Source organism: Providencia sp. LY12, assembly GCF_057621555.1.
This window is the reverse complement of record NZ_CM172594.1, coordinates 57672-115342: the sequence shown is the minus strand read 5'-3', so window position 1 is coordinate 115342 and position 57671 is coordinate 57672. Positions and strand designations below refer to the sequence as shown.

The following is a 57671-nucleotide window of genomic DNA, read 5'->3' as shown; positions in this document are numbered from 1 at the left end:
GGGCACAGCATCATCCCTACCCGTGCTGCACTCGTTCCTTTTACCTTACACAAACCTCTACTTGAGGCACTGCAAGCCCTTTCCGGGGTTTCCGTGGCGGCAACCGTCACATCCGCCAGCGGTGTGCTATTTAAAGAAAATATCCTGTTCACCCACAGGGGGCTATCAGGCCCGGCAATTTTACAAATTTCGAATTACTGGCAACCCGGCGAGTATGTGAGTATTAACTTACTTCCAGAGCTTTCATTGGGGGAATTTCTGACCAATGAGAAACAACAGCGCCCTAATCAATCACTCAGAAATACCTTAGCGACACTGTTACCTAAACGCTTAATTGAGATCTTACAACAACTTGGACAGATTCCAGATTGTCCACTCAAGCAACTCACCCACGCACAGATTGACGCTCTCGATGACTTATTGCATAACTGGCAAGTACAACCCAACGGCACAGAGGGTTATCGTACTGCGGAAGTCACCCTTGGCGGCGTTGATACCCATGAAATTTCATCCAAAACCATGGAATCGCTCAAGTCTCCCGGACTTTATTTTATTGGCGAAGTGATGGATGTGACGGGTTGGTTAGGGGGATACAATTTCCAATGGGCGTGGAGTTCCGCTTCTGCTTGTGCAGAAAACTTACCCCATCAAGCTTAATCGTACACACTTTTATGAAATTATTTAATCCATTGAAAAATAATGGATATTATTTAATTTCAACCAAATCAGGCAGTTGAGCATTGAGTTTAAATAAATCTAAAATTGGTTAAAAATAACTCTTTACAAACGATAGTGATAACTATTATCATTATCACATCTTCCGCAGGCGACTTAACTTAGTCAGTCTCTTGTAGGAGGTACGACATTGCTCACATTGCTTCCAGTGTTTACTTTAGCCAGCGTATGCTGGCTATTTTTTTATCTACCCCTCGCTATTGATGCACATATTCTCACCCGCCCAAACTTACCATTTCATACCGTAAATCATCTTGGTGATACCCCAGAATCTTATTCAAATTTTTTGGATCCTATGGTTAATACCGCCTACTTTTCTCTTTCTACAATTTGGCTAAACTGTCATCAACAAGTTAAGCAAGAGCCCAATGAAAATTGGATATCCGCTTTTAAGGAGATGACTCAATGATCTATTTACGCCAAGCAAATGAACGTGGACACGCAAACCACGGTTGGCTGGACAGCTGGCACACTTTCTCGTTCGCTAACTATTACGATGAAAAATTTATGGGTTTCTCAGCGTTAAGAGTCATCAATGAAGACTACATCGCTGCGGGACAAGGGTTTGGTACTCACCCTCATAAAGACATGGAAATATTAACCTACGTGCTGGATGGTGCCGTTGAGCACAAAGACAGCATGGGCAATATGGAACAGATCCCTGCGGGTGAGTTCCAAATCATGAGCGCGGGAACAGGTGTTCGTCACTCTGAATACAACCCAAGCAATGAAAAAGAGCTGCGTTTATATCAAATCTGGATCATTCCAGATAAAAATGGCATCGAACCACGTTACGAGCAAAAACGCTTTGATTCGACAAGTGGTAAGCAATTGGTGTTATCACCAGATGCACGCGATGGTTCGCTCAAAGTTAACCAAGACATGACCTTATGGCGCTGGGCATTGCCAGCTAATGAGCAAAGCACCTATGACATCGCAGAAAAACGCGTTGTTTGGATCCAAGTCGTTAAAGGCAACATTGAAGTTAATGGGCAGAAAGCAACGACTAGCGATGGTTTAGCCATTTGGCAAGAAAATCAACTAACGATAAAAGCTGATGAAGACAGTGAAATTTTAGTTTTTGACTTGCCTGCTGCGGAATAACTTTTCAGGTAAGTAAACGCTAACACCAATGGGAAAGGCTCTACACGATGATGTTATCTTCAATCGTTGTAGAGCCTTTTTTTATCTGTACTACCCGAAATTACAGTTTAGGACCGGCTTTAACCAGTGCTGCACCTGCTGGGGTATCCGTGTACTTATCGAAGTTTTTCACGAAACGATCCGCTAAGTCTTTAGATTTTTCATCCCACTGAGATTTATCAGCGTAAGTATTACGTGGGTCAAGGATATTAGTATCCACACCCGGTAATGCTGTTGGGACTTCTAAATCAAACACTGGCAGCTTGATGGTATCCGCTTTTTCGATATCGCCACTTAAGATTGCATCGATGATTGCACGCGTATCTTTAATAGAGATACGTTTGCCTGTACCGTTCCAACCAGTATTGACTAAGTATGCTTTCGCGCCTGCGGCTTCCATACGCTTCACTAATACTTCCGCGTATTGAGTTGGGTGCAGAGATAAGAATGCTGCGCCGAAACATGCAGAGAATGTTGGAGTTGGTTCAGTCACACCACGCTCTGTACCTGCTAACTTCGCCGTGAAACCAGACAGGAAGTGGTACTGAGTTTGTTCTGGCGTTAAGCGAGAAACTGGTGGTAACACACCGAATGCATCTGCCGTTAGGAAGATAACTTTTGTCGCATGACCCGCTTTAGAAACTGGTTTTACGATGTTTTCGATGTGATAGATAGGGTAAGAAACACGCGTGTTCTCAGTTTTAGAACCGTCATTGAAATCAACTGAACCGTCAGCCAATACCATGACGTTTTCTAATAACGCATCACGTTTGATGGCGCCATAGATGTCTGGCTCAGCTTCTTTAGACAGGTTGATAGTCTTCGCGTAGCAACCGCCTTCGAAGTTGAATACACCGTCATCATCCCAACCATGCTCATCATCACCAATTAACTTACGTTTTGGATCTGTAGACAATGTGGTTTTACCTGTACCAGACAGGCCGAAGAAAATTGCAACGTCGCCTTTTTCACCAACGTTTGCAGAGCAGTGCATTGATGCGATGCCTTTTAATGGCAGCAGGTAGTTCATCATAGAGAACATACCTTTCTTCATTTCGCCGCCGTACCAAGAACCGCCGATTAACTGCATACGCTCAGTTAAGTTGAAAGCAACAAAGTTTTCTGAGTTCAGACCTTGCTCTTTCCAATTCGGGTTTGTGCATTTTGCACCGTTCATCACGATAAAGTCTGGTTCAAAACCCACTAACTCTTCATCAGATGGACGAATGAACATGTTTTTCACGAAGTGAGCTTGCCATGCAACCTCAGTGATAAAACGGACTTTCAGACGAGTATCTGCGTTCGCACCACAGAATGCATCCACAACAAACAAACGTTTGCCTGATAGCTGCTCAGTCACTAAGTGTTTCAGGCTGCTCCAAACCTCTTGGCTCATTGGTTTGTTATCGTTTTTACCTTTACCTTGGTCAGCCCACCAAACGGTATCACGGGTGACATCATCGCGAACGATATATTTATCTTTTGGGGAACGTCCTGTAAAAATACCGGTATCAACAGCAACAGCACCTAATGTAGTAACGGTACCGCGTTCATAACCTTCAAGACCTGGCTTGGTTTCTTCCTGAAATAACAGCTCATAACTTGGGTTATAAACAACTTCAGCGACGTCATGAATGCCGTACTTTTCGAGATCCTTCAGGGTAATGCTTTTAGCGCTCATTATATTGCTCCTGGTAAACATAGCTATTCTGCCGACGATCATAAATCTTTACGACTAATTAACAGCGATAGTTATCAAAGAATTGAAAATGTATAATTTTTTTTAATTCATAATGAGACTTAGAGCACGTTATAATCCTTTAAAATTATAAAAAAAGGGTGCAAAATTGCACCCTCGTCACATAATTAGGTTGCTAAATCGTATCAGTGAAGTTGCTGATTTTGCTCATTATTTAACCCGACGATATCGGATTCAATAAATACATAGTGCGAGCCACAATATTCACACTCCATATCAATTTTCCCATCTTTGTGCAAAATATCCATAACATCTTCATGGGTTAATGTCGCTAAAGACGCTTCACAACGTTCACGTGAACAAGTGCAACGGAACTCAACAGATTGCGGGTCATACAGCGTGACATCTTCTTCATGATACAGACGATGAAGTACCTCTTTCACATCTAATTCGCTAAGCTCTTTGCCTTTGATAGTCGCAGTCAGTTGCACTAAGTGATCAAAAAACTCGTGGCTAGTCTCTCCTGCAGCAGGTAAAACTTGCAGCAACATCCCGCCAGCAATCGCTTTGCCATCTTGTTCACTAACACGGATAAACAGGCGGGTTGGTAACTGTTCAGATTGGCGGAAATAGGCATCAATGCTCTCTTCAATGCTGTTGCCTTCAATCGCCACAATACCTTGATAACGCTCACCTTGTTTTGGTGTAATCGTGATAACAATAAATCCGTTACCAATCATTTGCTGTAACGTACTTCCCGCGACAACAGGACCCTCAACACGAGCAACGCCGCGCATTTGTTGTAGGTTATTACCATTAATCACAGCTAACTTAACGGGGCCATCACCTTGGATTTGAACGGTAATATCACCATCAAATTTTAAGGTAGCAGTAAGTAAGCTGGTCGCAACCAGCAGTTCGCCCAGCAGCATTTTGACGGCTTCTGGGTAATCATGATTTTCTAGAATATGATGAAAAGTCTCATCGACAGTAATCATTTCTCCACGTACCGCATGCTGTTCGAACAGGAAACGGTGGAGTTGGTCTTGTTTAGCCATAATTTCTCTCTATTACTCAGGCAGTCTATTAAGACGATTCATGGGAATTCGTGTGTTTAAATTTTAGCAGAGTCCGACGCTCTTTTTTATCGGGACGTCTGTCAGGATGTGGCATCGTGAGTGCATTCATCTTACGCGCCATCGCCATCTTTTCACGTTGTTCAAGGCTTTCTACGGTTTCACGGTAGAGTAATTGAGCTTCTGGTGCGCCTTTACGTTGATTGCTGATCTCGAGTACTTCGATAATCCGCTCATCATTTCCTTGACGTACTTTTATCATCGCACCCAGTTCAACAATTTTGCCCGGCTTACTTCTTTGCCCATTGTAATGGACTTTTCCGCCATCAATCATCTCACGAGCAATTGAACGTGTTTTATAAAAACGTGCAACCCATAGCCATTTATCAAGGCGAACTTGTTCAGCGGATGATGGCTTTGTTGAAGATTGATTTATCGATAACGGCTTCATGGTGCCTCCTCACACTTAGTTTGAATGCCAAACCAAAATGAGGCTCCATGGTCAGGGAAGGATAATACTATCTAGACTCGGAAGGATTATCTGCCTCATAGCATTTATCGTAATATTCAGTGATTTTACGCAAACGCCGTTTGTTATTCAAAACTCGAATAATAATTAATGTTCCATTTATCAAGGTACAAATGATTAAGAAGAAAACCAACATTGAACGGCAGACATATTCTGATAACACATCGTCATCCAAGCGTTCATGAACCACCACTTGCAATGTGCCATTGGCATCTGTCGAAATGTTCGTGATAACCCCTTCAACATCAAATGGGGTATTAATCAGAATGCTAGATAAGCGCTTTAACTCATACCATCGCTGAACTTGGTTCATTTCGCTCAGTGAACTTACTGGCATTATGTCTACCAGCGGGTGGTTTTCATCGCTGATCAACAATACCCCACCCGGTGGTGGACTATTGAGTTTACGAACTTCCTTCTCAAGTTCTTTCTTGATGAAATCATATGTGGTGTCTTCAACTAAGTTTTCCAAGGCATCAGCACTTCCTGCACGTAATAAAACATGCGCACCACTTAATTTTCCTGAAGACGCTTTATTTACCAACCCCGGCCAATCATCCACACTACCACCCAAGTTAGACAATGCGCTTTTGAGTTTAATGCAATGATCTTGTTGATCACACAATGCGTTGGTTTTTAATACGATTTCTGAAAAATCGAAAATAATATTCATTCCCGATTTCATGATTTCACGCTGTAATCTTGGGTTAATTCCTGGGGCGTCTTTATCTGGATGTAATTGATTTTTTATGCTATTCAATAAATCGATTGCTCGATTCACAATCTCGGATTGTGGCTCAGTAATCAGGTTAATATTATTCCAATACACACCCGAACAATCGAAAGGCACAAACAACGCTTGGTTGGCATCGTTCAAATTAGGTGGGCGATAACACATCCCCATTCCCTTCGCTGATAATGTATCTCCAACTCTAATTTTACGCGCTGTTAAATCTGAAGGGTCAACAACACTGACTTTTTTCGCACCTTCAATCCACGCAAAACCTAATTTTACTGGCAAACTAATCGATTGATAAGAAAACACCATCGCCAAAACGAGCAATGCACTGAAAAACATCAGCACATTCTTTTTAAATCGTTTATAGGGGTAATAGCGTTCCTCTTCATGAACTGAGAGATATCGACCATACCGTAGCACTTCTCCCGTCGAATAGAGGTCAATATTCGTAGGATGGTTTAGCTCATATTTTAGGTAAGGGAGCCAATAGGTGGGGTAGTGCAAATCTACGCCCCCTATCGAAATGGTGGATGAGTATTTTTTATCTAACTCTCCGTACAATTCCCAGCGTTTGGCTTGCCCATAAATACATTGCACATCTTGATAGGGTCTAGGAAAAAGACGTAAACGGAATAATAAAAACATTCCGAGGATAAAAACCACCGCAGCTAATGTCAGCCCCCATCCTTGAAAAATGGGAATAGAAACAATCGTCAGATAGCCGATAAAAAAACTGAGGCTCACCACAATCGCCCCTAACCACCCGGAAGAATTATGGAGTCGATGCTCCTCTTTACTTTCCTTACGCATCTTCAGCAATTGAATGGTGTTCGGTTCACCTTCATGGATATCAGCCTCAGGTTGAGTCCTAGGCTCCTCTGAAGGGACTTCCCATTCATAGCTAAATTCCTTCAATGAGTGACCATTGAGAGCCACAATTAAAGGCAGATGATCCGTTTCTACAATTTCCATGGCATTTTGTCGTTGTAAGAACGGTTCTAGTTGAGAAGGTAACTGAACTTCAATCGTATCAATAAAATAGCGCCAACCCTGCCCTTGCTCCTGACGCAAATTAAATCGCGTAATCGCATTACAGATAGTGGCAACAGTGGCATTTTTTCGTATTTGCCATACAGCTTGGGAAGGCGAATGAAGGTTTTTAGATGCACTGTGATTAAGATACTGGGTGATAGTCTGGAAATCAGACTCAATCATTTTTTTAAACGCGGGTGTTGCTAGAGAGGGTATTTGATAGACACTAGAACGCCGTCCCCGCCGGAAGAACAGAACGGAAACCATTATAATTAGGCTAGCTATTATCAGAGCCAGTATAATGACGGTGTTTAGCATTTTTTTCTCAACAGAATTGTCTACTTAAAAAGCATAGCAACGTAATGCTATTCACTATATAAGCCAATTCCTATTCTCTTTCAGTTTTTGTTTTATTTTACAATATGTTGTAAATAAAATGTTTTACTTATTAATCAGTGCGATTTTCATAAGTAGATTATACTAACAGCATTTTCTCCACCCTATAATCTCTATCATTTTTTTTTGATATGCGTCATAGTTAAAGACAATGTATGCTTGCCCTCATGGATCCCATTCACCTGATTCGGAAATCGTTATGACAGAGTTAAAAAAACCAAAAATCCTGAATATTCAAGATGTTGCTCAATCTAAACTATTCAGTATCCAATCTGTTGACCTCGAATTTAGTAATGGCGAAAAACGTGTTTATGAAAGAATGCGCCCCGCAAAGCGTGAAGCAGTTCTTATCGTCCCCATCATTGATGATCACCTGATTTTGATCCGTGAATACGCCGTGGGTATCGAAAACTATGAGCTAGGCTTCCCTAAAGGAGCCGTAGACCCAGGAGAAGCCCCTCTTGAGGCAGCTCAGCGAGAACTCAAAGAAGAAATCGGTTATGGGGCTCGCCAAATTACCCCTTTGGCAAAACTCACCATGTCCCCATCTTACTTTTCCAGCAAGATGAACATACTTATAGCTAACGACCTATTTAGCGAAAAACTTGAGGGGGATGAGCCAGAACCGCTCCAACAAGTCAAATGGCCGATTGCACGTATGATGGAGCTCCTCGACCACCCTGACTTCAATGAAGCCCGCAATATTAGCGCGTTGTTTTATGTGGAACGTTACTTAAAAAATAACGCGAAATAACGCCACTCGATATTCAATCTATCCAATACCCTAAATAAGTACACCCCATGCCAAACGGCGATGGGGTGCAGTTTATTTACACTCAAAACAGCTCATTAGAATAGCTCTTGGCTGGCTCCATTTTCCGTTGAAATGGTCGTTCCAACCTCTTGTACCGCGCGCTCTTTCGGCTCAGTTCCTTCGATAAAGTATTCACTACGAGAAGGTCCACCGGATGAGAGTTTACCTGTACGGGTATCGATAGAGACTGAAATAATTCCTTTTGGTGGTTGCATAGTTTTCACTGGAACGCCGTCAAGGGCGGCTTTCATAAAGTCATCCCAAATCGGCTGAGCACTCTTCGCACCTGCTTCACCACCGCTTATTCCTGTACGGCCTAATGTACGCTTGTTATCATCAAAGCCAATCCATGCTGAGGCAACAATATCAGGGCCATAACCGGAGAACCACGCATCTTTCGAGCTATTCGTGGTTCCTGTTTTCCCGCCAATGTCACGACGACCGCCCAGATCACGACCCGCACGCCAACCGGTACCTGACCAACCTGGCTCGCCATAAATATTTGTCACCATCGCATCGCGAATTAAGAACGCCAGCGGTGTGCTAATAACATGCGGGGCATATTGGTCTTCAGGGCTCTGCTGTTCTGCGGTTGTAGACAGTGCCATTGTTGGCTCTTGTTCCACCACATTATTATTCGATTGAGTCACTTCCTCTGTTGCATCTTCGCCTTCAGAGTCACTCAGCGCAATCGTACGCGCCGTATCCCCATAAATGACCGGAATATTTGTACACTCAGGGCATGCAATTTTTGGTTTCGCTTCGAAAATCACTTCATCGCTGTGATTCTCAATCTTCAAAATATAGTAAGGATCAACAAGGTATCCCCCGTTCACCATCACGGCGTAACCACGCACCATTTGCATTGGGGTAAATGATGGAGCACCCAGCGCCAACGCTTCTGTACGGTTAATATTCTCTTTCGGGAAACCAAAACGCGTTAAATAATCCGCTGCATAATCCACACCCATGGCGCGCATCGCACGCACCATCACCACGTTTTTCGACTGACCTAAACCTTGACGTAAACGGATAGGACCATCATAGCGCGGTGGTGAGTTCTTCGGACGCCAGTCTGAACCAGCTCCCGCATCCCAACGGCTAATCGGCACATCATTGAGTAATGACGATAACGTTAAGCCTTTATCCATCGCAGCCGTGTACAAGAATGGCTTAATATTTGAGCCCACTTGGCGCAATGATTGCGTCACGCGGTTAAATTCACTCATATTAAAATCAAAACCACCCACAAGGGCTATCACTGCACCATCATTCGGATTCAATGCAACAAATGCTGCGTTGACATCAGGGACTTGGGCTAACCACCAGCTATCTTTAACCTGACGAACCCAAATCTGCTCACCGGGCTGCACAACTTTATTCACGGCAGATGGCGTACCACCTTGCTGAGTATCTGAAATAAATTTACGCGCCCAGCGCACACCCGCCATCGTAATTTGGATGTCCGAGCCATCCGCCAGCATCACTTTCGCATCGCTGCTACTCGCAGACGTGACAACGGCTGGAACCAATGAACCATAGTTTGGTAATTTTTTCAGTTTCTCAACGATTTGTTCTTTATCCCATGCGGCTTGGCTACCGCTCCATAACACTTCTGCAGGACCGCGATAACCATGGCGAATATCGTAATCTATCAAATTATTACGTACGGCTTCGGTCGCCGCTAACTGGTCTTTACGCACAACCGTGGTGTACACCTTATAACCATCGGTATAGGCATCTTCACCGTATTTTTCATACATCGTTTGGCGTGCCATTTCCGCTAAATAAGGCGCAGAAAAATCCACTTTTGGTGCGTGATAAGAAGCGACAATTTTTTCACTTTTCGCTTGCTCGTACTGATCTTGCGTGATGTATTTTTCTTCTAACATCCGCATTAATACGACGTTACGGCGGTTAACCGCACGGTCATAAGAGTAAAGCGGGTTGAATGTTGATGGCGCTTTCGGTAAGCCGGCAATCATTGCCATTTCACTTAGCGTTAACTCATTGACTGTTTTACCAAAATAAACATAAGCGGCTGCACCCACACCATAAGCACGGTTACCTAAATAAATTTTATTCAGGTACAGCTCCATAATTTCATCTTTGGTAAATAACTGTTCGATACGAATCGCCAAAAATGCCTCTTTTGCTTTACGCATCAAGGTTTTTTCTGGACTTAAATAGAAGTTTCTCGCCAGCTGCTGAGTAATGGTACTCGCCCCTTGCGATGCATGACCCGATGAAGCCATCACAGTCACAGCACGGAAAATACCAATTGGATCAATACCATGGTGCTCATAGAAGCGGCTATCTTCTGTTGCAATAAAGGCATGCACTAACATTGGAGGAATGTCAGTTAATGGCAATGGAATACGGCGCTTTTCACCATATTGGGCGATCAGTTCATTATCTGCACTGAATACCTGCATTGGCGTTTGCAGACGAATGTCTTTCATTGTTGCGACATCAGGCAGCTCACCTTCGACATATTTGTACATGCCATAAATCGAGGCGCTTCCCAAAAAAATGCAACAGAAAACCAGAATTAAAAAATATTTTACGAACTTCACCGAAGAATTCCCATATGCAACTGACAGGCGGGTTTAGATATCACTGCTGCATAGTATAAAGCTTATACAGCACAATAGAAAACGTAATTTAATTGTTAATGATAAGGATATTATGTATGTATTCACCAAAATGGCACATCGGAATTGAGCTATCTCAGCACCACATTCAGTTAGTTGCAGCAAAAAAACATCGCAAACTCTGGTCGTTATGTGAATGTTGGCAACAAGCGCTACCTTTTGACAGCGCATCACATACCCTTGATGAACACCGCGTAATTTTACGCAATATTTTGCGACAATGGCGTCAGAAATTACCTAAAAACTGCTCTGTTTCTATCGCATTACCCTCACTAAGGTCGCTCCAAAAACAGGTCACTCTTCCCAACCAAATGAGCTTGCAACAACCCGAGCTAAGTTGGTATTTACAAGCGCAAGTTGACCAACTTTTTCCCATGCAAGCCCAAGAGCTTGCTGTAGATTATCGGATCATTGGGCAACAAGTTTACTTCAATGCCGCACGCCAATCTGATATTACCTTCTAGCAAGATTTATTACTGGAGAGTGGTTATCACCTACTAGCTGTAGATATTGCCCCCATCGCACTGCGTTACCTTGCTCGACATGCTCAGTTGCCTAACGAATGTTGGCTTGTTTACTATCGCCAAAACGAATGGTTCTGGTCAGGGCCTATCAGCCAACCTGCAAGTTATAGTCATATTCAAAGCGATAACCCGACCCAAGATAATCAATCAGTACACATTAACCAAATTCAATCCTTATTAACGGACGATCCTGAAGCCTTAAAATTACCGATTTACTGCATTAGTGACCACGATATTCAAGGCGTAGAGTATCGATGGGATTTACTGCAAGCTTTTCATCAATACCCCATCAAATTACCCCGCCAATTGGGGAGTTTTGTGATTGCCGCAGGGCTGGCCCTGCGTCATGGGGATCTTTAATATGTATCAGGTTAACTTCCTACCATGGCGAACCGATAAGCTCACTCGCCAGCGACGCTATTTTTTAATGGTGACGGGGCTCAGCTGTATTTTTGTTATCGTTATCTTTGGTTATTTAATCAGTTTGCTTCTAGAGGATATATCGCAAGCCCACTTATACCTTGCGGCTCAACAGAAACATCAACAGCACATTGAACAGCTAAAAACACAATTACAAGCGCAGCAACAACAGCTAGAAAAATTCACATTTCAGCAAAATCAGCGTCAATCCTATGCGCAACATAACCATGCCTTACTCAGCCTATTAAGGTCGCTATCCAATCTCACGCCACCTAAAAGTTGGCTATCCACCTTTCAGCTACGTGAAGGGCGTTTAGAAATCAAAGCACTCAGTTATCGCTTTCAAGACCTGAATTTGCTGTTAACTCAATTTAGCCAAACACCTCAGGTCGATAACGTGCAACTGCGCACGTTACGGCGGGTTGCTACCGTTAACCAACTACACCTTATTGCCGATTATCGAGGTGTCATTGATGAATAACCACTTTGCCGCTTTTTGGTATCGCCCCCTTTGGCAGCAATATCTAACGATACCGCTGATTTTGGTGGTGGGCATTGCCGCTAGCTATACCTTCATTTGGCAAGACAAGCGAAATCAATGGGCAGATTTACAACAAAACAGCTCTGCCTTGCACCTACAAAACCAAGCCAGTAGCCAATTTTTCGCCCAAAATCCGACTCGCGTTTGGCTAGAACAGGAACTCGCTTCGTTCCCTTCTAATGAGGAAACGCCCTTAGACCCTCATTTCTTTGTTCTTCACTTACAGCAGCTGCTTGCGAATAACAATATTGTCTTAAATCAGCTTCAGCCATCGGATCCGTTGAATTCTCATTACCAACTTGAGATCCAAGGGAAATTTAAGGATCTCCTCGAATTTATGCAATCACTCACCCATACGCTCCCACAGCAACATTGGCAATTTTCTGATGTCATTTTGACTACCAAAAACCAGCAACTGACCGCCAATTTATCGCTCACATTTATCAAGGATGAACAACCTAATAAGCAACACTAATTTTTTCGTTCCCATATTAATGTTAATGCTATGCAGTGCTTTCTTCGGGTATGCCCAAACACCCCGAGACCCTTTTGAACCCATATCCCCAACAGAAGAAGATACCCAGCTCTTAGACACCATCATTCCACCTAAAGCACCGGAAATAATTCTCACTGAAAAAATTTTTCCATTAGTCTCTATCGGCGCTCAAACTGTTCATCAACAGATCACGGAGCCTGACATGCGCCTCCTATCCGATAAAGGCATAGCCCACTTTGATGCCACCACCAACAGTTTGATCATTACGGACACCAAAGAACGCTTGGCATTAATTGAAACATGGCTTGTTCAAAAAGATATTCCCCAGCAGCAAGTACAAATCACTGCCCACATCATCAGCAGTTCACGCACCGCTTTACAAGCGTTAGGTTTAGAGTGGGGAATGCTAGGTGAGTCAGCAACTGATGGGCACCATAGCCGCTATAACCGTTACAGCAGCCAATCAGGACAGATGGCATTAAATGTATTACGGCTCGGAGAAGGCTTACTTGAAATGAAGCTTAACGCACTAGAAAAAGAAAATTTATTGTCAATTATTGCGAGCCCCCGTTTGGTGGCATCCCATAAACAGCCCGCCAGCATCCAACAAGGCAGCGAAATTCCCTATGTCACTACCTCCGATAAGAAAAGCCACGTTCAATTTAAAGATGCGGTGTTAGGTATGGAAGTTACGCCAACCATTGCCCGAGATGACAGAGTCGAAATGATATTAAAAATCAGCCATAACTCCCCAGATACCGCTCTCACCGTCAATCCAAACCAACATCTTGCCATCAACAAACAAGAAATTGCGACGTCAGTGACTATCAAAAATAATAACACCCTAATATTGGGTGGTATTTTTCAACAGAAGCAAGAAAAAACGGATTCAGGTATCCCATTTCTTTCACAAATCCCACTATTAGGAAGTTTATTTATCAATAAGACACAACACGTTGATAAGCGTGTTTTACTGGTATTTATTACACCAAAACTTATTAAGATTTAGCGTAAAAAATAACGCCTATACATTCAATTAGTTGAATGTTTAATTCCTCAAAGTACCGTGGAATTATTACTTTTTGTGCCATAAACATACCGGATAAATTTGACGCTGAGGTCGTTTTAGCATACAAGGTTATCCATTGAGTGTTCTAACTATCGGTAGATGAAAGAACAAACTATCAGCCGCTTATAAAATAGCTACAGAAATTTTGCTTTATAATTAACAGCTTCCATTCATTTAGTGGAATAAACAACCTGTTAATAAGCTCGCTAAACAGTGCATTATGTAATGTAGACGGCTCAAATATATAGAAACCCGCAACGAAGAATATGGCACTTTGTTTTCTAAGTGCCATATTTATATAGTTGCAATTCAGGTTGATGTATTGAGATAATTTTCTTATCTGATCTCACATCATCACTTATGAGGTTTCAGTTTAGGTCCCGCCGCTAATTCGATTGGCGGGGCGGGTGATCATTAACGAATAATCGTAGTAATACCAAAAAACATGGCAGAGAAACGCAATATCTTTCTGGTTGGACCAATGGGAGCCGGAAAAAGCACTATTGGTCGTCAGTTAGCTCAACAGCTTAATATGGAGTTCTTTGACTCCGATCACGAGATTGAAAAACGCACTGGCGCAGATGTAGGTTGGGTATTCGACCTAGAAGGTGAAGAAGGCTTTCGCGATCGCGAAGAGAAAGTCATCAATGAACTCACTGAAAAGCAAGGCATTGTCTTAGCGACAGGTGGTGGCTCTGTTAAATCTAAAGAGACACGTAACCGCTTGTCCGCTCGTGGGGTTGTCGTGTATCTCGAAACCACCATTGAGAAGCAATTATCCCGCACACAACGCGATAAAAAACGTCCTCTTTTACAGGTGGATGAGCCTGCTCGCGAAGTTTTAGAAAAATTAGCCGATGAACGCAATCCTATGTATGAAGAGATAGCGGATATAACAATTCATACTGATGAGCAAAGCGCAAAAGTTGTTGCCAATCAAATCATTGAAATGTTAGAAAAAAACTAATTTTTATACATCAGAAGTCATGAATTCAAGGTAAAGCAAGATGGAAAAAGTCACTGTTACTCTGGATGAACGCAGTTATCCAATCAATATTGCACCTGGTTTGTACCAAGGAAAGGATGCATTTTGGCCACTAACTGCGGGTCAGCGAGCAATGATAGTGACTAACGAAACTCTCGCTCCGCTTTACCTACATAAGATTCAAGCCGTTCTTGAAGCCTCAGGTGTCAAAGTCGATTCCATCGTCTTACCTGATGGCGAGCAGTACAAATCTTTATTCATCATGAATGATGTTTTTACGGCATTACTCGAAAAGCACCATAACCGTGACACAACCCTCATCGCCCTTGGTGGGGGAGTAATTGGTGACTTAACTGGATTCGCAGCAGCTAGCTATCAACGTGGCGTACGCTTTATTCAAGTTCCTACTACATTACTCTCCCAAGTGGACTCTTCGGTTGGTGGAAAAACCGCCGTTAACCACCCATTGGGGAAAAATATGATTGGGGCATTTTATCAACCGGCATCCGTCGTGATTGACCTCGATTGTTTAAAAACCTTACCTAAGCGCGAACTCTCTTCTGGCCTGGCTGAAGTTATTAAATACGGCATCATTCTTGATGGTGAATTTTTTAGCTGGTTGGAAAAAAATATCGATGCCTTAATGGCATTAGATAACCAAGCCATGGCGTACTGCATTCGCCGTTGTTGCGAACTGAAAGCGCAAGTGGTCGCTGCCGATGAAAAAGAAACCAGCGGGCTACGTGCACTATTAAATTTAGGGCATACCTTTGGTCATGCTATCGAAGCTGAAATGGGCTACGGCGTATGGCTCCATGGAGAAGCTGTTGCTGCTGGTATGGTGATGGCGGCAAAAACCGCTGAGCTGATTGGCCAATTTACCCCAGAACAAACAGAACGCATCATCGCCCTTTTAAAACGCGCCGAGCTACCTGTTACTGGTCCTGCAAAAATGCAACCTGATGACTATTTACCTCACATGATGCGAGATAAAAAAGTCATGGGAGGCAAATTGCATCTTATCCTTCCAACCACTATCGGCAGTTCAGAAATGCGTTCCGATGTGGATGCCTCAACAGTCATTGCCGCTATTTCGGCTTGTATGCCATAAATCATTACTGAACTAAGTAAAAATCATTAATTGGCTCCTGAATATTTTCAGGGGTTTTAAAATGTTACTGGCAGATATCAACTAAAGCCGTTAAATTATACGCACGCCTAGCACCTATAACGAGTAACGAAGTAAGGTGGTCGCAATCTCATTGAAATTGGAATGAAATTGCTAAACAATCTATTCTTTAAAAGTGAGCAGAAGCAATTGCTTAGTCGTGAACAGGTCGTAATGATAAGAGACATTTTATCTCTATACAGGCGAACTAATTTCGGGAGAGGAAAATGGACGAATTTAAACCAGACAATCAGCCTCAAGTGCAGAATGATTTAAGGCCTGATACATCAGATAGACCAACCGGACGTGCGCGTCCTGCTGCGGCAGCTAAGCCAAAAATTGCGTTATCACGTCAACACATCATGATCGGTGTCGGCGTTTTAGTGCTGCTTCTGCTGATCATTGCAATCAGTTCCGCATTAAAAGCACCAACAGAACATGAGAAATTACAAAATGATAGCGCTAATCAGCGTAATATCGATTTATCAGGTTCTTCATCACTGACCAACTCAGATACTCAATCCACAACGCAACCTCAAACAGGTCAAGCGCAAGAGTTAAATGGTCAGCAAATTAACCCAATGCCAACTCAAGCAGACACTCAGACTCAACAAAATGGTCTTGGTGAACGCATTGAAATTCCGGGTGATGTTGCCGACGCTCTCAACCAAGGTCAAAGCCTGCCGTCTGAAAGCACCACTACGCCACCACAAAATGTGACACCGTTGACGCCACCACAAGTCAAACCTGTGGAAAAACAGCCAACAGTTAAACCTGTCACCCCAGAAAAAACGCAACCAAAAGCGACTAAGCCTGTTGAACAAAAACAACCTGCTCAGCCAAAAACAACCACTAAGCCAGCAACTAGCACAAGCCAAAGTGGTAGTACCGTTGCAGCACCCTCTGGAAGCTATACATTGCAGTTAAGTAGCGCAAGTCGTTCAGATACACTGGAAGCTTTCGCAAAAGAGAATAAACTTGCTAACTATCAAGTGTATAAAACCATTCGTAATGGCCAAACTTGGTATGTATTGATCCACGGAAATTACAGCTCAGTGAGCGAAGCAAAAAGTGCAATTGCGACCTTACCTGCCGCAGTACAAGCGAAAAAACCGTGGGTGCGTAATATGAAACAAGTTAAACAGGATCAAAAATAACAACGTTTTTCCCCGGGCGCATAATGTTGTCCTGAAAGAGCCGCCAAGTGGCGGCTTTTAAACGATTGTAATAATAAGACGGCATGAAAAAAAAACGCGCTTTTTTAAAATGGGCTGGGGGTAAATACCCGCTTGTGGACGAGATCAAAAAGTATCTTCCACAAGGAGATTGCTTAATAGAACCTTTTGTTGGTGCAGGATCGGTGTTTTTAAATACCAACTACGATTCGTACGTACTTGCGGATATTAACAGCGATCTTATCAACCTCTACAACACGGTTAAATATCGCTCTGATGCTTTCATCGAAGAAGCTCAGCAACTGTTCACACCTGAATTTAATACCTCTGAGCAGTATTATTTAATGCGCCAAGCATTTAACAAATCAGATGACCCTGCTAAACGTAGCATTCTCTTTTTGTATCTTAACCGCCACTGTTATAACGGATTATGCCGCTATAACCTAAGTGGTGAATTCAATGTGCCTTTCGGACGCTACAAGAAACCCTATTTTCCGAGAGACGAATTACTGTGGTTTGCTGAAAAAGCCCAGAAAGCGACCTTTGTGACGCAATCTTACAGCAAAACATTACTCGATGCGCAGAATGGCTCAGTCATCTATTGCGATCCGCCTTATGCTCCGCTGTCTGAGACCGCTAACTTTACGGCCTATCACACCAATGCCTTTAGTGCGCAAGAACAGCAGAACCTGGCTTTTTTGGCACATAAGTTGTCATCTGAGCGCAAGATCCCAGTTCTTATCTCAAATCATGAGACCCCGGTGACTCGAGAGTGGTATTATCAAGCACAGTTACATATCGTAAAAGTGCGTCGCACCATTAGTAGAAATATTTTGAACCGTGCCAAAGTCAACGAGCTTTTGGCTTTATATGCGGGAGCGGGAGCATCTAAAAAATCATAGGTGCTGTCAGATAACGACGAATAATCGGAGACAATTATGAAAGATTTTCTCATTGCCCCATCTATTTTATCTGCTGACTTTGCACGTTTAGGCGAAGATACCGCCAAAGTTCTTGCTGCGGGCGCAGACATTGTCCATTTCGACGTGATGGACAACCACTATGTACCGAACCTCACGTTCGGTGCACCAATCTGTAAAGCCCTGCGCAATTACGGTATCACCGCCCCGATTGATGTTCACTTAATGGTTAAACCGGTCGATCGCATTATTCCAGATTTCGCTAAAGCGGGTGCGACTCACATCAGTTTCCACCCAGAAACCAGCGAGCACATCGATAGAACTTTACAACTCATCAAAGAGAATGGTTGTACCGCAGGTCTGGTATTTAACCCAGCAACCCCGCTTAGCTATCTCGATTATGTGATGGATAAAGTTGATATGATCCTACTGATGTCCGTTAACCCAGGATTCGGCGGTCAATCTTTTATCCCACAAACCCTGAACAAATTGCGCCAAGTTCGTAAATTAATTGACGAAAGTGGTTATGATATTCGTTTAGAAGTCGATGGTGGCGTGAAGGTCAATAACATTGCAGAAATTGCCGCAGCAGGTGCAGACACCTTCGTTGCAGGCTCCGCGATTTTTGATCAGCCTGATTACAAAAAAGTCATCGATGAAATGCGCCAAGAATTGAAAAAGGTATCTCAATGACATATGCGGTTTTAGAGAGTATTAAAGCGATTGCGTTTGATTTGGATGGAACCCTTGTTGACAGTGCCGGCGGTTTAGCCGACGCCATCGACAAAACCCTTGAAGAGCTAAACCTACCACCAGCAGGCAAAGAGCGTATCTCCATCTGGGTAGGTAACGGCGCGGATATGCTCGTAGAGCGTGCGCTAGAATGGGCGGGTATGACGGTCACGCCAGAGCTGAAAAAGCAAGCTCGTATCCGCTTCGATGAGCATTATGCGACGACCGTTAATACTGGTAGCCAGCTGTTCCCTGAGGTCAAAGAGACCCTCGCAACCATTGCGAAACACAACTTGCCTATGGCGATTGTGACCAACAAACCAACCCCATTTGTGGCGCCATTACTGGAAAAGCTGGGCATCGATAGCTACTTTTCATTAGTACTTGGTGGCGATGATGTAGTAAAAACTAAACCGCACCCAGCGCCACTCTATTTAACAATGGGTCAGTTCGGTTTACGCAAAGAAGAATTGCTTTTTGTCGGCGATTCCCGTAATGATATTATCGCAGCCCACAATGCAGGCTGCCCAAGCGTAGGGTTAACCTACGGCTACAACTATGGTGAATCAATCGCAATTACCGAGCCCGACTACGTGTTAAGCCACTTTTCTGAGCTACTCTCCGTTATTGATTTATCAAAATAAAATCCCCAATAATTCGAGTCACCAACGGTGTGGCTCGAAACTTAACAGGGTATAAAAATACTACAAGGACATACAAAGAAATGAGTACACCCACTGAAAAATCTAAACAAACCCAGAAACCTATTGTATTCAGCGGCGCACAGCCTTCCGGTGAATTAACCATCGGTAACTACATGGGTGCGTTACGTCAGTGGGTTAAGATGCAAGATGATTATGATTGCATCTACTGTATCGTTGACCAACACGCTATCACCGTTCGCCAAGACCCTGTTGAACTACGTAAAAGAACCCTTGATACATTAGCGCTCTACTTAGCTTGCGGTATTGATCCGAAGAAAAGCACCATTTTTGTTCAGTCACATGTGCCACAACATGCACAACTGAGCTGGGCACTAAACTGCTACACCTATTTCGGTGAACTGAGCCGCATGACCCAGTTCAAAGACAAATCTGCTCGCCACTCAGAAAACATCAACGCCGGTCTGTTTGACTATCCAGTTCTGATGGCTGCCGATATTCTGGTTTACCAAACTAACCAAGTTCCTGTGGGTATTGACCAGAAACAACATCTTGAACTGAGCCGCGATATTGCTCAGCGCTTCAATGCCATTTACGGAGATATTTTCACCGTACCAGAGCCATTTATCCCAACTGATGGCGGCGCACGCGTAATGGCATTACAAGAGCCAACCAAGAAGATGTCTAAGTCTGATGACAACCGCAATAACGTGATTGCGCTGCTAGAAGACCCGAAATCCGTTGTGAAGAAAATCAAACGTGCAATGACCGACTCTGAAGAGCCACCACGTATTTGCTACGATGTTGAAAATAAAGCGGGTGTTTCTAACCTGCTAGATATTCTTGCTGGCGTGACAGGCAAAAGCGTGAAAACGCTGGAAGCCGAGTTTGAAGGCCAAATGTACGGTCATCTGAAAGGCGCGGTTGCTGAAGCAGTTTCTGAGATGTTGACTAACTTACAAGCTCGTTACTATGAGTTCCGCAATAATGAAGCGCTGCTGAACCAAATTATGGATGAAGGTGCGACCAAAGCAGCGGCTCGCGCTCAAGAAACCTTAGACAAGGTTTACGATGCAATCGGCTTTGTAAAACGTCCACAGCTGTAATCTTAATCCGCTATTTAATAGCAAAAAGCCAATTAACTCTCACTGTTAATTGGCTTTTATTTTATCTGTAGTCCACTTACTTCGCGGTGTATAACTTACCGTCTTTAATCAGACCCTGCTTTAATAGCTCGCCATCCTGTCCGCGCTCTTCAAGAACACCTTCCGCGACCCCATTAACAAAACTCGTTTTAAGATGCAGATTATTCTTTGGCGTGTCGTAATAGGATTTATAATCGCCGTTGAGTCGGTCATTGCTATATCCCATCTCGGTATCTAAATTCCCATTAGGATGGTAAGACTTAATGACGCCATCCACTTTGCAATTTTTTATAGGAATAAACATTTTTGGCTGACCATTTTTATAATAAACCGTGATGCTCTTATCTAAGCAGTTATTTTTCACCCACGATTTAAACTGAATGGCACCATTTCCATAACGCTCGATATAGTCCCCGTCAGGTGCCCCTTCAGGAATGTTCAGCTCTGGCATTCTCAAGCTTTCTAGCTCTTTAAACTCATCTAACTGGATGCCATTGTTGTCATACTGAGGTGCTGGCTGAGAAAGGCAGCCAGACAACATGAAGGCAACGGAAAATGCCATAGCGATATTAATAGTTTTCATAACAATCCTTTTAACTGAATCACAGGTTTACTCGGAGATATCATACCTATTTAGTATTCCTGATCGTTCATGTTTAAAATGAATAAATGAAGAGGAACGCTCCGATTTTGGCTAACCCGAAGCATACTAGAAACCTACATTCAACTCATTCCACAATGGTTTGATTGTTCTATTTTCAGAACAATCAAACCTATTTTTGCCTCTACTCACCCTGCTTTGTCTCTTCTATTATTGGTTCATCGAAACGATTAGTGCATAAAACTGATCAGTTTATAAAACCAGTTTGGAGTCACACCATGAAAAAGATTATTGGTATTTATCAATCCCCACGTAGCCACTGGGTTGGTGATGGTTTCCCTGTTCGCTCCATGTTTAGTTATAGCAACCACGGGAAATACCTGAACCCATTCTTACTGTTGGACAGAGCGGGGCCACACCCATTCCCAGCATCAGAAGGGGATAATCGTGGGGTTGGCGAGCATCCACATAAAGGCTTTGAAACCGTCACCATCGTGTATGACGGCGAAGTGGCTCACCACGACTCTACCGGAGAAGGTGGGGTTATCGGACCGGGTGATGTGCAGTGGATGACAGCGGCATCAGGAATACTTCATCAAGAATATCAGTCTGATAACTTTATGAAAAATGGCGGTACTTTGGACATGGTGCAACTGTGGGTCAACTTGCCCGCCAAAGATAAACTGGCAGCGCCGGGTTACCAATTGCTGACTCGCGATGCTATCCCAACCATTAGCTTGCCGAATGAGGCGGGAACACTGCGGGTCATAGCGGGCGACTATCTAGGCAACACAGGCGCCGCACGCACATTTACCGCCCTTGATGTTTGGGATCTGCGTCTGAATAAAGGAAAAGTCGTGGGATTACCAACTAAGACTGGTCGCAATGTTGGGCTAGTGATGTTGAAAGGCAGCCTATTTGTGGATGGCCATACCGCATTGAATGAAGGTGAGTTGATGATCCTTGATGCTACTGATAGCAATGTGCTGTTAGAAGCCACCACCGATGAGGCTTTAGTGCTGCTGCTCAGCGGTGATCCTATCGATGAGCCAGTGGTGGGATATGGCCCATTTGTCATGAATACGAGCCAAGAAATCAACGAAGCCGTAAATGATTTTAATAGCGGTAAATTTGGTCGGATCCCGAATGCCAGCTAACCATAAAGTCCTCTGAATTTTTTCAGGGGACTTTATTTTTTCCCTGCCGCCATATTCTCAGCCAAATAAGTGAGAAATAACTGAACTGCGGGTAACAACCCTTTACGGGAAGGGTACACGGCATGAATGATATCTTCTGGAAATTGCCAATCTGGCAACACTTCCACCAATTCACCACTTTTTAACTCATTTTCTACCACACCTCGGGGTATACGGGCGATCCCTAGCCCTCTTACCGCAGCACGGTATAACGTTAAAATATCGGTGGTGGCTAGCTTGGGAGTGACATGCACAGTTACACTCAGCTCATCACTGTTTTTTAAAGATAGAGTGTAACGCTGTGAATGCTCCGTATTGGCAAGAACTGGGTAATCCACCAGCTGTTCAGGGGTTGATGGTTCCCCTTTTTCACGGAATACGCTTGGATTTGCAACTAATATCCGCCGAGAATACCCCAACACTTTCATCATCATTCCAGAATCATCCAGGGGTAATGAACGTACGCGTAATGCCAAATCCAACCCTTCACTGATCACATCGACGGGGCGGTTAACTGCCAGAATTTGCACATCGATATCAGGGTATTTTTCCATAAAATCAATCAGTAAATCCTGCAAATAGACTTGTAATAAAGTAACGGGGCAAGAGAGCTTAATAGTACCTTTGGGATGTGTTTGTACTGAGCAAATCAGTTCATGGGCGATATCCGCTTCTTCCACGACATTCTTACATTGCTGATAAAAAACTTGTCCAATATCAGTGACATGAAATTGCCGTGTTGATCGATAAATCAGTGAGACATTTAGTTTTTGCTCTAAGTCGGCAATACGACGACTGAGTTTTGATTTTGGGATCCCAAGCGCCGCACCTGCTTGAGAAAAACCACCATGTTCAACGACTTTAACGAAATAATAGAGGTCATTTAAATCGTACTGCATGCTGTTTTCCTCAATCCTAATGACAGTGATAAACCATCAGCCGCGTCGACCAAATAAACGGTGGCTAAACTCTTCAATTTTATGATGCTCTAACCTATTTTGCATCGTCAGGCTCCAACTCGCCGATAGCCCCGCCGCAGACAATAATCGACGATACAACTCTTCATCATACGGCGCATGGAAAGCTATCATAATCGCTTCTTGCATAGAGACATCACTATTACGGCTCAAGAGTTTAAGTGGGGTATCCACACCGACACTACCGCCTTTAATGACTCGATATAACCAACCACAGCGACCTTCGTCCTGCATCACTTGAGCAAAATTTTCCACTCCCGTTAACCCATTGAGTTTATAACAAGGGGAACGCGGTTGAGTGACTTGAATACGTGCGTCACCCCAAGCATAAATATCACCGATAAAAACGTTTTCTTCGGTCATTCCTTGAGTTGACAGGTTTTCACCAAAAGCGGAAGGAAGGAATAAATCCTCTAATTGCGGGTATCGTTGTCGCCAAAATTCATAATGTTCTTGCGGGTAATGACATAACGCTCTATCAGGCCCACCGTGAAAACGCGTTTCTGCTTGTTCATCCCCTTCAATGCCTAAGCTGTTTAAAGTTAATACCCCATCCACTGCTCGCTTATGAATAGCGCTAACTCCACAATGGGCAGTGCTTTGAATGGTACCAATAAAAACTTGAGGATGTATTTTCACCGTTTTGCTCCCGATAACCCCGCCAGAAAGAGTTTTCATCATAAAGAATGACCATAGAGATAACAACGTTATACCGACGGTAAAAACAAAAAACGCGGCTCCTAAGAACCGCGCTTATGAAAAAATCAGTTTGCAAAAAATTACTTGGTTTTTTCTGAGAAGCGTTTTGCTGCTTCATCCCAGTTCACAACTGACCAGAAAGCTTTGATGTAGTCAGGGCGACGGTTTTGATATTTCAGGTAGTAAGCGTGCTCCCAAACATCTAAACCAAGGATTGGGTAACCTGAAGCGCCGGAAATTGCTTCACCCATTAATGGGCTGTCTTGGTTTGCAGTAGAAACCACAGCCAGTTTGCCATCGGCTTTTAATACCAGCCATGCCCAACCAGAACCAAAACGGGAAGCTGCAGCTTTTTCGAACAGATCTTTAAAGGCATCAACGCTACCAAAGTCACGCTCAATGGCGGCTTTCAGTTCGCCTTGCAGTTCAGTACCTAATTTTAATCCTTTCCAGAACAGACTATGGTTTGAGTGGCCACCCGCGTTGTTACGAACAAAAGTACGTTGATCTGCTGGGATTTGGTCTAATTTTTGGATTAACATATCAATATCTAACCCCGCCAGTTCAGGCAGTTTTTCTAAGGCAGTATTGGTGTTATTCACGTAGGTTTGGTGGTGCTTGGTGTGATGGATTTCCATGGTTTGTTTATCAAAATGAGGTTCCAGCGCATCGTAAGCATAAGGTAAAGCAGGTAATGTGTAACTCATATTGTTTGTCTCCAGTGACTTATCTTTCTACCTCACAGACTGAATTAGGATTTCAGTAACTGCGTGTTTTTAACCACGCACCCATTATAGTTATTTTAGTGTTAATGAAAATCATTATCATATCCATGTGAATTCTGTGGATTTTTCCAACAACTATCATCAATAGATTATTCAGTAACTAATACCACTATAATTCGCCTTTGTTTTTCTTTAATTCTAATGTTAGTTATATTTTTGAATTTTTATTTCAATCATGGATTTAGCATCAAATGATCATACTGCAAATCCCATTACTATTAATACGTGATCTTCCGCTCAAAAGAAAAACAAAATAACCATCCATACTTCAGTTAACTGTTTTTTGACATACTATTAACATCTGCAAGGAGATAATAATATGACACAAATAACTAAACATCCCGTTCCTGCTAATATTGCTAAAAATGCCCTGATAAACGAACAACAGTATAACGATGAGTACCAACTCTCGATTCAAGACCCCGAAGGATTTTGGGGCGAAAAAGGGAAAATCGTTGATTGGATTAAACCTTACACTCGAGTTAAGAACACCTCATTCGACCCAGGACACGTCAATATCCGCTGGTTCGAAGATGGCACCTTAAACCTGAGCGCTAACTGTTTAGACCGTCACCTAGCCACTCGTGGCGACCAAACCGCTATCATCTGGGAAGGTGATGACCCAACCCAATCAAAAAATATCACTTACCGTGAGCTGCACCATGATGTGTGCCAGTTCGCAAACGTTCTTAAGAAGCAAGGCATCCGCAAAGGGGATGTCGTCGCTATCTATATGCCAATGGTGGTTGAAGCCGCTGTCGCGATGCTGGCATGTGCGCGTATCGGTGCTATCCATACCGTCATCTTTGCGGGATTCTCCCCTGAGGCTGTCTCTGGGCGCGTTATTGACTGTAAAGCCAAGCTTATCATCACCTCAGATGAAGGCTTGCGTGCAGGTCGCGCTATTCCACTGAAAAAGAACGTGGACGATGCACTGCAAAACCCACAAGTCACTACCGTCGCGAATGTGATTGTTTATCGCCGTACAGGTAATGCACCAAGCTGGGTTGAAGGCCGTGACCTTTGGTGGCACGACGTTATCCAAGGCGTAAGCGCAGATTGCCCACCGGAAGAGATTAATGCAGAAGATCCGCTGTTTATTCTCTACACTTCCGGCTCCACAGGTAAACCTAAAGGGGTTCTCCACACCACGGGCGGTTATCTGGTTTATGCAACGCTGACATTCAAATACACCTTTGATTATCATGAAAATGAAGTCTACTGGTGTACGGCGGATGTGGGCTGGGTAACGGGTCATAGCTATCTGCTTTATGGACCGTTATCTAATGGTGCAAAAACCTTAATGTTCGAAGGTGTGCCAAATTATCCAGCGGTTAACCGCATGGCTCAAGTCGTTGATAAGCACCAAGTCAATATCCTATATACCGCACCAACTGCTATTCGTGCACTGATGGCGGAAGGTGATAAAGCGATTGAAGGTACCCAGCGCGATTCTCTACGTATTTTGGGATCGGTCGGTGAGCCAATCAACCCAGAAGCGTGGGAATGGTTCTACAAGAAAATGGGGAACAGCCGCTGCCCAGTGGTTGATACATGGTGGCAAACGGAAACCGGTGGTTTCATGATCACACCACTGCCGGGTGCAACGATGTTAAAACCAGGTTCAGCAACACTGCCATTCTTTGGCGTTCGCCCTGCATTGGTTGATAACCTTGGTGAGCCGCTCGATGGCTCAACGGAAGGTAACTTAGTCATTGTGGATTCTTGGCCGGGTCAAGCTCGTACCCTGTTTGGAGACCATGAACGTTTCGAACAAACCTATTTCTCCACCTTTAAAGGAATGTACTTTAGTGGTGATGGTGCGCGTCGTGATGAAGATGGCTATTACTGGATCACCGGTCGTGTTGATGACGTCCTGAATATTTCAGGTCACCGTTTAGGGACAGCAGAAATTGAATCTGCCCTCGTTTCACATCCGAAGGTTGCTGAAGCTGCTGTCGTGGGTATTCCTCATAGCATCAAAGGGCAGGCAATCTATGCCTATGTCACGTTGATTTCTGGCGAGGAACCATCCCCAGAGTTGTACACTGAAGTGCGTAATTGGGTTCGTAAAGAAATTGGTCCGATTGCCACGCCAGACGTTTTGCATTGGACAGATTCTTTACCGAAAACGCGTTCCGGTAAGATTATGCGCCGTATCCTACGAAAAATTGCATCAGGTGATACCAGTAATTTTGGAGATACTTCCACACTGGCAGATCCAGGTGTTGTCGAAAAACTGCTCGAAGAAAAACAGTCAATGAGTATCTCGTAGCTATATAAATAGTTGTGTAGATAGCTCATGGCACTACAGGTCGCCTTCGGGCGACCTAAAATTAATACTCAGCATCACTCAATCAGCAGAAAATAGAGTCTGACCGAATACCCAGTTAATTCCTTGGGTAGCCATGTGTCGCCCTAAAATCCGCCTTTGAGCTATCAGAGTATGCCAATAATACAATAACAGAGGAGAACTCTGATGAATGCTACTGCTTACGAAAAGGTCGAGGCGAACCCTCTCTTTCAAGAATTAGTGAGAAAACGTAGTCGCTTTTCATGGTTGTTATCTGCAATAACGTTAGTTCTGTATGTTGGTTTTATCTTTCTTATCGCGTTTGATCCAAGCTGGCTAGGAACCCCAATAACTGAAGGTTCCTATATCACCCGCGGTATTCCTGTAGGCGTTGGGCTGATTGTGATCTCGTTTATCTTAACGGGTTTATATGTCATCCGTGCTAACAGTGAATTTGACCGCTTAACCGCCGAAATCTTAAAAGAGGTAGAAAAATGAAAGTCTTGCTCTCACTTATTCTGTTTTTTACCTCGTCAATGGCGTTCGCTGATGCCCTGACAGGCGATGTTGAGCGTCAACCTGTCAATATTCAAGCCATTGTGATGTTCTTGCTGTTTGTGGGTTTTACGCTTTATATCACTTACTGGGCTTCAAAAAGAACTCGCTCTCGCTCTGATTACTATACTGCCGGCGGAAAAATTACGGGTTTCCAAAATGGAATGGCAATTGCGGGTGACTTTATGTCCGCAGCTTCATTCTTAGGGATCTCGGCTCTGGTTTATACTTCGGGATACGATGGGCTTATCTATTCCATCGGCTTCTTAATTGGCTGGCCAATTATTCTGTTCTTAATTGCCGAGCGCTTACGAAATTTAGGTCGCTATACTTTCGCGGATGTCGCGTCATATCGATTACAACAAAGACCTATCCGCATTCTGTCTGCAATGGGCTCCTTAGTGGTTGTGGCACTGTATCTAATCGCTCAGATGGTTGGGGCAGGAAAGCTGATAGAGCTGTTATTTGGGCTTAACTATCATATTGCTGTCGTGATTGTTGGGATATTGATGGTGCTGTATGTGCTATTCGGTGGGATGCTCGCAACCACATGGGTACAGATCATCAAAGCCATTTTGTTACTCGCAGGCGCAACCTTTATGGCTGTTATGGTCATGAAACATGTCGGCTTCAACTTCAATACGTTATTTAAAGAAGCCGTTGAAGTACATAAAAATGGTATCGCCATTATGAGCCCCGGAGGACTGGTTTCCGACCCAATATCCGCCTTGTCTCTTGGATTGGCCTTGATGTTTGGTACAGCAGGTTTACCTCACATCATTATGCGCTTCTTCACCGTTAGCGATGCAAAAGAAGCCCGTAAGAGCGTGTTCTACGCGACTGGATTTATCGGTTACTTCTACATCCTGACATTTATCATCGGTTTCGGGGCTATCGTTCTGGTTAGCTCAAACCCTGACTTTAAAGATGCAGCTGGCGCCTTAATCGGTGGTACCAACATGGCAGCGGTACACCTCGCCGATGCTGTAGGTGGAAACTTCTTCCTTGGGTTTATCTCTGCGGTTGCTTTCGCCACCATTCTCGCGGTTGTTGCTGGTTTAACGTTGGCGGGTGCGTCTGCGGTTTCCCACGACCTGTATGCGATGGCGATTAAAAATGGTAAAGCCGATGAACGCGATGAATTGCGCGTATCAAAAATTACCGTGGTGATCCTCGGTTTTGTAGCGATTGGTTTAGGAATTTTGTTCGAGAAACAAAATATTGCCTTCATGGTGGGCTTAGCCTTCTCTATTGCGGCAAGCTGTAACTTCCCAATCATCCTACTATCAATGTATTGGAGCAAGTTAACCACGCGAGGTGCTCTTGCAGGTGGTTGGTTAGGCTTGATTACAGCGGTTGTTCTGATGATTTTAGGCCCAACAATCTGGGTGACTATTCTGCATCATGAAAAACCGATTTACCCTTATGAATACCCAGCATTCTTCTCGTTGATTGTCGCGTTTACGGCATCTTGGCTATTCTCAGTCACCGATAATTCAGAGAGAGGCAAAATGGAAAGAGCTCGCTTTAAAGAGCAGTTTGTACGCTCGCAGATTGGCCTAGGTATTGAACAAGGCAAATCTCACTAAACTCACCGATAGAAACAAAAAAGCGACTCAAATGAGTCGCTTTTTTTAATGCTTAGACTTAATTGGCGTAAGCGCGTTTTTCTATTGCTAGCCAATCTTCCACTAAAGAGTAAAAGCTTTGAGGGTTACTTTGTTTTTCAGCCAGTAACGTTTGATATTCCACTTTATCTTTAGGGGTATAACGCGAAAGCAATTGCTCCAACATAGGGCGTTTATCAACAAACTTAGCCCCGATTCTAAAGCTTTTATATAAACCAGCGGCAATCCCAATACTAAGAACAACCACTGAAACAATTGCCATGGCATTGTTCTCTAACCCAAGGTGATTTTTCACCATCACGAGTAAAGAGAAGGGCACAAAAAACATCACTAACAGTGAAAGGATAATGGCGCCATCTTGTCCATTGTTAAATTCATTCTCTTGCTGTTTATTCACAGAAATAATCTGCTCAAAAATCTGGCTATTGTTACTTTTCATTTTATTCATATAACCCACCTATTTGATGAATGCTCATCTTCTTTCAGCTAAATTTAACAATTCAACATCTTAATTGGTTAAAAATAACCATTTTTAATAGTATACGAATAATAAAATTAAACATCAATTTAACAATACTTACCTATTATATTTTACATTAGAGTGGTTATGAGAAGGTATGGAGTAAAAACTAGAGACGGAATAATGTGTTAGATGCTTAAATGATAATCAATTAATTTCTATGAGCGATTATTAATTTTAATCAATCATAAGAATAGTGATTTTTATGGCTGGTTTTTTTATAGCTAGAATACCAAGTAGAAACGACTTTTCGTTGGATCACTGCGGTTCTGATCATCAGATGGAGATATTCTTTGAGTAAGAACAACCCAGTATAGGGACTTCTTGCAATTTTCAGTACCTCAAACGCAAAAAAGCCACCCAATGGGTGGCTTCTCGGCTAATTTAATGTCTGGCAGTTCCCTACTCTCACATGGGGAGACCCCACACTACCATCGGCGCTACGGCGTTTCACTGCTGAGTTCGGCATGGGGTCAGGTGGGACCACCGCGCTATTGCCGCCAGACAAATTCTGTTTATTCCCGTTTAAGTCTTTACCTAAACCAGAACATCAATCCTGAACAAGCTGTGTGACTACCCTTTGGCGTCACTGTCATTGAATCAACTCAATCTCTCATCTCAAAAACACCTTCGGTGTTGTCAGGTTAAGCCTCACGGTTCATTAGTATTGGTTAGCTCAACGTATCGCTACGCTTACACACCCAACCTATCAACGTCTTAGTCTTAAACGTTCCTTTAGGACCCTTAAAGGGTCAGGGAAGACTCATCTCAAGGCAAGTTTCCCGCTTAGATGCTTTCAGCGGTTATCTCTTCCGCACTTAGCTACCGGGCAATGCCATTGGCATGACAACCCGAACACCAGTGGTGCGTCCACTCCGGTCCTCTCGTACTAGGAGCAGCCCCTTTCAATCTTCCAACGCCCACGGCAGATAGGGACCGAACTGTCTCACGACGTTCTAAACCCAGCTCGCGTACCACTTTAAACGGCGAACAGCCGTACCCTTGGGACCTACTTCAGCCCCAGGATGTGATGAGCCGACATCGAGGTGCCAAACACCGCCGTCGATATGAACTCTTGGGCGGTATCAGCCTGTTATCCCCGGAGTACCTTTTATCCGTTGAGCGATGGCCCTTCCATACAGAACCACCGGATCACTAAGACCTACTTTCGTACCTGCTCGAGCCGTCACTCTCGCAGTCAAGCTGGCTTATGCCTTTGCACTAACCGCATGATGTCCGACCATGCTTAGCCAACCTTCGTGCTCCTCCGTTACTCTTTGGGAGGAGACCGCCCCAGTCAAACTACCCACCAGACACTGTCCGCACCCCGGATTACGGGGCTACGTTAGAACATCAAACATTAAAGGGTGGTATTTCAAGGTTGGCTCCACGCAGACTGGCGTCCACGCTTCAAAGCCTCCCACCTATCCTACACATCAAGGCTCAATGTTCAGTGTCAAGCTATAGTAAAGGTTCACGGGGTCTTTCCGTCTTGCCGCGGGTACACTGCATCTTCACAGCGAGTTCAATTTCACTGAGTCTCGGGTGGAGACAGCCTGGCCATCATTACGCCATTCGTGCAGGTCGGAACTTACCCGACAAGGAATTTCGCTACCTTAGGACCGTTATAGTTACGGCCGCCGTTTACTGGGGCTTCGATCAAGAGCTTCTCCTTACGGATAACCCCATCAATTAACCTTCCAGCACCGGGCAGGCGTCACACCGTATACGTCCACTTTCGTGTTTGCACAGTGCTGTGTTTTTAATAAACAGTTGCAGCCAGCTGGTATCTGCGACTGGCTTCAGCTCCATGGGTAAACCACTTCACCTAATGCCAGCGTGCCTTCTCCCGAAGTTACGGCACCATTTTGCCTAGTTCCTTCACCCGAGTTCTCTCAAGCGCCTGAGTATTCTCTACCTGACCACCTGTGTCGGTTTGGGGTACGATTAATGATAATCTAGAGCTTAGAGGCTTTTCCTGGAAGCGGGGTATGAGCTACTTCGCCACCGTAGTGACTCGTCATCAGACCTCAGCATATAGTGAACCGGATTTGCCTAATTCACCTGCCTACATCCTTAAACCGGGACAACCGTCGCCCGGCCAGCCTAACCTTCTCCGTCCCCCCATCGCAATTATCACCAGTACGGGAATATTAACCCGTTTCCCATCGACTACGCATTTCTGCCTCGCCTTAGGGGTCGACTCACCCTGCCCCGATTAACGTTGGACAGGAACCCTTGGTCTTCCGGCGTGCGGGTTTTTCACCCGCATTATCGTTACTTATGTCAGCATTCGCACTTCTGATACCTCCAGCATGCCTCACAGCACACCTTCACAGGCTTACAGAACGCTCCCCTACCCAACAATATTTACATATCGCTGCCGCAGCTTCGGTGCATAGTTTAGCCCCGTTACATCTTCCGCGCAGGCCGACTCGACCAGTGAGCTATTACGCTTTCTTTAAATGATGGCTGCTTCTAAGCCAACATCCTGGCTGTCTGAGCCTTCCCACTTCGTTTCCCACTTAACTATGACTTTGGGACCTTAGCTGGCGGTCTGGGTTGTTTCCCTCTTCACGACGAACGTTAGCACCCGCCGTGTGTCTCCCGTGATAACATTCTTCGGTATTCGTAGTTTGCATCGAGTTGGTAAGTCGGGATGACCCCCTAGTCGAAACAGTGCTCTACCCCCGAAGATGAGTTCACGAGGCGCTACCTAAATAGCTTTCGGGGAGAACCAGCTATCTCCCGGTTTGATTGGCCTTTCACCCCCAGCCACAAGTCATCCGCTAATTTTTCAACATTAGTCGGTTCGGTCCTCCAGTTAGTGTTACCCAACCTTCAACCTGCCCATGGCTAGATCACCGGGTTTCGGGTCTATACCCTGCAACTCATTCGCCCAGTTAAGACTCGGTTTCCCTACGGCTCCCCTATACGGTTAACCTTGCTACAGAATATAAGTCGCTGACCCATTATACAAAAGGTACGCAGTCACACCACAAGGGTGCTCCCACTGCTTGTACGTACACGGTTTCAGGTTCTATTTCACTCCCCTCGCCGGGGTTCTTTTCGCCTTTCCCTCACGGTACTGGTTCACTATCGGTCAATCAGGAGTATTTAGCCTTGGAGGATGGTCCCCCCATATTCAGACAGGATAACACGTGTCCCGCCCTACTCGTCGAGTTCACAACACTAACACCTTCGGATACGGGGCTATCACCCTTTACTGCCGGCCTTTCCAGACCGTTCTCCTGATGCTAATGCTGATTAAGACTCTGGGCTGCTCCCCGTTCGCTCGCCGCTACTAGGGGAATCTCGGTTGATTTCTTTTCCTCGAGGTACTGAGATGTTTCAGTTCCCTCGGTTCGCCTCGTTTGACTATGTATTCATCAAACGATAGTGCAACGAATTGCACTGGGTTTCCCCATTCGGAAATCGTCGGTTATAACGGTTCATATCACCTTACCGACGCTTATCGCAGATTAGCACGTCCTTCATCGCCTCTGATTGCCTAGGCATCCACCGTGTACGCTTAGTCGCTTAACCTCACAACCCGAAGGTGTCTTTTTATCAGACGACACGAAACGTCATGGCTGTGCGTGGTGAACTTCTTCGTTGGGCAGGGTTCGCAATGCTCACGTACTTATGTACGCTGCGCTTGCTGCACGCTGTCCACCTTGAATTTCACACTGCTCGCTCATGCCACTCGCTTGTGTGTTTGAAAAACACGTTCAAGTTGAGATTTTTGAGAGACTCTCACATTGTTTAAGCGATAAACAATGTGCGTTGTTTTCAATTTTCAGCTTGTTCCAGATTGTTAAAGAGCATAATTATTCGCAATAGACTATTTCTAATCTATTCTGAATAATCAGAAAGTTTATGGTGGAGCTAAGCGGGATCGAACCGCTGACCTCCTGCGTGCAAGGCAGGCGCTCTCCCAGCTGAGCTATAGCCCCATAAAGGTAATTCCAGTATCGATTCTCTCACTAAGAAAGAATTTTGAGTTAAATCGAATTTAGGCAAGGCATAACTTGGCGACGTTTACGTCTGGTAAACGAGCTGAGTTATAACGAAGCATCAATTCGATTTTGGTAGGCCTGAGTGGACTTGAACCACCGACCTCACCCTTATCAGGGGTGCGCTCTAACCACCTGAGCTACAAGCCTATCGATACCGTTACTCTATTTCATCAGACAATCTGTGTGAGCACTTCACAAGTACACTTCAATGGTAAGGAGGTGATCCAACCGCAGGTTCCCCTACGGTTACCTTGTTACGACTTCACCCCAGTCATGAATCACAAAGTGGTAAGCGCCCTCCCGAAGGTTAAGCTACCTACTTCTTTTGCAACCCACTCCCATGGTGTGACGGGCGGTGTGTACAAGGCCCGGGAACGTATTCACCGTAGCATTCTGATCTACGATTACTAGCGATTCCGACTTCATGGAGTCGAGTTGCAGACTCCAATCCGGACTACGACGTACTTTATGAGTTCCGCTTGCTCTCGCGAGGTCGCTTCTCTTTGTATACGCCATTGTAGCACGTGTGTAGCCCTACTCGTAAGGGCCATGATGACTTGACGTCATCCCCACCTTCCTCCGGTTTATCACCGGCAGTCTCCTTTGAGTTCCCGACCGAATCGCTGGCAACAAAGGATAAGGGTTGCGCTCGTTGCGGGACTTAACCCAACATTTCACAACACGAGCTGACGACAGCCATGCAGCACCTGTCTCAGAGTTCCCGAAGGCACCAAAGCATCTCTGCTAAGTTCTCTGGATGTCAAGAGTAGGTAAGGTTCTTCGCGTTGCATCGAATTAAACCACATGCTCCACCGCTTGTGCGGGCCCCCGTCAATTCATTTGAGTTTTAACCTTGCGGCCGTACTCCCCAGGCGGTCGATTTAACGCGTTAGCTCCGGAAGCCACTCCTCAAGGGAACAACCTCCAAATCGACATCGTTTACAGCGTGGACTACCAGGGTATCTAATCCTGTTTGCTCCCCACGCTTTCGCACCTGAGCGTCAGTCTTTGTCCAGGGGGCCGCCTTCGCCACCGGTATTCCTCCACATCTCTACGCATTTCACCGCTACACATGGAATTCTACCCCCCTCTACAAGACTCTAGCTGACCAGTCTTAGATGCCATTCCCAGGTTAAGCCCGGGGATTTCACATCTAACTTAATCAACCGCCTGCGTGCGCTTTACGCCCAGTAATTCCGATTAACGCTTGCACCCTCCGTATTACCGCGGCTGCTGGCACGGAGTTAGCCGGTGCTTCTTCTGTTGGTAACGTCAATCGTTGATGATATTAGCATCAACGCCTTCCTCCCAACTGAAAGTACTTTACAACCCTAAGGCCTTCTTCATACACGCGGCATGGCTGCATCAGGCTTGCGCCCATTGTGCAATATTCCCCACTGCTGCCTCCCGTAGGAGTCTGGGCCGTGTCTCAGTCCCAGTGTGGCTGATCATCCTCTCAGACCAGCTAGGGATCGTCGCCTTGGTGAGCCATTACCTCACCAACTAGCTAATCCCATATGGGTTCATCCGATAGCGCAAGGACCGAAGTTCCCCTGCTTTGCTCCTAAGAGATTATGCGGTATTAGCTACCGTTTCCAGTAGTTATCCCCCTCTATCGGGCAGATCCCCATACATTACTCACCCGTCCGCCGCTCGTCAGCGAGAAGCAAGCTTCCCCTGTTACCGCTCGACTTGCATGTGTTAGGCCTGCCGCCAGCGTTCAATCTGAGCCATGATCAAACTCTTCAATTAAAAAGCTTGATGCTCAAAGAATGTTTACTGTCGTTTGATTTCCGAAGAAACCAAATTACCTATTAGTTCATATATATGAATTAACGTGTTAGTCACTCTTCAAGACTTAAAATCAAATATTTTTTTGATAGTGTCCTGTGAGTGCCCACACAGATTGTCTGATAAATTGTTAAAGAGCGGTGCGACTTAATCTTTTGATTATCGACTTTAGGTCGTTGTCGCGAGGTGTCGTATACTACGTTTTTTATTTAGAAAGTCAAGCGATTATTTTCAACTATTTTCTTTCTTCACCTCTGTTATCACGGGGCTTCGAGGTTTTCTTCGAGCCGGTTTGTCGTGACAACGGATGCGCATTATAGGGAGCTCCCAAAATCTCGCAAGTGTTTTTTTACATATTTATTTCGTTCGCGCTTTTTTTAGCCAAATATGACTTAATAGCGTAAATTACTACTGTTTTTTGACTATTTCAGCAGCAATAATTGATTTACTCACGTAACATATCATTGATTAGTATCTGTATGAGATGAATTATGGAATTGAGCAAGCAACAAAATGCCTCACAAAAAAACCTCTCTTTTATTATTGCGCGGAGTCTTGGACAGCTCATATTAAAAGGCACCTACTTATCTGACTCTATTCTTCCCAGTGAATTAGAATTATCAAAGCAGTTTAATGCAAGCCGAACCGCCATAAGAGAAGCCATTAAGACATTAGCGGCAAAAGGCATGGTTTTAGCTCGTCCTCGAATTGGTACACGAGTCATGCCCGCATCGAATTGGAACTTTCTCGACCAAGACTTATTAAATTGGTGGATTAATAGCGAAGAAAAGTCCGTGGTGATTAAGCATTTTCAAGTTGTTCGCCTCGCTATTGAACCTCAAGCTTGCTATCTCGCTGCACTGAATGCCACAGAAGAACAAAAACAGTCTCTGCAATTACTATCAAATGAAATGGTAACCTTGGAAAAAGAGTTCGATAGACCTCACTGGATAAAAGTTGATTTTCGTTTTCATCTCACTATCTATCGGGCGTGCTGTAATCCGTTTTTAATTTCGTTCGCGAATCTGTTTAGGTCGGTGTACCAGCTTTATTTTGATGCAATAACAGAAAATGATGCGATTGAAGTGGAACTTCATCAACAACTTGCTGATGCTATTATTAACGGCAATAGTCGTGAAGCTTACGATCTCTGCTATACCTTATTAACGACAATGAACAAATAAGCTAACAGAACGAATTCGCTCACCAAATTTATCGATAGGTAACGGATGTTTAAAACTGCTAAAAATATGTCGGGTTTGCCATGGATTGCCGCGATGGCTTTCTTTATGCAAGCGTTAGATGCCACAATATTGAATACGGCACTGCCTGATATCGCCAAAAGTTTGCATCACTCTCCATTAGCGATGCAATCTGCCGTGGTGAGCTATACCCTAACAGTTGCACTGTTAATTCCGGTGAGTGGTTGGTTTGCCGATAGGTTTGGTACTCGACGTATCTTTATTATTGCGGTTTCTCTGTTTTCTTTAGGATCATTGCTCTGCGCTCTTTCCCCTTCATTAACAGTGCTGGTTATTTCTCGCGTTATCCAAGGAATTGGCGGGGCGATGATGATGCCAGTAGCGCGACTCGCATTAATTCGGGCGTATCCGCGCAGTGAACTTCTGCCTATATTGAATTTTGTCACTATCCCTGGATTAGTCGGCCCCATCTTAGGACCTCTATTAGGTGGTATTCTCGTCACTTATGCCACATGGCATTGGATATTCATTATTAATATCCCTATTGGTGTACTTGGGATTGTGTATGCATTAAAGCATATGCCTGATTTTAAAATGCCAAAGCGTAAGTTTGATACCCTTGGATTTCTTTTATTTGGGTTTGGCTTGGTCATGCTGTCGGTCAGTTTAGATCTGTTTGGCGATAAATCATTATCTAGCTATATACCTTTAGCGATTGTTCTGGGCGGTTTTCTTTGTCTTCTTCTTTATATATTCCACGCAAGGCGCATTAAGCACGCCATTATTCCGCTCAACTTATTTAAGACGAGAACCTTTTCCATCGGTATTAGCGGTAATATCGCCACGCGATTAGGTACAGGAAGCATTCCATTCTTAATGCCATTAATGCTACAAGTGGGATTTGGTTATGAAGCAGTGGTGGCGGGAATGATGATGGCTCCGCTGGCCATTGGCTCGATTACAGCAAAATCCGCAGTCACAAGAATTCTAACCCGATTTGGATATCGTAATACGCTATTTACTGTCACGGTGATTATTGGGTTGATGGTCTCGCAGTTTTCGCTGCAATCTCCAGATATGTCGATTTATCTGCTTATCGTTCCGTTGTTTGTTTTAGGAATGGTGATGTCCACCCAGTTCACTGCCATGAATACCATTTGCTTAGCGGATTTAACGGATAATAACGCTAGCGCCGGTAACAGTATGCTCGCAGTGACTCAGCAACTTTCGATTAGCTTTGGGATCGCAGTGAGCGCCACCATTTTGAGCTTTTTTGATAACCAGCCAAATAGTAATGTCGTGGATAACTTCCATTACACCTTTATTACTATCGGGGCTATTACGTTACTTTCTGCCTTTGTGTTTCTATTACTCAGTAAAACCGATGGCGATAATTTAATTAAAGGCAAAGGCAAAAAATCTGAGAAAACGCAGAATTAGCGTTTCCTCACTGATTGGCGTTCCACGAGTTTTGGCGTTAAGACTAAAACAGAGGGTTCCGCATCTGGGTTATCCATTCGATAAATGAGTTGGTTAACCGCTTGCTGACCAAGTTCATCCTTTGGCTGATGAACAGTAGTGAGTGGTGGGATCATATAAGAAGAAAGTGCAATATCGTCATAACCAATAATGGAAATGTCGTCTGGCACTTTCATGCCTTTTTGGTAAATCGCTTGGTAGGCACCGACCGCCATCGCGTCATTCCCCGCAAAAATAGCATCTGGGGGATTCGGTAACGCCAAAAGTTTATTCATCGAATCAAACCCACCTGAAAATTCAAAATCGCTAAAGATAATATATTCTTCGTGGATTTTGAGGGATGCCGCCTTCATGGCATGAAGGAAACCTTGATAACGCGCTTGTGCGGGAGATTTATCTTGAGGACCGGCAATACAGGCAATTCGAGTAAACCCCGCATCGATTAAATAACGCGTGGCGATTTCACCGCCGAGGAACGAGTTATCCTGAATAATATCTCCGGCTGATTCAAACGGAGACCAGTCCATCATTACTGTAGGAACGGACGGATAACGAGAAAATACGGCTTTGGATGGACCCTGCGCTTCGGTGCACATAATAAGAAGCCCATCGACGCGTTTTTGCAGAAGGGTTTCTAAGCTATGATCCATTCGCTTGAAATCCCCTTCGGTGTTGCACAGGATCAAACTGTAACCCAATTCGTAGCAACTACGTTCTACACCACGCACGACTTCCGCATAAAACGGGTTATTACTGGCAGTCAGTAACATTCCGATGGTATTGGTGCGGTTCATCTTCAAACTTCTCGCTAAGGCCGATGGCGCATAGTTGAGTTGTTCGATGGCACTTTTTACCCGTGAAGTGACGCTTTCGCTAACATAGCGATTTTGATTGATAACATGGGAGACGGTGGATGTTGACACGCCAGCAAGGCGAGCAACATCTTTCATTGTTGCCACAAATTGATCCTATTGAAGAAGAAACTGGTCTATTTCATTACGCCATGGAACAGAAGGTTGTGCGCCAGGACGTGTCACTGCAATTGCAGCCGCCGCATGGGCAAAGACAATCGCATCTTCATCAGACTGACCTTCAAGTAGCGCAGTTACATACGCCCCATTGAATGTATCACCTGCTGCAATGGTGTCCACCGCTTTCACTTTAAAGCCCGGAATTATTTTCCCTTGCTTGCCTGATTCACTGTACCAAACCCCTCTGGCGCCCAATGTAATCATCACTTTATTAATGCCTTTTTGATGCAGTGCTTGCGCTGCTTTTTGTGCGCCTTCTTCATCATTAACAGCGATGCCCGTTAAATGCTCCGCTTCCGTTTCATTCGGCGTGATCACATCCACCAGCGACAGTAGCGAATCTGGCAACGCTTGTGCAGGCGCTGGGTTTAAAATCACTTGAGTTTGGTGTTTACGCGCGATCTCAGCGGCCATTTGAACAGTTTCAATTGGCGATTCAAGCTGCATCAATAAAGCATCAGCATCGATAATTTTTTGCTGATATGCGGCTAGTCGTTCTGTAGAAAGATGACCATTGGCTCCCGCATTGATCCCAATAATATTTTCGCCTTGCCCGTTTACATAAATGAGTGCAACACCCGTTGTTTCACCAGCAACTGAATCAATACAATCAATCTTAATTGTATCTTTTTGCAGCTGTTTTTTGATACTAACACCGACATCGTCATCACCGACACAAGCAATAAATGTGATATCAGCGCCACTACGACCTGCGGCTACCGCTTGGTTGGCACCTTTGCCACCGAAAGCAACTTGGTAACTATCACCTCTTACTGTTTCGCCAGGCTGGGGAAACTGCTGCACATTGAGAATGTGGTCAACGTTGATACTACCTAAAACAACCAGTTTAGCTGCTGCCATCACATTTATGTCCTTTTGCTGCGCAATTAAATAAACCGCCGCTAAACTCACGGCGATTTATCAATCTTCTTGTTTTATCAAGGATAATTATTTTATATAAAACTATTGTTTTACCACGAGTTCTAATTCAACAGGAACTGTTGCTTCGACTTTCTCGCCTTTTAATACTTTATCTGCGATCTGCACTCCAACAAAACCAATTTGATCTGGGCGTTGAGCAATCGTCGCGCCTAACTTTCCACCTTGAACTGCTTTGATACCGTCATTTGTACCATCAAAACCAACCACTAAAACGTCATCTCGACCAGCAGTTTGTAATGCTCTTAACGCACCTAATGCCATTTCATCGTTTTGTGCAAAAACAGCCTGAACAGCAGGGTGTGCGGTCAGTAAGTTTTGCATAACGTTCAAGCCTTTAGTTCTATCGAAATCTGCAGGCTGGCTCGCTAATACGTTGAATTTATGTTCTTTAGCACCCGTATTGAAACCTTCACCACGTTCACGAGCAGCCGACGTTCCTGAAATTCCTTCTAATTGAATAACTTTGGCATCATTGCCCGTTTTCTTAGCGATAAAATCTGCTGCCATTTTTCCGCCCATGCGGTTATCAGAGGCAACATGGCTCACCACTTCACCTTTGTTCGCAGCACGGTCTAAAGTGATCACTGGAATTTTCGCTTTGTTTGCCATCAGGATAGAGTTACCCACAGCATCAGAGTCTGTTGGGTTGATCAGCATTAACTTAGTACCACGAACTGTTAAATCTTGGACGTTCGCTAACTCTTTCGCTGGGTTATCTTGAGAATCCAAAACAATCAGTTCATAACCCAGTTTGTCCGCTTCTTTTTGTGCCGCATCTTTCATGGTCACAAAGAATGGGTTATTCAGGGTTGAAATAACCAGCGCGATACTCTCTTTGGCCATCGCGTTCACACTGACGGTTGCTGTTAGTGCAAAAGCGGTAAATAAAGTCGCTAATTTATTCAGTTTCATAAGAAAATTCCTGTCGTTATCGGGTAGGGGTCAGAATCACTATTTTTTGTTATCAACAAGTACAGCTAATAAAATCACAACGGCTTTTACGATCATTTGGTAGTTCGAGGAAATACCTAATAAGTTCAAACCATTGTTTAAGAAACCAAGGATCAGCGCACCAATCAGCGTACCAACAATGCGCCCTTTACCACCAGCGAGGCTTGTGCCACCCAGTACCACCGCAGCAATCGCATCCAGTTCATAACCGTTACCCGCCATTGGCTGAGCAGAAGATAAACGTGCAACTTCAATCACACTCGCCAACGCTGCTAATAAACCACACAGGGAGTAAACGATAATTTTAATTTTATCGACATTAATACCAGATAAGCGGGTCGCTGATTCATTTCCACCTAACGCATAGATATAACGACCTAAGCGAGTGTGGTGCAGCATGTACCATGCTGCAGCAAAGACGATAACCATTAACCATACTGGGGTAGGAATACCTAATGGGCGTCCGATACCAAACCAGCCAAATAAATCGGCATTATCGCTAAAGCCGGTATTGATTGGGCTGCCATCGGTATAAACACGGGTTACACCACGTAGTAATAGCATCATGACCAATGTTGCAATAAAAGCTTGGACTTTACCTTTGGCGACGATCACCCCTGTGCATGCACCAATTGCAGCACCGAGCGCTAATGCTCCTGCGACAGCAACAAAGGCATTCACTTCAGCACCGACCATCGATGCAGCCACCGCACCTGTTAATGCCAGCAGTGATCCCACAGACAAATCAATGCCCGACGTAAGAATCACTAATGTCATTCCCACCGCCATAATCGCGTTCACAGAAGTCTGTTGCAGGATGTTAAACAGGTTGTTGACCGTAAAAAAGTTAGGACTTAGGGTTGAAACAATCGCAATTAAGACTAATAGGGCGATTAAGGATTTTTGCTCCATTAGCCATGCTTTGCTGAAATAGCGTTTTGATGGTGCGGTTGTTGAACTCATGCTGTTAACTCCTGAACTGAGCCGTAATTTTTACCGACTGCGGCCGCCATTAAGGCTTCCTGCGTTGCTTCTTTGGCAGAGAATTCGCCGCTGATATGCCCTTCATGCATAACCAAAATGCGATCGCTCATCCCAATCACTTCAGGCATTTCTGAAGATACAAGGATGATACTCAGCCCTTCTTTTTTAAATTGGTTGATTAGTTGGTAGATCTCTTTTTTTGCCCCGACGTCGACACCACGGGTTGGCTCATCGAGGATAAGCACTTTCGGTCGTGTCATTAGTCCACGGGCAATAGCCACTTTTTGCTGGTTACCACCAGATAAGTTGCCAATAATTTGGTCCATGGATGGGGTTTTAATATTAAATAAGCGGATAAAATCCCCCACGGTCATCTGTTCTTCACTGTGCTTTAAGCTGCCGCCAAAACGGCTGAAATAACCTAATGCCGTTAAGGACATATTTTCTTTTACTGACATCCCCAGCACTAACCCATCGCGCTTACGGTCTTCCGAAATATAAACGATGCCGTTATTCAAGCCATCTTGCGGGGTTTTTAAGGTGACGTTTTTACCTTCTAACTGGATATTGCCAGATTTTTTCGGAGCTGCACCGTAGATGATTTTCATCAGCTCCGTACGTCCTGCGCCCATCAAACCTGAAACACCTAAAATTTCACCGCTTTTTAGCGTGAAACTGGCATTGGTGACACCGGGGCCAGAAACATTTTCAACTTGCAGGCGAATATCGCCAACAGGTACATCGACTCGTGGATACTGGTCTTCCAGTTTGCGTCCTACCATCATCTCAATCAGTTTTTCTTCTTCTAATTCACTGACGGGCTTTTCACCAATAAACTGGCCATCACGAAAAACAGTCACGTCGTCGCAAATTTCGAAGATCTCTTTTAAACGGTGAGATATATACACAATGCCGCAGCCTTGGGATTTTAAATCTTCAATCACGCGAAAGAGTGAGGCGGTTTCGGTATCGGTAAGTGCGTCTGTCGGCTCATCCATAATGATGACTTGAGACTGAAAGCTGAGAACTTTGGCAATTTCCACCATTTGTTGTTCACCGATAGATAATTCGGCGATAGTTTGGTGGCTATCGTAATCAAGGTTTAATCGCTGGAGCAGTTTGTCTGATTCGTTGAACATTTTTTTCCAGTCGATTTTGCCGAATTTGTTCACAAATTCGCGACCTAAAAAAATGTTTTCAGCGATGGTAAGTTCAGGAATTAAATTCAGTTCTTGGTGAATGATCCCAATCCCCGCTTCTTGGGAACTTTTCGGACCATTAAACGCCACTTCTTTACCAAGGTAACGGATCGCGCCCGCGTCTTTGTTGTAGATCCCCGTGAGTACTTTCATCATGGTGGATTTACCCGCACCATTTTCCCCCACCAGCGCCATCACTCGACCAGGGTAGACTTTTAAGGCGGCTCCAGAGAGAGCTTTTACACCGGGGAAGGCTTTATCAATGCCGATAAGTTCTAATAAAGGTTGCATAGTCACCTCAGAAAGTCACACCAGAACAAAGAATGATATTAGCGTATGGTGAACATTCCCCTGTTCGGATCACGGCTTTGCTTTCATGAGTACGTTGCTTGAAATGTTCATGACTGCAATAGATGACTTCAATATGATTTCCCTGCGCCGCTTCCAATTCATGAAGATGGGCTAAAATAGCTTTTTCCATTTGCGGATTTATTTTGCTGATTTCTTGAGCAAGTATCGCTTTTTCTACCTGCATTTCTTGGGTGATCACCCGCAAAACAGACATAAAATCCGGTAGTCCTTGCGTCACAGCCAGATCGATACGTTCAGCGCTGGCAGGAATGGGTAAACCTGCATCTCCCAGTGTGATATGGTCGGTATGACCGAGTTTTGCAATCACGGAAGCAACATTTGAGTTAAGCAACATACCTTTCTTCATTCTTTACCACCGTTTTTAGTCTATTTTTTCTACTTTTGAGTTTCGACTCTGCATGAGCGAAACGTTTCGCTTATACAATAATAGTAAAGAACAGTCACAACTCAATGTTCTTATCTTGGTTTTGTGATCACTATCGAAACGTTTCGTTAGCCTATTTTTACGCATAAAAAGCTAACTTATTGAATAAGTTGTCGCTGAATCGTTCCTGCCTAATTAATACTCAGTTGTTCGTTACAAGGTAAATTTGTTGCTCTTTATCCGAAATAACATCAAAGAAAAATCACAAAACTGATTGCACAATGAATAAAAGGACAGCTAACCTAGCAATAGCTTGGTCAATAACCATCTCCCTCTAACCCTTAGACGAGTTATTTAGAGAAAAGGAACACCTTATGCAATTAGCAGAACGGATAGCCCAATTAAGCAACTACCTTGAAGGTGGTTTGTATGAACGTCAGCAAGCTATTCGTTTGTGTTTGCTCGCCACGCTGAGTGGGGAAAGTGTGTTCTTGCTGGGGCCTCCTGGGATAGCGAAAAGCTTAATTGCCCGCCGCATGAAATATGCCTTCCGCCAAGCAAATGCGTTTGAATATTTAATGACGCGCTTTTCTACCCCTGAAGAGATTTTTGGACCGCTTTCCATTCAAGCCTTAAAAGATGAAGGGCGTTATGAGCGTTTAACCAAAGGATACCTGCCCGATGCGGAAGTGGTGTTTTTGGATGAAATTTGGAAAGCAGGCCCTGCCATCTTAAATACCTTACTAACTGCCATAAATGAACGCAAATTCCGTAATGGGGATGAAGAGAAAAATATCCCAATGCGCTTGCTAGTCACCGCATCCAACGAACTACCCGATGCGGATAATAGCCTTGAAGCGCTGTTTGATAGGATGTTGCTGCGAATTTGGCTGGATAAAGTACAAGAGAAACAAAATTTCCGCGCGCTGCTGACAGGCAAATCTCAGCAAGAAGAGAATTTGGTTCCTGATCACCTAAAAATCAGTGAAGAAGAATATCGCGAGTGGCAAAAAGAAATTCCCAAGGTTTCGCTGCCCGATCACTGTTTTGAATTGATTTATCAATTACGCCAACAAATTGATGCCACAGAGAAGAATCTGTATGTCTCTGATAGACGTTGGAAAAAAGCCGTTTATTTATTGCAGGCTAGCGCATTCTTTAATGGTCGAAACTCTGTTTCGCCGTTGGATATTGTGCTGCTCAAAGATTGCCTATGGCACGATATGCAGTCAATGAACCTACTGCCCCAATTGCTCAAGTCATTAGTACAAGAAGATGGTTGGCAACAGCGTAAATTTACGCGAGAAATTGAGCAAGTTTACCAACAGTGGATGTCATCCACCCAAGATCAAAATAACCAAGATGCGTTTAAAGTTTTAAAAAATAACGCAATGTTTGCACGAAAAGCCTCTTATGTGTTGCCTGATAATATTAGCGAAGGGCGCGTAACCCTATTTTTGCATCGCCCATTACAGCTACATAATATGAAAGTGACCTTTATTACCACCGAGAAAAAATCACTGGTAAATTTCCTTAATAAAGGCACCACATTATCCGCTCATCTTAATGGAATTGGTTTCGCGCAAGAGCTAGCCGCTGAAGTGAATAATTTAAACCAAATCCAACTGTTAGACGTTAGCCATCAAGCATCAACCTTATATTTACAAGATAAAAATCCTACAGCGGCGCCGACAACCAATAATAAAGAGTGGCTAGATAAGCTTGATGCTATCCAAAACGAGATCCAAGGGGCGAAATACCAATTTGAGAAGCAGCAACCTAACCTGTTTATCGAGGCGCATTGGCTCGCAGATGTTGAAGAGAGCTTTATTAAACTTAGCGATAAACTGACCCAGCTCCGCCAGCAAATTATGGGAAAAGTGGCTAATTCATTATGATGAGCCTAGCGTCCCTCGAATTATTGCTTTCCGTGAATGAAAGCCAGCTGATTGAAGAGATTATTATTTCTCTTCTCGCCACCCCACAGCTGGCGGTTTTCTTTGAAAAGCATCCTCGATTGAAAAAGGCGCTATTAAAAGATCTTTCCAGCTGGAAAAAAGACCTTAAACAGAAGCTGCAAGATGCGCTAGTCCCTCAGCAACTATCTGAAGAGTTTGGGCTATATCAGAAGTCATTAGGCATCCCCACGGATACGTTCTTCACGCAATTACCCGATGTGATAGCGCGGCTCGAGCAGTTAGATTCCCCGTTTTACCGTGAAGCCTTACAACTGCAAAAGGGCAAAATTGAAAATCGCAGTGCACGGCAATCTTTAATTGTTCAGCGTTGGCGTATTAGTTTGATTTTGCAGGTGACTACATTACATAAAGAGCTCTTAGAGCAAGAAAAAGAGCAATTGCTGGCGGAATTACAGCGCCGTTTAGCATTGAGTGGAAACCTTGAGGATATTCTAGGGGAAAACGAACGCTCATCAGGGCGATTGTGGGATCTTAGCAAAGGGTTTAATAACCCAGCGTCTTATAATGATCAGTTAATCGCTCGCTACAGTGATTTTTTGCGCCAGCAACCCGAGCTTGAAAAAATTGCTCAGCTACTGGGGCGTAGCCAATCAGCCAAATCTATTCTGGATGATAATGTGCTCCTTGAGCCGATGACGGTGATGGAAAAAGTCCCGGAAACTGTACCTGAACAAGTGAATGGCTTAAACCAGAGTGACGATATTCTGCGGCTATTACCGGCTGAGCTTGCGATGCTAGGCCTCGAAGATATTGAATTTGAATTCTACCGTAAGTTATTAGAGAAACAGCTTATTACCTATCGTTTACAAGGGGAAAGCTGGCAAGAACGCAAAGTTTTACGCCCAGTCACTCATCATCAACATGAAGATCAGCCTAGAGGCCCATTTGTGGTTTGTATCGATACTTCCGGTTCGATGGGTGGAATCAATGAACGCTGTGCAAAAGCATTCTGCCTCGCTTTAATGAAAATCGCGCTGGCGGATAACCGAGCTTGCCATGTGATGCTGTTTTCCACCGAAATTGTTCATTATGATCTTCTCTCAGCAGATGGCTTAGAACAGTGCATGCGCTTCTTGCATCAAACATTCCGTGGCGGAACAGACTTAGCGGCATGTTTGCGAGAAACAACAGTAAAATTGGAGTCAAAACAGTGGAGTGATGCCGATGCGGTTGTTATTTCAGACTTTGTGGCTCAACGCTTACCGGACGAGTTAATTCAGAAGATAAAATCCCTTCAGAAGGTGGGTAAATACCGCTTCCATGCGGTATCAGTCTCAAATTATGGGAAGCCCGGTATCATGAAGATATTTGATCATATCTGGCGCTTTGATACAGGGCTAAAGAGCCGACTACTGCGCCGTTTTAATCGCTAATTACAGCATATCTTCAACAGTTTCAGCCATTTCTGGTGACCAAACACCACACTGAACTTGACCGATATGTTGACGTTGCAGTAGTAACATCACTAAGCGAGATTGGCCAATACCACCACCGATAGATTGCGGCATTTCACCTTTGACTAACGCTTGATGCCATTCCAATTCCATACGTTTTTCATCACCTGTTAATGCGAGTTGGCGAGTTAAACATTCAGGACTGACACGGATCCCCATTGAAGAGATTTCAAATGCGTCTTGTAATACAGGGTTCCAAACAATGATGTCACCGTTTAAGCCTTTGAAGCCATCTTCGTTTTCGGTTGTCCAGTCATCGTAGTCTGGTGCACGCACATCGTGGGATTCGCCGCTTGACAGTTTTCCACCAATACCGATTAAGAATACAGCACCCAATTCTTTCGCAATCGCACGCTCACGACCTTTTGCGTCTAAGTCTGGGTAACGTTTTAGCAGCTCTTCGCTGTGGATAAAGTGAATTTGGTCTGGCAGGAACGGTGCCAGTCCAAATTCTTTACTTACGGCAGCTTCTGTTTCTTTTATTGCCTTATAGATTTTACCCACTGTCTGCTTCAGATAAGGAAGTGTACGATCCTCATCTGCCATCACTTTTTCCCAATCCCATTGGTCAACATAGACGGAGTGGATTGGAGTTAAGCGATCCTCGTCCGGACGTAACGCTTTCATGTGTGTGTACAGACCTTGACCTTCGCTGAAACCAAAACGACCTAAGGTTTTGCGTTTCCATTTAGCCAAAGAGTGAACCACTTCAAACGTTGCACCAGGAATTGATTTCACTTTTACTTGAACGGCTTTTTCGCAGCCTGATAAGTTGTCTTGTGTACCATCACCTAAACGGCTCAGGATAGGACCTTGAACTTCGATTAAGCCAAGCTCTTTTTCAAGTAAACGTGAGAAATAAGATTTAACAAAGCTGATTTGTTGCTGATGTTCGATGAATGACTTGTCCATAATTTTACCCATAATTTGTTAGCTGTAATTAGCCGATGTGTAGATTAAGCAACAAAATGAGGTATAAATTCAATATCCATCATTAAAAAAAGCCTTTACTATTTATTTTGATTAAAAAAATGGGTATAAAAATGAATAATCATCAAAACGAGGGCTAAATAATGCCAGAAAATTATCAAATCGATAATCTCGATCGTGACATACTTCACGAATTAATGGTCAATGCACGTACACCTTATGCTGAACTCGCCAAAAAATTCTCGGTAAGTCCCGGAACTATTCATGTGCGAGTGGAAAAAATGAAGCAAGCTGGGATCATAAAAGGAACCCGTATCGATATCAGCGCAAAACAATTGGGTTTTGATGTCTGCTGCTTTATCGGGATCATTTTAAAAAGTGCCAAGGATTACCATACAGCCCTTAAAAAGCTGGATGCTTTAGAGGAAGTCGTGGAGGTTTACTATACGACGGGTCAATACAGTATCTTTATTAAGGTAATGTGCCGCTCGATAGATTCCCTTCAAGATGTACTTATCAACAAAATTCAGACTATCGATGAAATACAATCAACCGAAACGCTGATCTCCTTACAGAACCCGATCATGCGAACGATCACCCCGTAGAAAAAAAATGATATAACCACATTATCCACAGGTAGATCCCAGCTCATTCACAGCGTACAATAGCGCCCTGTTAATGTGAAAGAGAGTGACCATGAGCGTAACAAAAGTAACCTTAATTAGTGGCAGTACCATGGGCAGTGCCGAATATGTAGCGGAGCATATGGCAGAGATTTTAGAAGAACTCGGCTATGAAACGGATATACAGCACGGTCCTGAACTAGATGACTTACCACTTGAAGGGTTATGGCTGGTGGTGAGCTCCACACATGGCGCAGGGGATCTTCCCGAAAATATCCAACCGTTAGCTGAAGCAATTCAATCTCAGTCACCAGACCTGAGTAAGATCAAGTACGGTGCTGTGGGAATTGGCAGTTCGGAATATGACACTTTTTGTGGTGCGATCCATACTCTTGATACCTTATTACAGGATCATGGTGCAAAAAGGATCGGTGATTGCTTCGAAATTGATGTTCAGCAACACGAAATTCCTGAAGATCCCGCAGGAGAATGGGTTAAAATTTGGGCAGACGAACTCTGATCTGTTCAAATTAACCGCAAACAACTGTGGATAACTCCGGTAAGATCATGGTATTAACCGGTAGTTATCCAGATTATAAGTTTTAGGTCGTCCAAGGCCTGTGCATAAGTCCCTGTTTTGATCCCAGCTTATACGCAAAAGGATCACGGATCATTCACAGTATATGATCCTTTACACTTTGATGATCTTTAAAGTGAAAATTCACTTATCCACAGAAACCGTCGATCCTAATAAAAGATCTAATAAAGAGATCTTTAAATAAAAAAGATCTTTATATTATATAGGCGAGAGGCCAGGGCTTGGTCTCTCCATCAAACTTGAGTAGAATTCACTCCTCGAATGCAGAATCCGCATTTTCTAACGTTAAGGTTCACACATGTTTTATCCAGAGCAATTTGACGTCATCGTAATTGGTGGTGGTCATGCCGGTACTGAGGCAGCAATGGCAGCTGCACGTATGGGGCGTCAAACCCTATTACTGACTCACAATATTGATACATTGGGCCAGATGTCTTGCAACCCAGCCATCGGTGGGATCGGTAAGGGACATCTGGTAAGAGAAATTGATGCCCTCGGTGGCTTAATGGCTACCGCAACTGACAAAGCGGGTATTCAATTTAGAACACTCAATGCAAGTAAAGGCCCAGCGGTTCGTGCAACTCGCGCACAAGCAGACCGCGTGCTATATCGCCAAGCCGTTAGAACTGCATTAGAGAACCAACCAAACTTAATGATCTTCCAGCAACCTGTTGAAGATCTGATTGTTGAAAATAACCGAGTTACTGGTGCAGTAACCCGCATGGGCTTAAAATTTAAAGCCAAAGCGGTGGTATTAACCGTAGGTACTTTCCTTGATGGAAAAATTCATATCGGTTTAGAAAACTACAGCGGTGGTCGTGCAGGTGATCCACCAGCAATTACGTTATCTCAACGTTTAAGAGAATTGCCATTACGTGTAAACCGTTTAAAAACGGGTACACCACCACGTATTGATGCAAGAACTATTGATTTCAGTCAGTTAGCTCAACAGCTAGGTGACGACCCAATGCCGGTATTCTCATTTTTAGGTTCGCAAGAGCAACATCCGCAACAAGTGCCTTGCTACATCACGTATACCAATGAGCAAACTCATGATGTGATCCGTAATAACTTAGATCGCAGCCCTATGTATGCAGGGATCATCGAAGGGATCGGCCCTCGTTACTGTCCTTCAATTGAAGACAAAGTGATGCGTTTTGCAGATAAAAACGCTCACCAGATCTTCTTAGAGCCAGAAGGTTTAACCAGCAACGAAATTTATCCAAACGGGATCTCCACCAGCTTGCCATTTGATGTCCAAATGAAAATAGTTCATTCCATGAAGGGAATGGAAAATGCAAGGATCGTCCGTCCTGGTTATGCCATTGAGTACGATTTCTTTGACCCGCGTGATCTAAAACAAACTCTCGAAAGCAAATTCATCGAAGGCTTGTTCTTTGCTGGTCAAATCAACGGTACAACAGGTTATGAAGAAGCGGCTGCTCAAGGTTTATTAGCGGGTCTTAACGCAGCACAACATGCATTTGACCTTGAAGGTTGGTTCCCACGTCGTGACCAAGCCTATGTTGGCGTACTGGTTGACGATCTGTGCACATTAGGTACCAAAGAACCGTACCGTATGTTCACTTCTCGTGCGGAATACCGTTTGATGCTGCGTGAAGATAACGCCGATTTACGTTTAACCGAAAAAGGACGTGAATTAGGTCTCGTGGATGATGTTCGTTGGGAACACTTCAACCGCAAAGTCGAAATGATTGAAAAAGAGCGTCAACGCTTAAAAGATATCTGGGTTCACCCTAAATCTGATAATCATGAAGAAATCGACCAAATTTTAACCGTTCCATTATCGAAAGAAGCGAATGGTGAAGATTTACTGCGTCGTCCTGAAATGACGTATCAAATGCTGACCTCGTTAAATCTGTTTGCTCCGGGTGTTGAAGATCCTCAAGCAGCAGATCAAGTTGAAATTCAAGTGAAATACGAAGGTTACATTGCTCGTCAGCAAGAAGAGATCGAACGTCAACTGCGTAATGAAAACACATTACTTCCTGTTGATTTGGACTATAAGCAAGTGAAAGGCTTATCTAATGAAGTGATGGCGAAGCTGAATGACCACAAACCAACGTCAATTGGTCAAGCATCTCGTATTTCTGGGATCACACCGGCAGCGATTTCAATTCTGTTAGTGTGGCTCAAAAAACAAGGCATGCTGCGTCGGAGTGCATAATATGGATTTATTCAGCAAACTGACAAAGCTATTGGCCAAAACCGATATCCAACTGACTGACAAGCAAAAACAACAGTTAGTCGATTATGTTGGTTTATTGCACAAGTGGAACAAAGCGTACAACTTAACGTCGGTACGTGAGCCTGAACAAATGTTAGTTCGCCACATCATGGACAGTATCGTGGTGAACGATCACCTTAAGGGTGACAAGTTTATCGATGTAGGAACGGGCCCAGGGCTTCCTGGCGTACCTTTAGCTATTGTTCGACCTGATGCTCACTTTGTTTTATTGGATAGCTTAGGGAAGCGTATACGCTTCCTAAAACAGGTTCAGCATGAGTTAGGGCTGACTAACATTGAGCCAGTTCAATCTCGAGTGGAAGAGTACCCTGTTGAAGATGGATTTGATGGCGTAATTAGCAGAGCCTTTGCATCACTCAACGATATGCTGAGTTGGTGCCACCATCTTCCTGCAAGGGAAGGGTGCTTTTATGCGTTAAAAGGTGTGGTTCGTAACGAAGAACTCACACAGCTACCTGAAGGATTTGAAGTTGAGTCCATTACAGAGCTAAAAATTCCAGAATTAGACGAACAGCGTCACTTGGTTAAATTATTCAAAAAATAACGTAGTTTTTAGTAAAATTATTTTATCTTTTAGAGCGGTAGCCGTACATTTACAATGTTACGGCTATTTTTATATATAATTAAAATAAAGATAATTTAAATTCACTTGTTATTTACAGAATATTAACGAATATATATCAAAAATAATCACATTAATGGTAATAATATTCCTAATCTAATATTATTACTAAATCGTTTTAGCATTAATAATGAAATATCCAAATTATTTTTTCATTTTTTTGCCTAAAAAATAACAAATTTAATTATTTGATTTATGGCTTAAAAATAGGGTTCTAACCGGATAAAGAGTGTGGTTATTAATCAAGAGATTAAGATTTGTTGTGATCTTAATCACATAAAGTTATTTTTAGGCGACGAATCGTTAATAAATTATTAATCCCACCTGTCTTAATTCTGCGCTATCTCGAAAAAATTAAATATTTATTCACCTTTTCGCTACTTACTGATTGAATTCATTTCGCCTGCCCGTATAATTTGCACGTTTTTGTCTCTTGACACATTTAAGCAAAGGCAGTTTTATTACAACCCTTAGCGTTTCTTAGGCTGAGAGAGCTGGGAGTACACAAAGTTATGTCTGTTTCCCTTTATGGCAGTAATGCTTCTAAGCAACTGTCTATTCAGTTAATAACTTTTGTAATCCTCAGTGGGGCTTTCTGTGCAAATAGTATAGAATGGGGGGCCTCTGCTCTTGCTGGTGGGTTAGCATGCTGGTTACCTAATATCGTATTTATGCTGCTATCACGCTTTGAAAAAGCAAAAGAAGAGGATGAACCTGTCCGCATTGCCTGGTTCTTTGCATTAGGAGCAGGGTTAAAGGTTGTGACAACTATTACTGTCTTAGTTGTTGCTTTTGGTGTGTTTAAAGCGTCAATAACACCACTGGGTTTGACCTATTTAGCGGTGCTGATTGTTCAGATTGTTGCACCAGCCGTTGTAAAACGGTAAGTATTTTTAAACTACAAAAGGGTAAGAGGCATCATGTCTGCATCAGGAGAAGTGATGACTACAAATGAGTACATAGGTCACCATCTGAGAAACCTTCAGTTGGATCTACGTACCTTTGAGTTGGTCGATCCCCACGCTAGTCCAACGTTTTGGGCGTTAAACATTGACTCGCTTTTTTTCTCCGTAGTTCTCGGGGCTTTATTCCTGTGGCTATTTAGAAAAGTTGCTGCCAATGCGACTAGTGGCGTACCCGGTAAGTTACAGACTGCAATAGAACTGATCATTGGTTTCGTTGATAACTCAGTCCGTGATATGTATCACGGGAAGAGCAAAGTTATTGCCCCTCTGGCATTAACGGTGTTCGTCTGGGTATTTTTAATGAACCTTCTGGATCTACTTCCAATTGATTTCATCCCATACATCGGTGAGCACTACTTAGGTTTACCTGCTCTGCGTATTGTTCCAACCGCAGATGTGAGTATCACGATGTCGATGGCAATTGGTGTGTTTATCCTAATAATCTTTTACAGCATCAAGATGAAAGGAATTGGCGGATTCACGAAAGAGCTCACTATGCAGCCTTTCAACCATCCGGTATTTATCCCTGTAAACTTGATTCTTGAAGGGGTTAGCCTGCTGTCAAAACCTGTATCACTCGGTCTGCGACTGTTTGGTAACATGTATGCAGGTGAATTGATCTTTATTCTTATCGCGGCTCTGCTTCCGTGGTGGTCACAGTGGTTGTTAAGCCTGCCTTGGGCTATCTTCCACATACTGATTATTACGCTACAAGCCTTTATTTTTATGGTTCTGACTGTTGTCTATCTGTCGATGGCTTCTGAAGAGCACTAATTTTATTAATCAATAATTGTATTAACTGAAACAAACTGGAGACTGTCATGGAAAACCTGAGTATGGATCTGCTGTACATGGCTGCCGCTATTATGATGGGTTTAGCGGCGATCGGTGCTGCGATCGGTATCGGCATCCTAGGTGGTAAATTTTTAGAAGGCGCTGCTCGTCAGCCAGATTTAATTCCTCTGCTGCGTACACAGTTCTTTATCGTAATGGGTCTGGTCGATGCTATTCCGATGATTGCTGTTGGTCTGGGCTTATATGTAATGTTCGCTGTTGCCTAATTAACGTTCGGCACACATTAAGAACATTAACTAACTAATAAATAAGAGGTATTGTCTGTGAATCTAAATGCAACAATCCTCGGCCAGGCTATCGCGTTTGTCCTGTTTGTTTTGTTCTGTATGAAGTATGTATGGCCACCGATTATGGCGGCCATAGAAAAACGTCAAAAAGAAATTGCTGACGGTTTATCTTCCGCAGAACGTGCTAAAAAGAACCTGGAACTGGCGCAAACCGACGCAACCGACCGACTGAAAAAAGCGAAAGCTGAAGCACAAATCATCATTGAACAAGCGAATAAACAACGCACTCAAATGATTGATGAAGCTAAAGCGGAAGCAGAAACAGAACGTGCAAAAATCGTAGCACAAGCGCAAGCTGAAATTGATGCTGAGCGTAAACGTGCACGTGAAGAGTTACGTAAACAGGTTGCGATGCTTGCTATCGCAGGTGCCGAGAAGATCATCGAACGTTCCGTGGATGAAGCTGCTAACAGCGACATCGTTGATAAACTAGTCGCTGAACTGTAAGGAGGGAGGGGCATGTCTGAAATCGCTACTGTAGCTCGCCCCTACGCCAAAGCAGCTTTTGACTTTGCTGTGGAAAACCAAGCTGTTGCTAAATGGCAGGAAATGCTGGCCTTCACCTCTGAGGTGACGCGCAATGAACAGGTTGGTGAGCTGCTTTCTGGTTCTATTGCACCAGAAACATTAGCTAAAACGTTTATCTCTGTTTGTGGAGATGAAATTGACGAGCATGTTCAAAATCTAATTCGTGTTATGGCGGAAAACGGTCGTTTAACAACGATGCCAGAAGTATTAGCTCAATTTATCCAATTGCGCGATACGCTGGAATCAACTGTTGAAGTTGATGTTCTTTCTGCGAACGAACTGAGTGAACAGCAGTCAGCTAAAATTTCTGCCGCGATGGAAAAACGTCTGTCACGCAAAGTTAAGCTGAATTGCAAAATTGACAAGTCTGTTATTGCTGGAGTGATCATTCGTGCGGGAGACCTCGTCATTGACGGTAGTGTCCGCGGTCGCTTAGAGCGTTTAACTGACGTCTTGCAGTCTTAAGGGGACTGGAGCATATGCAACTGAATTCCACCGAAATCAGCGAACTGATCAAACAGCGTATTGCTCAGTTCGATGTTGTGAGTGAAGCTCACAATGAAGGTACGATTGTTTCCGTTAACGACGGTATCATTCGTATTCACGGTTTAGCCGAAGTCATGCAGGGTGAAATGATCGCTCTGCCTGGCAACCGTTACGCAATTGCACTGAACTTAGAGCGTGACTCTGTTGGTGCGGTTGTTATGGGCCCTTATGCTGACTTAGCAGAAGGCATGAAAGTTAAATGTACTGGTCGTATTCTTGAAGTTCCAGTAGGCCGTGGCCTGTTAGGACGTGTAGTGAATACACTGGGTCAACCAATTGATGGTAAAGGTCCTGTTGAGCACGATGGCTTCTCTCCTGTAGAAGTTATTGCTCCGGGTGTTATCGACCGTCAATCAGTTGATCAACCTGTACAGACTGGTTATAAATCAGTCGATGCGATGATTCCAATCGGCCGTGGCCAGCGTGAGCTTGTCATCGGTGACCGTCAAACTGGTAAAACAGCTCTGGCGATCGATGCAATCATCAACCAGCGTGATTCTGGCATCAAATGTGTTTACGTTGCTATCGGACAGAAAGCATCAACTATCTCTAACGTAGTACGTAAACTGGAAGAACACGGCGCTCTGGAAAACACTATCGTTGTTGTTGCAACTGCATCTGAATCAGCTGCACTGCAATACTTAGCACCATACTCTGGTTGCGCGATGGGTGAATATTTCCGTGACCGCGGTGAAGATGCTCTGATCGTTTATGATGACCTGTCTAAACAGGCTGTCGCATACCGTCAAATTTCACTGTTGCTGCGTCGTCCACCAGGACGTGAAGCATACCCAGGTGATGTTTTCTATCTGCACTCCCGTTTACTTGAGCGTGCTGCTCGTGTTAACGCTGATTACGTAGAAGCATTCACTAAAGGTGAAGTGAAAGGTAAAACTGGTTCATTGACTGCTCTGCCAATCATTGAAACTCAAGCGGGTGACGTTTCTGCATTCGTACCAACAAACGTAATTTCGATTACAGATGGTCAGATCTTCCTGGAATCTAACCTGTTTAACTCTGGTATTCGTCCAGCGGTTAACCCAGGTATTTCAGTATCTCGTGTTGGTGGTGCTGCTCAGACTAAAATCATTAAGAAACTGTCTGGTGGTATCCGTACAGCACTGGCTCAATACCGTGAACTGGCAGCGTTTGCTCAGTTTGCTTCCGACCTCGATGACGCAACTCGTAAACAGTTGAGCCACGGTCAGAAAGTAACTGAACTGCTGAAACAGAAACAGTATGCACCAATGTCAGTAGCAGAGCAGGCACTGTCTCTGTTCGCTGCAGAACGTGGATATCTGGACGATGTTGAGTTAGCAAAAATTGGTGCATTCGAAGCTGCATTAGTTTCATTTGCACAGCGCGAGCATGCTGACCTTATGAACGAAATTGGTCTGGCGGGCAAATATAACGATGATATCGAAGCTAAGTTGAATAAACTGCTCGAATCATTCAAAGCCACCCAGTCCTGGTAATACTATTCGGCCCGTGAATTTTTATGGGCCGTCTGGTTAATAAGGAGAAGCAGAAATGGCCGGCGCAAAAGAGATACGTTCCAAGATTGGAAGTGTGCAAAACACGCAGAAGATCACTAAAGCGATGGAAATGGTCGCGGCGTCCAAAATGCGTAAAACGCAGGAACGCATGGCGGCCAGCCGTCCTTATGCAGAAACCATGCGCAGTGTGATTGGTCACCTTGCATTAGGTAATCTGGAATATAAACACCCATATCTCGAAGAGCGTGAAGTTAAGCGCGTCGGGTATTTGGTTGTT

51 protein-coding genes, 2 tRNA genes and 3 rRNA genes (2 of these 56 cut by a window edge) are annotated in these 57671 nt (G+C 44.0%); 34 read left to right on the top strand and 22 right to left on the bottom strand.

All coding sequences use genetic code 11. The annotated features are described in order from the left end of the window. Both ACY3ZI_RS00500 and ACY3ZI_RS00495 read left to right on the top strand, forming a co-directional pair. Positions 1-657, top strand: the 3' portion of a protein-coding gene (locus tag ACY3ZI_RS00500; protein WP_487375798.1) for a BaiN/RdsA family NAD(P)/FAD-dependent oxidoreductase. It extends 540 nt beyond the left edge of the window; the window shows 657 of its 1197 coding nt (coding positions 541-1197); its start codon lies beyond the left edge, outside the window; the stop codon is at positions 655-657. Positions 658-1140: 483 nt separating this feature from the next. Further along, the gene (locus ACY3ZI_RS00495) at positions 1141-1839 is read left to right on the top strand and encodes a pirin family protein (RefSeq protein ID WP_211887970.1); all 699 of its coding nucleotides are present in this window, start codon (positions 1141-1143) and stop codon (positions 1837-1839) included. Positions 1840-1939: 100 nt separating this feature from the next. Here the strand turns inward: ACY3ZI_RS00495 and pckA are convergent, their stop codons facing one another. The 4 genes from pckA to ACY3ZI_RS00475 form a co-directional block, all read right to left on the bottom strand. Beyond that, a complete protein-coding gene (gene pckA, locus ACY3ZI_RS00490; RefSeq protein WP_036950089.1) occupies positions 1940-3559 on the bottom strand; it encodes a phosphoenolpyruvate carboxykinase (ATP) in 1620 nt (539 codons plus the stop codon). Between the two features lie 203 nt (positions 3560-3762). After that, complete coding sequence (hslO, locus tag ACY3ZI_RS00485; RefSeq protein ID WP_211887971.1) at positions 3763-4635, bottom strand: Hsp33 family molecular chaperone HslO; 873 nt, start codon at positions 4633-4635, stop codon at positions 3763-3765. A gap of 28 nt (positions 4636-4663) precedes the next feature. Beyond that, positions 4664-5104: a ribosome-associated heat shock protein Hsp15 gene (gene hslR / locus ACY3ZI_RS00480; protein WP_211887972.1), complete on the bottom strand. Its 441-nt coding sequence runs from the start codon at positions 5102-5104 to the stop codon at positions 4664-4666. Between the two features lie 67 nt (positions 5105-5171). Beyond that, the gene (locus ACY3ZI_RS00475; RefSeq protein WP_211887973.1) at positions 5172-7271 is read right to left on the bottom strand and encodes an IgaA/UmoB family intracellular growth attenuator; all 2100 of its coding nucleotides are present in this window, start codon (positions 7269-7271) and stop codon (positions 5172-5174) included. Between the two features lie 277 nt (positions 7272-7548). Here ACY3ZI_RS00475 and nudE point away from each other — a divergent pair, with 277 nt between their 5' ends. After that, positions 7549-8103 (top strand): ADP compounds hydrolase NudE, encoded by a 555-nt coding sequence (gene nudE / locus ACY3ZI_RS00470; RefSeq protein WP_132497187.1) that lies wholly within the window; start codon positions 7549-7551, stop codon positions 8101-8103. Positions 8104-8198: 95 nt separating this feature from the next. On the opposite strand, the gene mrcA is transcribed toward nudE, so the two are convergent. Next, on the bottom strand, positions 8199-10739 hold the full coding sequence (gene mrcA, locus ACY3ZI_RS00465; protein ID WP_211887974.1) for a peptidoglycan glycosyltransferase/peptidoglycan DD-transpeptidase MrcA: 2541 nt from the start codon (positions 10737-10739) through the stop codon (positions 8199-8201). Positions 10740-10855: 116 nt separating this feature from the next. Between mrcA and pilM the strand changes: the two genes are divergently transcribed. From pilM to trpS, 12 genes are all read left to right on the top strand, one after another. Further along, on the top strand, positions 10856-11281 hold the full coding sequence (gene pilM, locus ACY3ZI_RS00460) for a pilus assembly protein PilM (protein WP_487375797.1): 426 nt from the start codon (positions 10856-10858) through the stop codon (positions 11279-11281). Between the two features lie 87 nt (positions 11282-11368). After that, positions 11369-11701, top strand: coding sequence for a hypothetical protein (locus ACY3ZI_RS00455; protein WP_487375796.1), 333 nt, complete (start codon positions 11369-11371; stop codon positions 11699-11701). Between the two features lies 1 nt (position 11702). Continuing rightward, complete coding sequence (locus tag ACY3ZI_RS00450; RefSeq protein ID WP_487375795.1) at positions 11703-12242, top strand: PilN domain-containing protein; 540 nt, start codon at positions 11703-11705, stop codon at positions 12240-12242. Then, on the top strand, positions 12235-12777 hold the full coding sequence (locus ACY3ZI_RS00445) for a hypothetical protein (RefSeq protein WP_487375794.1): 543 nt from the start codon (positions 12235-12237) through the stop codon (positions 12775-12777). The genes ACY3ZI_RS00450 and ACY3ZI_RS00445 overlap by 8 nt, the downstream gene beginning before the upstream one ends. After that, a complete protein-coding gene (locus tag ACY3ZI_RS00440; RefSeq protein WP_211887978.1) occupies positions 12764-13807 on the top strand; it encodes a transporter in 1044 nt (347 codons plus the stop codon). Before ACY3ZI_RS00445 ends, ACY3ZI_RS00440 begins: the two co-directional genes overlap by 14 nt. Before the next feature lie 505 nt (positions 13808-14312). Then, on the top strand, positions 14313-14834 hold the full coding sequence (gene aroK / locus ACY3ZI_RS00435; RefSeq protein ID WP_036950109.1) for a shikimate kinase AroK: 522 nt from the start codon (positions 14313-14315) through the stop codon (positions 14832-14834). 40 nt (positions 14835-14874) lie between these two features. Beyond that, positions 14875-15963, top strand: a complete 1089-nt coding sequence (aroB, locus tag ACY3ZI_RS00430; protein ID WP_132497192.1) for a 3-dehydroquinate synthase — start codon at positions 14875-14877, stop codon at positions 15961-15963. A gap of 284 nt (positions 15964-16247) precedes the next feature. Then, positions 16248-17177 carry an SPOR domain-containing protein gene (locus tag ACY3ZI_RS00425; RefSeq protein WP_211887979.1) on the top strand — a complete coding sequence of 310 codons (930 nt, stop codon included), beginning with the start codon at positions 16248-16250 and terminating at the stop codon, positions 17175-17177. 83 nt (positions 17178-17260) lie between these two features. After that, positions 17261-18097, top strand: coding sequence for an adenine-specific DNA-methyltransferase (gene dam / locus ACY3ZI_RS00420; protein WP_211887980.1), 837 nt, complete (start codon positions 17261-17263; stop codon positions 18095-18097). Positions 18098-18133: 36 nt separating this feature from the next. Beyond that, complete coding sequence (gene rpe / locus ACY3ZI_RS00415; protein WP_487375793.1) at positions 18134-18808, top strand: ribulose-phosphate 3-epimerase; 675 nt, start codon at positions 18134-18136, stop codon at positions 18806-18808. Beyond that, positions 18805-19491 carry a phosphoglycolate phosphatase gene (locus ACY3ZI_RS00410; protein ID WP_487375792.1) on the top strand — a complete coding sequence of 229 codons (687 nt, stop codon included), beginning with the start codon at positions 18805-18807 and terminating at the stop codon, positions 19489-19491. The genes rpe and ACY3ZI_RS00410 overlap by 4 nt, the downstream gene beginning before the upstream one ends. Before the next feature lie 80 nt (positions 19492-19571). Continuing rightward, entirely contained in the window at positions 19572-20615 is a 1044-nt protein-coding gene (gene trpS, locus ACY3ZI_RS00405) for a tryptophan--tRNA ligase (protein WP_487375791.1), read from the top strand. Between the two features lie 76 nt (positions 20616-20691). Here the strand turns inward: trpS and ACY3ZI_RS00400 are convergent, their stop codons facing one another. After that, positions 20692-21237: a toxin-antitoxin system YwqK family antitoxin gene (locus ACY3ZI_RS00400; protein WP_487375790.1), complete on the bottom strand. Its 546-nt coding sequence runs from the start codon at positions 21235-21237 to the stop codon at positions 20692-20694. A gap of 296 nt (positions 21238-21533) precedes the next feature. Here ACY3ZI_RS00400 and ACY3ZI_RS00395 point away from each other — a divergent pair, with 296 nt between their 5' ends. Beyond that, positions 21534-22412 (top strand): pirin family protein, encoded by an 879-nt coding sequence (locus ACY3ZI_RS00395; RefSeq protein ID WP_211887983.1) that lies wholly within the window; start codon positions 21534-21536, stop codon positions 22410-22412. A 32-nt stretch (positions 22413-22444) separates the two neighbouring features. Here ACY3ZI_RS00395 and ACY3ZI_RS00390 read toward each other — a convergent pair whose 3' ends face one another. The 3 genes from ACY3ZI_RS00390 to sodA all read right to left on the bottom strand — a co-directional run bounded on the left by ACY3ZI_RS00390 (position 22445) and on the right by sodA (position 24834). Further along, entirely contained in the window at positions 22445-23350 is a 906-nt protein-coding gene (locus ACY3ZI_RS00390; protein WP_036950127.1) for a LysR substrate-binding domain-containing protein, read from the bottom strand. Positions 23351-23386: 36 nt separating this feature from the next. Then, positions 23387-24067 (bottom strand): 6-hydroxyaminopurine reductase, encoded by a 681-nt coding sequence (yiiM, locus tag ACY3ZI_RS00385; RefSeq protein WP_108479683.1) that lies wholly within the window; start codon positions 24065-24067, stop codon positions 23387-23389. Positions 24068-24207: 140 nt separating this feature from the next. Next, a complete protein-coding gene (sodA, locus tag ACY3ZI_RS00380) occupies positions 24208-24834 on the bottom strand; it encodes a superoxide dismutase [Mn] (RefSeq protein WP_487375789.1) in 627 nt (208 codons plus the stop codon). A 397-nt stretch (positions 24835-25231) separates the two neighbouring features. Here sodA and acs point away from each other — a divergent pair, with 397 nt between their 5' ends. The 3 genes from acs (at position 25232) to actP (ending at position 29349) form a co-directional block, all read left to right on the top strand. Further along, complete coding sequence (gene acs, locus ACY3ZI_RS00375; protein WP_487375788.1) at positions 25232-27187, top strand: acetate--CoA ligase; 1956 nt, start codon at positions 25232-25234, stop codon at positions 27185-27187. A 204-nt stretch (positions 27188-27391) separates the two neighbouring features. Further along, complete coding sequence (locus tag ACY3ZI_RS00370) at positions 27392-27703, top strand: DUF485 domain-containing protein (protein ID WP_006663518.1); 312 nt, start codon at positions 27392-27394, stop codon at positions 27701-27703. Beyond that, positions 27700-29349 (top strand): cation/acetate symporter ActP, encoded by a 1650-nt coding sequence (actP, locus tag ACY3ZI_RS00365; RefSeq protein ID WP_036950135.1) that lies wholly within the window; start codon positions 27700-27702, stop codon positions 29347-29349. Before ACY3ZI_RS00370 ends, actP begins: the two co-directional genes overlap by 4 nt. A 58-nt stretch (positions 29350-29407) precedes the next feature. On the opposite strand, the gene ACY3ZI_RS00360 is transcribed toward actP, so the two are convergent. The 6 genes from ACY3ZI_RS00360 to ACY3ZI_RS00335 all read right to left on the bottom strand — a co-directional run bounded on the left by ACY3ZI_RS00360 (position 29408) and on the right by ACY3ZI_RS00335 (position 35679). Beyond that, positions 29408-29836 (bottom strand): hypothetical protein, encoded by a 429-nt coding sequence (locus ACY3ZI_RS00360; RefSeq protein WP_211887986.1) that lies wholly within the window; start codon positions 29834-29836, stop codon positions 29408-29410. Positions 29837-30297: 461 nt separating this feature from the next. Continuing rightward, a 5S ribosomal RNA gene (rrf, locus tag ACY3ZI_RS00355) occupies positions 30298-30413 on the bottom strand. A gap of 135 nt (positions 30414-30548) precedes the next feature. After that, positions 30549-33454 (bottom strand): 23S ribosomal RNA (locus ACY3ZI_RS00350). Positions 33455-33788: 334 nt separating this feature from the next. Then, positions 33789-33864 (bottom strand) — tRNA-Ala (locus ACY3ZI_RS00345). A gap of 133 nt (positions 33865-33997) precedes the next feature. Then, positions 33998-34074, bottom strand: a tRNA-Ile gene (locus ACY3ZI_RS00340). 65 nt (positions 34075-34139) lie between these two features. Next, positions 34140-35679 (bottom strand): 16S ribosomal RNA (locus ACY3ZI_RS00335). The 16S, 23S and 5S rRNA genes sit together here with 2 tRNA genes alongside, the layout of an rRNA operon. Before the next feature lie 530 nt (positions 35680-36209). Here ACY3ZI_RS00335 and ACY3ZI_RS00330 point away from each other — a divergent pair. Continuing rightward, positions 36210-36902, top strand: coding sequence for a FadR/GntR family transcriptional regulator (locus ACY3ZI_RS00330; RefSeq protein ID WP_211887550.1), 693 nt, complete (start codon positions 36210-36212; stop codon positions 36900-36902). A gap of 45 nt (positions 36903-36947) precedes the next feature. Next, positions 36948-38360 carry a multidrug transporter subunit MdtD gene (gene mdtD, locus ACY3ZI_RS00325; protein ID WP_211887552.1) on the top strand — a complete coding sequence of 471 codons (1413 nt, stop codon included), beginning with the start codon at positions 36948-36950 and terminating at the stop codon, positions 38358-38360. On the opposite strand, the gene rbsR is transcribed toward mdtD, so the two are convergent. The 6 genes from rbsR to rbsD all read right to left on the bottom strand — a co-directional run bounded on the left by rbsR (position 38357) and on the right by rbsD (position 44224). Further along, on the bottom strand, positions 38357-39358 hold the full coding sequence (rbsR, locus tag ACY3ZI_RS00320; protein WP_487375787.1) for a ribose operon transcriptional repressor RbsR: 1002 nt from the start codon (positions 39356-39358) through the stop codon (positions 38357-38359). The two genes, mdtD and rbsR, sit on opposite strands and share 4 nt — an antisense overlap. A gap of 9 nt (positions 39359-39367) precedes the next feature. Beyond that, the gene (gene rbsK / locus ACY3ZI_RS00315; RefSeq protein WP_154603246.1) at positions 39368-40291 is read right to left on the bottom strand and encodes a ribokinase; all 924 of its coding nucleotides are present in this window, start codon (positions 40289-40291) and stop codon (positions 39368-39370) included. Between the two features lie 102 nt (positions 40292-40393). Further along, a complete protein-coding gene (rbsB, locus tag ACY3ZI_RS00310; protein WP_487375786.1) occupies positions 40394-41284 on the bottom strand; it encodes a ribose ABC transporter substrate-binding protein RbsB in 891 nt (296 codons plus the stop codon). Between the two features lie 39 nt (positions 41285-41323). Further along, positions 41324-42286 (bottom strand): ribose ABC transporter permease, encoded by a 963-nt coding sequence (gene rbsC, locus ACY3ZI_RS00305; RefSeq protein WP_036950589.1) that lies wholly within the window; start codon positions 42284-42286, stop codon positions 41324-41326. Further along, positions 42283-43797 (bottom strand): ribose ABC transporter ATP-binding protein RbsA, encoded by a 1515-nt coding sequence (gene rbsA / locus ACY3ZI_RS00300; protein ID WP_187128539.1) that lies wholly within the window; start codon positions 43795-43797, stop codon positions 42283-42285. Before rbsA ends, rbsC begins: the two co-directional genes overlap by 4 nt. 7 nt (positions 43798-43804) lie before the next feature. Beyond that, entirely contained in the window at positions 43805-44224 is a 420-nt protein-coding gene (gene rbsD / locus ACY3ZI_RS00295) for a D-ribose pyranase (protein ID WP_108479112.1), read from the bottom strand. A 392-nt stretch (positions 44225-44616) separates the two neighbouring features. Here rbsD and ravA point away from each other — a divergent pair, with 392 nt between their 5' ends. Together ravA and viaA are read left to right on the top strand one after the other, a co-directional pair. Then, complete coding sequence (gene ravA / locus ACY3ZI_RS00290) at positions 44617-46140, top strand: ATPase RavA (RefSeq protein WP_154603242.1); 1524 nt, start codon at positions 44617-44619, stop codon at positions 46138-46140. Further along, positions 46137-47594: an ATPase RavA stimulator ViaA gene (gene viaA, locus ACY3ZI_RS00285; RefSeq protein ID WP_211887556.1), complete on the top strand. Its 1458-nt coding sequence runs from the start codon at positions 46137-46139 to the stop codon at positions 47592-47594. Before ravA ends, viaA begins: the two co-directional genes overlap by 4 nt. Here the strand turns inward: viaA and asnA are convergent, their stop codons facing one another. Next, positions 47595-48587, bottom strand: coding sequence for an aspartate--ammonia ligase (gene asnA, locus ACY3ZI_RS00280; protein WP_036950599.1), 993 nt, complete (start codon positions 48585-48587; stop codon positions 47595-47597). A gap of 161 nt (positions 48588-48748) precedes the next feature. Here asnA and asnC point away from each other — a divergent pair, with 161 nt between their 5' ends. The 11 genes from asnC to atpG all read left to right on the top strand — a co-directional run. Beyond that, on the top strand, positions 48749-49210 hold the full coding sequence (asnC, locus tag ACY3ZI_RS00275; RefSeq protein WP_036950600.1) for a transcriptional regulator AsnC: 462 nt from the start codon (positions 48749-48751) through the stop codon (positions 49208-49210). A gap of 91 nt (positions 49211-49301) precedes the next feature. After that, positions 49302-49748, top strand: coding sequence for an FMN-binding protein MioC (gene mioC, locus ACY3ZI_RS00270; RefSeq protein ID WP_211887558.1), 447 nt, complete (start codon positions 49302-49304; stop codon positions 49746-49748). Positions 49749-50124: 376 nt separating this feature from the next. Beyond that, positions 50125-52014: a tRNA uridine-5-carboxymethylaminomethyl(34) synthesis enzyme MnmG gene (mnmG, locus tag ACY3ZI_RS00265; RefSeq protein WP_154637901.1), complete on the top strand. Its 1890-nt coding sequence runs from the start codon at positions 50125-50127 to the stop codon at positions 52012-52014. A 1-nt stretch (position 52015) separates the two neighbouring features. Beyond that, positions 52016-52639: a 16S rRNA (guanine(527)-N(7))-methyltransferase RsmG gene (gene rsmG, locus ACY3ZI_RS00260; protein WP_211887560.1), complete on the top strand. Its 624-nt coding sequence runs from the start codon at positions 52016-52018 to the stop codon at positions 52637-52639. Between the two features lie 590 nt (positions 52640-53229). Then, positions 53230-53604, top strand: coding sequence for a F0F1 ATP synthase subunit I (gene atpI, locus ACY3ZI_RS00255; RefSeq protein WP_036950608.1), 375 nt, complete (start codon positions 53230-53232; stop codon positions 53602-53604). A gap of 33 nt (positions 53605-53637) precedes the next feature. Further along, the gene (gene atpB / locus ACY3ZI_RS00250; RefSeq protein WP_006660652.1) at positions 53638-54456 is read left to right on the top strand and encodes a F0F1 ATP synthase subunit A; all 819 of its coding nucleotides are present in this window, start codon (positions 53638-53640) and stop codon (positions 54454-54456) included. A gap of 47 nt (positions 54457-54503) precedes the next feature. Then, complete coding sequence (gene atpE, locus ACY3ZI_RS00245; RefSeq protein ID WP_004246596.1) at positions 54504-54743, top strand: F0F1 ATP synthase subunit C; 240 nt, start codon at positions 54504-54506, stop codon at positions 54741-54743. A 57-nt stretch (positions 54744-54800) separates the two neighbouring features. Then, positions 54801-55271: a F0F1 ATP synthase subunit B gene (atpF, locus tag ACY3ZI_RS00240; protein ID WP_181477768.1), complete on the top strand. Its 471-nt coding sequence runs from the start codon at positions 54801-54803 to the stop codon at positions 55269-55271. A 12-nt stretch (positions 55272-55283) separates the two neighbouring features. After that, positions 55284-55817, top strand: a complete 534-nt coding sequence (gene atpH / locus ACY3ZI_RS00235) for a F0F1 ATP synthase subunit delta (protein ID WP_036950613.1) — start codon at positions 55284-55286, stop codon at positions 55815-55817. Between the two features lie 14 nt (positions 55818-55831). After that, on the top strand, positions 55832-57373 hold the full coding sequence (atpA, locus tag ACY3ZI_RS00230; RefSeq protein ID WP_006660649.1) for a F0F1 ATP synthase subunit alpha: 1542 nt from the start codon (positions 55832-55834) through the stop codon (positions 57371-57373). Between the two features lie 55 nt (positions 57374-57428). Continuing rightward, positions 57429-57671: the 5' end (the start) of a F0F1 ATP synthase subunit gamma gene (atpG, locus tag ACY3ZI_RS00225; protein WP_006660648.1), read on the top strand. 621 nt of this gene lie beyond the right edge of the window; the window shows 243 of its 864 coding nt (coding positions 1-243); the start codon lies at positions 57429-57431; the stop codon falls past the right edge of the window.

Coding starts and splice junctions, on each gene's coding strand:
- rbsA (WP_187128539.1), bottom strand. CDS start 43,797: ATGCAACCTTTATTAGAACTTATCGGCATTGATAAAGCCTTCCCCGGT.
- ACY3ZI_RS00475 (WP_211887973.1), bottom strand. CDS start 7,271: ATGCTAAACACCGTCATTATACTGGCTCTGATAATAGCTAGCCTAATT.
- ACY3ZI_RS00390 (WP_036950127.1), bottom strand. CDS start 23,350: ATGCAGTACGATTTAAATGACCTCTATTATTTCGTTAAAGTCGTTGAA.
- atpE (WP_004246596.1), top strand. CDS start 54,504: ATGGAAAACCTGAGTATGGATCTGCTGTACATGGCTGCCGCTATTATG.
- actP (WP_036950135.1), top strand. CDS start 27,700: ATGAAAGTCTTGCTCTCACTTATTCTGTTTTTTACCTCGTCAATGGCG.
- viaA (WP_211887556.1), top strand. CDS start 46,137: ATGATGAGCCTAGCGTCCCTCGAATTATTGCTTTCCGTGAATGAAAGC.
- ACY3ZI_RS00370 (WP_006663518.1), top strand. CDS start 27,392: ATGAATGCTACTGCTTACGAAAAGGTCGAGGCGAACCCTCTCTTTCAA.
- ACY3ZI_RS00445 (WP_487375794.1), top strand. CDS start 12,235: ATGAATAACCACTTTGCCGCTTTTTGGTATCGCCCCCTTTGGCAGCAA.
- hslO (WP_211887971.1), bottom strand. CDS start 4,635: ATGGCTAAACAAGACCAACTCCACCGTTTCCTGTTCGAACAGCATGCG.
- rsmG (WP_211887560.1), top strand. CDS start 52,016: ATGGATTTATTCAGCAAACTGACAAAGCTATTGGCCAAAACCGATATC.
- pckA (WP_036950089.1), bottom strand. CDS start 3,559: ATGAGCGCTAAAAGCATTACCCTGAAGGATCTCGAAAAGTACGGCATT.
- nudE (WP_132497187.1), top strand. CDS start 7,549: ATGACAGAGTTAAAAAAACCAAAAATCCTGAATATTCAAGATGTTGCT.
- ACY3ZI_RS00425 (WP_211887979.1), top strand. CDS start 16,248: ATGGACGAATTTAAACCAGACAATCAGCCTCAAGTGCAGAATGATTTA.
- rbsK (WP_154603246.1), bottom strand. CDS start 40,291: ATGGCAGCAGCTAAACTGGTTGTTTTAGGTAGTATCAACGTTGACCAC.
- atpA (WP_006660649.1), top strand. CDS start 55,832: ATGCAACTGAATTCCACCGAAATCAGCGAACTGATCAAACAGCGTATT.
- ACY3ZI_RS00410 (WP_487375792.1), top strand. CDS start 18,805: ATGACATATGCGGTTTTAGAGAGTATTAAAGCGATTGCGTTTGATTTG.
- ACY3ZI_RS00395 (WP_211887983.1), top strand. CDS start 21,534: ATGAAAAAGATTATTGGTATTTATCAATCCCCACGTAGCCACTGGGTT.
- rpe (WP_487375793.1), top strand. CDS start 18,134: ATGAAAGATTTTCTCATTGCCCCATCTATTTTATCTGCTGACTTTGCA.
- mdtD (WP_211887552.1), top strand. CDS start 36,948: ATGTTTAAAACTGCTAAAAATATGTCGGGTTTGCCATGGATTGCCGCG.
- mnmG (WP_154637901.1), top strand. CDS start 50,125: ATGTTTTATCCAGAGCAATTTGACGTCATCGTAATTGGTGGTGGTCAT.
- ACY3ZI_RS00330 (WP_211887550.1), top strand. CDS start 36,210: ATGGAATTGAGCAAGCAACAAAATGCCTCACAAAAAAACCTCTCTTTT.
- ACY3ZI_RS00360 (WP_211887986.1), bottom strand. CDS start 29,836: ATGAATAAAATGAAAAGTAACAATAGCCAGATTTTTGAGCAGATTATT.
- atpH (WP_036950613.1), top strand. CDS start 55,284: ATGTCTGAAATCGCTACTGTAGCTCGCCCCTACGCCAAAGCAGCTTTT.
- aroK (WP_036950109.1), top strand. CDS start 14,313: ATGGCAGAGAAACGCAATATCTTTCTGGTTGGACCAATGGGAGCCGGA.
- trpS (WP_487375791.1), top strand. CDS start 19,572: ATGAGTACACCCACTGAAAAATCTAAACAAACCCAGAAACCTATTGTA.
- acs (WP_487375788.1), top strand. CDS start 25,232: ATGACACAAATAACTAAACATCCCGTTCCTGCTAATATTGCTAAAAAT.
- rbsC (WP_036950589.1), bottom strand. CDS start 42,286: ATGAGTTCAACAACCGCACCATCAAAACGCTATTTCAGCAAAGCATGG.
- ACY3ZI_RS00450 (WP_487375795.1), top strand. CDS start 11,703: ATGTATCAGGTTAACTTCCTACCATGGCGAACCGATAAGCTCACTCGC.
- rbsD (WP_108479112.1), bottom strand. CDS start 44,224: ATGAAGAAAGGTATGTTGCTTAACTCAAATGTTGCTTCCGTGATTGCA.
- ACY3ZI_RS00400 (WP_487375790.1), bottom strand. CDS start 21,237: ATGAAAACTATTAATATCGCTATGGCATTTTCCGTTGCCTTCATGTTG.
- dam (WP_211887980.1), top strand. CDS start 17,261: ATGAAAAAAAAACGCGCTTTTTTAAAATGGGCTGGGGGTAAATACCCG.
- hslR (WP_211887972.1), bottom strand. CDS start 5,104: ATGAAGCCGTTATCGATAAATCAATCTTCAACAAAGCCATCATCCGCT.
- ACY3ZI_RS00495 (WP_211887970.1), top strand. CDS start 1,141: ATGATCTATTTACGCCAAGCAAATGAACGTGGACACGCAAACCACGGT.
- aroB (WP_132497192.1), top strand. CDS start 14,875: ATGGAAAAAGTCACTGTTACTCTGGATGAACGCAGTTATCCAATCAAT.
- atpI (WP_036950608.1), top strand. CDS start 53,230: ATGTCTGTTTCCCTTTATGGCAGTAATGCTTCTAAGCAACTGTCTATT.
- atpB (WP_006660652.1), top strand. CDS start 53,638: ATGTCTGCATCAGGAGAAGTGATGACTACAAATGAGTACATAGGTCAC.
- asnC (WP_036950600.1), top strand. CDS start 48,749: ATGCCAGAAAATTATCAAATCGATAATCTCGATCGTGACATACTTCAC.
- pilM (WP_487375797.1), top strand. CDS start 10,856: ATGTATTCACCAAAATGGCACATCGGAATTGAGCTATCTCAGCACCAC.
- ravA (WP_154603242.1), top strand. CDS start 44,617: ATGCAATTAGCAGAACGGATAGCCCAATTAAGCAACTACCTTGAAGGT.
- mioC (WP_211887558.1), top strand. CDS start 49,302: ATGAGCGTAACAAAAGTAACCTTAATTAGTGGCAGTACCATGGGCAGT.
- sodA (WP_487375789.1), bottom strand. CDS start 24,834: ATGAGTTACACATTACCTGCTTTACCTTATGCTTACGATGCGCTGGAA.
- rbsB (WP_487375786.1), bottom strand. CDS start 41,284: ATGAAACTGAATAAATTAGCGACTTTATTTACCGCTTTTGCACTAACA.
- asnA (WP_036950599.1), bottom strand. CDS start 48,587: ATGGACAAGTCATTCATCGAACATCAGCAACAAATCAGCTTTGTTAAA.